Origin of the sequence: Grimontia celer (assembly GCF_900055185.1) — a bacterium.
Lineage (GTDB): Bacteria > Pseudomonadota > Gammaproteobacteria > Enterobacterales > Vibrionaceae > Enterovibrio > Enterovibrio celer.
Genome location: NZ_FIZX01000001.1, coordinates 2,018,499 through 2,076,169 on the forward strand (window position 1 = coordinate 2,018,499; position 57,671 = coordinate 2,076,169).

Annotated in this window: 52 protein-coding genes (2 of these 52 cut by a window edge); 35 read left to right on the top strand and 17 right to left on the bottom strand. The window is 44.9% G+C overall.

The genetic code is table 11. From position 1 onward, the window contains the following. Positions 1–547 carry the 3' portion of a DUF1853 family protein gene (locus GCE9029_RS08850; RefSeq protein WP_062662725.1) on the top strand. 218 nt of this gene lie to the left of the window's left edge, so only the last 547 of its 765 coding nucleotides appear in the window; the start codon falls outside the window, past its left edge; the stop codon is at positions 545–547. Positions 548–612: 65 nt separating this feature from the next. Here GCE9029_RS08850 and pgm read toward each other — a convergent pair whose 3' ends face one another. Continuing rightward, entirely contained in the window at positions 613–2,259 is a 1,647-nt protein-coding gene (gene pgm / locus GCE9029_RS08855) for a phosphoglucomutase (alpha-D-glucose-1,6-bisphosphate-dependent) (protein WP_062662727.1), read from the bottom strand. A 147-nt stretch (positions 2,260–2,406) separates the two neighbouring features. Further along, a complete protein-coding gene (gene seqA, locus GCE9029_RS08860) occupies positions 2,407–2,952 on the bottom strand; it encodes a replication initiation negative regulator SeqA (RefSeq protein WP_062662729.1) in 546 nt (181 codons plus the stop codon). Positions 2,953–3,134: 182 nt separating this feature from the next. Here seqA and GCE9029_RS08865 point away from each other — a divergent pair, with 182 nt between their 5' ends. The 3 genes from GCE9029_RS08865 to fldA all read left to right on the top strand — a co-directional run bounded on the left by GCE9029_RS08865 (position 3,135) and on the right by fldA (position 4,835). Further along, positions 3,135–3,908, top strand: a complete 774-nt coding sequence (locus tag GCE9029_RS08865; protein WP_062662731.1) for an alpha/beta fold hydrolase — start codon at positions 3,135–3,137, stop codon at positions 3,906–3,908. Between the two features lie 60 nt (positions 3,909–3,968). Continuing rightward, on the top strand, positions 3,969–4,187 hold the full coding sequence (locus GCE9029_RS08870) for a DUF2788 domain-containing protein (RefSeq protein WP_062662733.1): 219 nt from the start codon (positions 3,969–3,971) through the stop codon (positions 4,185–4,187). A 120-nt stretch (positions 4,188–4,307) separates the two neighbouring features. Then, positions 4,308–4,835 carry a flavodoxin FldA gene (gene fldA / locus GCE9029_RS08875; protein ID WP_062662735.1) on the top strand — a complete coding sequence of 176 codons (528 nt, stop codon included), beginning with the start codon at positions 4,308–4,310 and terminating at the stop codon, positions 4,833–4,835. A gap of 57 nt (positions 4,836–4,892) precedes the next feature. Here fldA and GCE9029_RS08880 read toward each other — a convergent pair whose 3' ends face one another. Beyond that, positions 4,893–5,372, bottom strand: coding sequence for a DUF4442 domain-containing protein (locus GCE9029_RS08880; RefSeq protein WP_062662737.1), 480 nt, complete (start codon positions 5,370–5,372; stop codon positions 4,893–4,895). Between the two features lie 191 nt (positions 5,373–5,563). Here GCE9029_RS08880 and fur point away from each other — a divergent pair, with 191 nt between their 5' ends. After that, positions 5,564–6,007 carry a ferric iron uptake transcriptional regulator gene (gene fur, locus GCE9029_RS08885; protein ID WP_062662739.1) on the top strand — a complete coding sequence of 148 codons (444 nt, stop codon included), beginning with the start codon at positions 5,564–5,566 and terminating at the stop codon, positions 6,005–6,007. Between the two features lie 64 nt (positions 6,008–6,071). On the opposite strand, the gene glnS is transcribed toward fur, so the two are convergent. The 3 genes from glnS to nagE form a co-directional block, all read right to left on the bottom strand. After that, positions 6,072–7,739 (bottom strand): glutamine--tRNA ligase, encoded by a 1,668-nt coding sequence (gene glnS, locus GCE9029_RS08890; protein ID WP_062662741.1) that lies wholly within the window; start codon positions 7,737–7,739, stop codon positions 6,072–6,074. A gap of 203 nt (positions 7,740–7,942) precedes the next feature. Continuing rightward, the gene (locus GCE9029_RS08895; RefSeq protein ID WP_062662743.1) at positions 7,943–10,621 is read right to left on the bottom strand and encodes a beta-N-acetylhexosaminidase; all 2,679 of its coding nucleotides are present in this window, start codon (positions 10,619–10,621) and stop codon (positions 7,943–7,945) included. A 95-nt stretch (positions 10,622–10,716) separates the two neighbouring features. Beyond that, a complete protein-coding gene (gene nagE, locus GCE9029_RS08900; protein WP_062662745.1) occupies positions 10,717–12,207 on the bottom strand; it encodes an N-acetylglucosamine-specific PTS transporter subunit IIBC in 1,491 nt (496 codons plus the stop codon). 265 nt (positions 12,208–12,472) lie between these two features. Here nagE and nagB point away from each other — a divergent pair, with 265 nt between their 5' ends. The 24 genes from nagB (at position 12,473) to GCE9029_RS09025 (ending at position 40,194) form a co-directional block, all read left to right on the top strand. Next, positions 12,473–13,273 carry a glucosamine-6-phosphate deaminase gene (nagB, locus tag GCE9029_RS08905; RefSeq protein WP_062662747.1) on the top strand — a complete coding sequence of 267 codons (801 nt, stop codon included), beginning with the start codon at positions 12,473–12,475 and terminating at the stop codon, positions 13,271–13,273. Positions 13,274–13,288: 15 nt separating this feature from the next. Beyond that, positions 13,289–14,425 carry an N-acetylglucosamine-6-phosphate deacetylase gene (gene nagA / locus GCE9029_RS08910; protein WP_062662749.1) on the top strand — a complete coding sequence of 379 codons (1,137 nt, stop codon included), beginning with the start codon at positions 13,289–13,291 and terminating at the stop codon, positions 14,423–14,425. Positions 14,426–14,432: 7 nt separating this feature from the next. Beyond that, a complete protein-coding gene (gene nagC, locus GCE9029_RS08915; protein WP_062662751.1) occupies positions 14,433–15,647 on the top strand; it encodes a DNA-binding transcriptional regulator NagC in 1,215 nt (404 codons plus the stop codon). 172 nt (positions 15,648–15,819) lie between these two features. Beyond that, positions 15,820–17,391, top strand: a complete 1,572-nt coding sequence (locus GCE9029_RS08920; RefSeq protein ID WP_062662753.1) for a cation:proton antiporter family protein — start codon at positions 15,820–15,822, stop codon at positions 17,389–17,391. Positions 17,392–17,638: 247 nt separating this feature from the next. After that, on the top strand, positions 17,639–19,312 hold the full coding sequence (gene asnB / locus GCE9029_RS08925; protein WP_062662755.1) for an asparagine synthase B: 1,674 nt from the start codon (positions 17,639–17,641) through the stop codon (positions 19,310–19,312). A 613-nt stretch (positions 19,313–19,925) separates the two neighbouring features. After that, a complete protein-coding gene (locus GCE9029_RS08930) occupies positions 19,926–21,329 on the top strand; it encodes an undecaprenyl-phosphate glucose phosphotransferase (RefSeq protein ID WP_062662757.1) in 1,404 nt (467 codons plus the stop codon). Between the two features lie 10 nt (positions 21,330–21,339). Continuing rightward, positions 21,340–22,572: an outer membrane beta-barrel protein gene (locus tag GCE9029_RS08935; protein WP_062662759.1), complete on the top strand. Its 1,233-nt coding sequence runs from the start codon at positions 21,340–21,342 to the stop codon at positions 22,570–22,572. Between the two features lie 22 nt (positions 22,573–22,594). Continuing rightward, positions 22,595–23,128: a polysaccharide biosynthesis/export family protein gene (locus GCE9029_RS08940; protein WP_062662761.1), complete on the top strand. Its 534-nt coding sequence runs from the start codon at positions 22,595–22,597 to the stop codon at positions 23,126–23,128. A 172-nt stretch (positions 23,129–23,300) separates the two neighbouring features. Next, on the top strand, positions 23,301–25,529 hold the full coding sequence (locus GCE9029_RS08945) for a GumC family protein (RefSeq protein ID WP_062662763.1): 2,229 nt from the start codon (positions 23,301–23,303) through the stop codon (positions 25,527–25,529). 9 nt (positions 25,530–25,538) lie between these two features. Continuing rightward, positions 25,539–26,675, top strand: coding sequence for a non-hydrolyzing UDP-N-acetylglucosamine 2-epimerase (gene wecB, locus GCE9029_RS08950; RefSeq protein WP_062662765.1), 1,137 nt, complete (start codon positions 25,539–25,541; stop codon positions 26,673–26,675). Between the two features lie 128 nt (positions 26,676–26,803). Next, positions 26,804–28,045 (top strand): UDP-N-acetyl-D-mannosamine dehydrogenase, encoded by a 1,242-nt coding sequence (gene wecC, locus GCE9029_RS08955; protein ID WP_062662767.1) that lies wholly within the window; start codon positions 26,804–26,806, stop codon positions 28,043–28,045. A gap of 107 nt (positions 28,046–28,152) precedes the next feature. After that, positions 28,153–28,506, top strand: a complete 354-nt coding sequence (locus tag GCE9029_RS08960) for an acyltransferase (RefSeq protein ID WP_231870060.1) — start codon at positions 28,153–28,155, stop codon at positions 28,504–28,506. Continuing rightward, positions 28,493–29,644 (top strand): glycosyltransferase family 4 protein, encoded by a 1,152-nt coding sequence (locus GCE9029_RS08965; RefSeq protein WP_062662771.1) that lies wholly within the window; start codon positions 28,493–28,495, stop codon positions 29,642–29,644. Before GCE9029_RS08960 ends, GCE9029_RS08965 begins: the two co-directional genes overlap by 14 nt. Next, a complete protein-coding gene (locus GCE9029_RS08970) occupies positions 29,631–30,143 on the top strand; it encodes an acyltransferase (RefSeq protein ID WP_062662773.1) in 513 nt (170 codons plus the stop codon). The genes GCE9029_RS08965 and GCE9029_RS08970 overlap by 14 nt, the downstream gene beginning before the upstream one ends. A gap of 2 nt (positions 30,144–30,145) precedes the next feature. Beyond that, positions 30,146–31,366 carry a lipopolysaccharide biosynthesis protein gene (locus GCE9029_RS08975; RefSeq protein WP_062662775.1) on the top strand — a complete coding sequence of 407 codons (1,221 nt, stop codon included), beginning with the start codon at positions 30,146–30,148 and terminating at the stop codon, positions 31,364–31,366. Beyond that, positions 31,356–32,234, top strand: a complete 879-nt coding sequence (locus GCE9029_RS08980) for a glycosyltransferase family 2 protein (RefSeq protein WP_062662777.1) — start codon at positions 31,356–31,358, stop codon at positions 32,232–32,234. Before GCE9029_RS08975 ends, GCE9029_RS08980 begins: the two co-directional genes overlap by 11 nt. Beyond that, a complete protein-coding gene (locus tag GCE9029_RS08985) occupies positions 32,210–33,448 on the top strand; it encodes an O-antigen ligase family protein (protein ID WP_062662779.1) in 1,239 nt (412 codons plus the stop codon). Before GCE9029_RS08980 ends, GCE9029_RS08985 begins: the two co-directional genes overlap by 25 nt. A 34-nt stretch (positions 33,449–33,482) precedes the next feature. Beyond that, positions 33,483–34,523, top strand: coding sequence for an acyltransferase family protein (locus tag GCE9029_RS08990; RefSeq protein WP_062662781.1), 1,041 nt, complete (start codon positions 33,483–33,485; stop codon positions 34,521–34,523). 79 nt (positions 34,524–34,602) lie between these two features. Next, positions 34,603–35,337, top strand: coding sequence for a WecB/TagA/CpsF family glycosyltransferase (locus GCE9029_RS08995; protein ID WP_062662783.1), 735 nt, complete (start codon positions 34,603–34,605; stop codon positions 35,335–35,337). Between the two features lie 102 nt (positions 35,338–35,439). Beyond that, positions 35,440–36,606, top strand: coding sequence for a nucleotide sugar dehydrogenase (locus tag GCE9029_RS09000; RefSeq protein ID WP_062662784.1), 1,167 nt, complete (start codon positions 35,440–35,442; stop codon positions 36,604–36,606). A gap of 806 nt (positions 36,607–37,412) precedes the next feature. Beyond that, on the top strand, positions 37,413–37,688 hold the full coding sequence (locus GCE9029_RS26995) for a VanZ family protein (RefSeq protein ID WP_368664806.1): 276 nt from the start codon (positions 37,413–37,415) through the stop codon (positions 37,686–37,688). Positions 37,689–37,785: 97 nt separating this feature from the next. Continuing rightward, entirely contained in the window at positions 37,786–38,247 is a 462-nt protein-coding gene (locus GCE9029_RS09015; RefSeq protein WP_062662790.1) for a hypothetical protein, read from the top strand. An 83-nt stretch (positions 38,248–38,330) separates the two neighbouring features. Continuing rightward, positions 38,331–39,758 (top strand): O-antigen ligase family protein, encoded by a 1,428-nt coding sequence (locus GCE9029_RS09020; RefSeq protein ID WP_062662792.1) that lies wholly within the window; start codon positions 38,331–38,333, stop codon positions 39,756–39,758. Next, complete coding sequence (locus tag GCE9029_RS09025; RefSeq protein ID WP_062662794.1) at positions 39,751–40,194, top strand: low molecular weight protein-tyrosine-phosphatase; 444 nt, start codon at positions 39,751–39,753, stop codon at positions 40,192–40,194. Before GCE9029_RS09020 ends, GCE9029_RS09025 begins: the two co-directional genes overlap by 8 nt. A gap of 210 nt (positions 40,195–40,404) precedes the next feature. Here GCE9029_RS09025 and GCE9029_RS09030 read toward each other — a convergent pair whose 3' ends face one another. The 4 genes from GCE9029_RS09030 to htpG form a co-directional block, all read right to left on the bottom strand. After that, on the bottom strand, positions 40,405–41,709 hold the full coding sequence (locus GCE9029_RS09030) for an inosine/guanosine kinase (RefSeq protein ID WP_062662796.1): 1,305 nt from the start codon (positions 41,707–41,709) through the stop codon (positions 40,405–40,407). Between the two features lie 129 nt (positions 41,710–41,838). Then, positions 41,839–42,810 (bottom strand): ferrochelatase, encoded by a 972-nt coding sequence (gene hemH / locus GCE9029_RS09035; RefSeq protein WP_062662798.1) that lies wholly within the window; start codon positions 42,808–42,810, stop codon positions 41,839–41,841. Between the two features lie 114 nt (positions 42,811–42,924). Beyond that, positions 42,925–43,569 (bottom strand): adenylate kinase, encoded by a 645-nt coding sequence (gene adk, locus GCE9029_RS09040; RefSeq protein WP_062662800.1) that lies wholly within the window; start codon positions 43,567–43,569, stop codon positions 42,925–42,927. A 258-nt stretch (positions 43,570–43,827) separates the two neighbouring features. Then, on the bottom strand, positions 43,828–45,735 hold the full coding sequence (htpG, locus tag GCE9029_RS09045; protein ID WP_062662802.1) for a molecular chaperone HtpG: 1,908 nt from the start codon (positions 45,733–45,735) through the stop codon (positions 43,828–43,830). 219 nt (positions 45,736–45,954) lie between these two features. On the opposite strand from htpG, the gene GCE9029_RS09050 reads away from it, so the two are divergent. Together GCE9029_RS09050 and GCE9029_RS09055 are read left to right on the top strand one after the other, a co-directional pair. Next, entirely contained in the window at positions 45,955–46,833 is an 879-nt protein-coding gene (locus tag GCE9029_RS09050) for a transcriptional regulator (RefSeq protein WP_062662804.1), read from the top strand. Further along, entirely contained in the window at positions 46,824–47,378 is a 555-nt protein-coding gene (locus GCE9029_RS09055) for a regulatory protein ToxS (RefSeq protein WP_062662806.1), read from the top strand. Before GCE9029_RS09050 ends, GCE9029_RS09055 begins: the two co-directional genes overlap by 10 nt. Before the next feature lie 47 nt (positions 47,379–47,425). Here GCE9029_RS09055 and recR read toward each other — a convergent pair whose 3' ends face one another. The 5 genes from recR to GCE9029_RS09080 form a co-directional block, all read right to left on the bottom strand. Continuing rightward, positions 47,426–48,028: a recombination mediator RecR gene (recR, locus tag GCE9029_RS09060; protein ID WP_062662807.1), complete on the bottom strand. Its 603-nt coding sequence runs from the start codon at positions 48,026–48,028 to the stop codon at positions 47,426–47,428. Between the two features lie 2 nt (positions 48,029–48,030). Next, positions 48,031–48,360, bottom strand: a complete 330-nt coding sequence (locus GCE9029_RS09065) for a YbaB/EbfC family nucleoid-associated protein (protein ID WP_002539630.1) — start codon at positions 48,358–48,360, stop codon at positions 48,031–48,033. A gap of 56 nt (positions 48,361–48,416) precedes the next feature. Next, the gene (dnaX, locus tag GCE9029_RS09070; RefSeq protein WP_062662809.1) at positions 48,417–50,663 is read right to left on the bottom strand and encodes a DNA polymerase III subunit gamma/tau; all 2,247 of its coding nucleotides are present in this window, start codon (positions 50,661–50,663) and stop codon (positions 48,417–48,419) included. A gap of 105 nt (positions 50,664–50,768) precedes the next feature. Then, entirely contained in the window at positions 50,769–51,314 is a 546-nt protein-coding gene (gene apt, locus GCE9029_RS09075) for an adenine phosphoribosyltransferase (protein WP_062662811.1), read from the bottom strand. A 102-nt stretch (positions 51,315–51,416) separates the two neighbouring features. Next, complete coding sequence (locus GCE9029_RS09080) at positions 51,417–51,815, bottom strand: YbaN family protein (RefSeq protein WP_062662813.1); 399 nt, start codon at positions 51,813–51,815, stop codon at positions 51,417–51,419. A 317-nt stretch (positions 51,816–52,132) separates the two neighbouring features. Between GCE9029_RS09080 and GCE9029_RS09085 the strand changes: the two genes are divergently transcribed. Then, the gene (locus GCE9029_RS09085; protein ID WP_062662815.1) at positions 52,133–52,480 is read left to right on the top strand and encodes a TraR/DksA family transcriptional regulator; all 348 of its coding nucleotides are present in this window, start codon (positions 52,133–52,135) and stop codon (positions 52,478–52,480) included. Positions 52,481–52,501: 21 nt separating this feature from the next. On the opposite strand, the gene GCE9029_RS09090 is transcribed toward GCE9029_RS09085, so the two are convergent. Both GCE9029_RS09090 and GCE9029_RS09095 read right to left on the bottom strand, forming a co-directional pair. After that, positions 52,502–53,137, bottom strand: a complete 636-nt coding sequence (locus GCE9029_RS09090) for a YccT family protein (protein ID WP_157487790.1) — start codon at positions 53,135–53,137, stop codon at positions 52,502–52,504. 69 nt (positions 53,138–53,206) lie between these two features. Continuing rightward, a complete protein-coding gene (locus tag GCE9029_RS09095) occupies positions 53,207–54,148 on the bottom strand; it encodes a porin (RefSeq protein ID WP_062662817.1) in 942 nt (313 codons plus the stop codon). A gap of 516 nt (positions 54,149–54,664) precedes the next feature. Here GCE9029_RS09095 and dinG point away from each other — a divergent pair. The 3 genes in view from dinG to priC are tightly spaced (at most 21 nt apart) and all read left to right on the top strand, a layout consistent with a single transcriptional unit that may run on beyond the window. Further along, positions 54,665–56,740 carry an ATP-dependent DNA helicase DinG gene (dinG, locus tag GCE9029_RS09100; protein WP_062662819.1) on the top strand — a complete coding sequence of 692 codons (2,076 nt, stop codon included), beginning with the start codon at positions 54,665–54,667 and terminating at the stop codon, positions 56,738–56,740. Between the two features lie 11 nt (positions 56,741–56,751). Beyond that, on the top strand, positions 56,752–57,525 hold the full coding sequence (locus GCE9029_RS09105; RefSeq protein WP_062662821.1) for a sulfite exporter TauE/SafE family protein: 774 nt from the start codon (positions 56,752–56,754) through the stop codon (positions 57,523–57,525). Between the two features lie 21 nt (positions 57,526–57,546). Next, positions 57,547–57,671, top strand: partial view of a primosomal replication protein PriC gene (gene priC / locus GCE9029_RS09110; RefSeq protein ID WP_062662823.1) — the start only. 424 nt of this gene lie beyond the right edge of the window; the window shows 125 of its 549 coding nt (coding positions 1–125); it begins with the start codon at positions 57,547–57,549; its stop codon lies off the right edge, out of view.

Below are 57,671 nucleotides of genomic sequence, written 5' to 3' on the forward strand. Positions count from 1 at the left end.
AGCGGAAGAGCTTCAGGTAGAACGAGATAAACGCACACTCGGTGCCGTCGATTTTGTCGTTGAAAATCCGGAAGGGAAATTGGAACACTGGGAAGTTGCCATCAAGTTTTATCTGGCTTTCGAAGGAGAATGGCGAGGACCCAATGCGAAAGATACACTGGCGAAGAAATACCAAAAGATGACTGACCATCAATTGATGCTGTCAGATACTGAGGAATATCAGAATCAGTATTCCCAATACCCTATCGAGAAACGCAGGCTACTGGTTCAAGGCCGACTTTATATCAACCCTTTTTTAACACCAGAAACGCTTCCTTCTCCGCCAACCGTTCAAATGGAAAGTGTGAGTGGTTTTTGGTGCTGGCCTTCTCAATTGCCAAAAGACGTGAAGTTTTTTGAGTTAACCCGAGCGCAGTGGATGGAAGCTCCCCCTTTGGATGAATTGCCAAGCTATCACTTGCCCACACCACTCACTCGAGCAGTGCACCTGATTGATGAAAGCCGCAATCGTTGGTTTGTCGTTCCAGAGAGTTGGCCCTCCCTTTGAGTTGCGCCCCTAATTCAGGCATAAAAAACCACCGCTATGCGGTGGTTTTTTTAAAAGAGGGGTCGTTACAACCCTGCAGCTTTGAACACATCACTCACGATGCTCTGAGCTTCTTTCTGGATGAGCTCCAGGTGTTCTTCACCTTTAAAGCTTTCACAGTAAATCTTGTAGATATCTTCTGTGCCGGATGGGCGCGCAGCAAACCAACCAAACTCGGTGGTCACTTTCAGACCACCAATTGCCTGACCATTGCCTGGCGCGTGAGTCAGTTTCGCTGTGATGGCATCACCAGCCATGGTTTCAGCGGTGACCATTTCCGCAGAAAGTTTACTCAACACCGCTTTCTGCTCGCCATTTGCCGGTGCTTGCAGGCGAGCATAGCTAGAGGCACCAAACTTCGCAGCAAGCTCATTGTAGTACTGCTGAGGGTTTTTACCTGTAACAGCGGTGATCTCCGCTGCCAGAAGACAAAGCAGAATACCGTCTTTATCTGTTGCCCAGGCTGTACCGTCCATGCGAAGGAAAGACGCCCCTGCACTTTCTTCGCCCCCAAAGCCAATTTCGCCCGTGTAAAGGCCATCAACAAACCATTTGAAGCCTACAGGTACTTCGCACAGTGTGCGGCCGAGATTAGCGACCACTTTGTCGATAATTGCGCTTGAAACCAGTGTCTTGCCAACACCCACATCCGACCCCCACTGAGGGCGATGTTGGTAAAGGTAATCGATACACACTGCAAGGTAGTGGTTCGGATTCATCAGACCTGCTGGTGTGACAATCCCATGACGATCAAAGTCTGGGTCGTTACCAAACGCCAGATCATATTGGTCTTTGTATGCCAGAAGACCCGCCATTGCTGACGGTGATGAACAGTCCATACGAATCACACCATCTTTGTCAAGTGACATGAAACGGAACGAAGGATCCACATCATCATTGACAAGCGTGATGTCCAAGTCGAAATACGTGGCAATCGCTTTCCAATAGTCAATACCTGAGCCACCCAGGGGATCAACACCGATATGAAGACCTGCTTTTTTGATGGCTTCCATATCGACGACAGAAGCCAAGTCCTGCACATAAGGCATGACCAAGTCTGCTTCAACAAACAAATCGCTGGCAACTGCTTCTGCGAAAGTCACGCGACGAACGCCTATCAAACCTTCCGCAATCAGCGCATTGGCGCGCTGCTCAATGGCTTTAGTAAGATCACCTTCAGCAGGACCGCCGTGTGTTGGGTTGTATTTGATACCGCCATCTTGAGGTGGATTGTGCGAAGGAGTGATCACAATACCGTCCGCTTTATCGGCATTTTGCTTATTGTGATTCAGGATCGCATGGGAGATGCCAGGCGTTGGGGTATAACCACCGTCTTTCTGAACAATCACGGACACGCCGTTCGCTACAAGCACTTCGACCACTGAACAAAACGCTGGCTCAGAAAGTGCGTGTGTGTCTTTACCCACAAATAAAGGACCAGTCACACCTTTCTCAGCACGCACCTCAGCCACTGCTTGAGCAATAGCCAGAATATGGTGTTGGTTAAAAGTCACTTTGTCCGCACAACCGCGGTGACCGGAAGTACCGAACTCTACCTTATGTGCCGGATTAGCTGGGTCTGGTGTCAATTGGAAGTAGTTCGACACCAACAGAGGGATATTATGAAGATCTTGTTGCTGGGCGCGTTGCCCAGCGCGCTCATGGCTAGCCATTCACTCGCATCCTTACAATTATTCTGACGTTACCCTGTTGAGAGGCAGTAGAACCTCTGCATTAAACGCTCAACAGGTCTAGATATAGTGAGAGGCCCGTCAATGACAAGGCCTCTTCATTCGTTTGTTTAACCAAATTCAGCGGAATTAGATCTCGCCGACCACTTTCTCAGTGATGTCATTGGTAAAGCTCATTTTGGTCATCAGCTGCTCTACCATCTGGCGCTTGCGGCCAGTGTTAGTATTAGTGATCACCCAAAACGGCGTATCTGGAATGTGTTTCGGTTTGGTCGTTTTACCACTTTCCAGCAGCGTCTGCTCATTATCAGCAAAGTAAACGCGTGTGCGGCCTTTCAATGCCGTTGCTTCTGAAAACGCTTGATTATCAATGCGGTAAAGCGTCGAAAGCACCAGCATGAAGCGGCCAATTGCTTTCTCTTGCGCCGCGAATTCATCTGAGATCAACAGGGAGCGCATTTCTTTTACACGATCAACGGTATCGCTTTTGCCCGCGTCTTTACTGACTACTATGCCCTTTTTCTCTGGGCTCGGCGTCAACGTCGCAACGGGTTGCTGCTCTACCTGTGGCGCCATCAGCAGTCTTCGCAGAATGTCCGATGCACTTTCACCAATGTGCTGGGTCTGGCTGGCAATGTATCGGTATAGCTCTTCATCAACCTCAATTGTCTTCATCGTTTGATCATCGTGTCCTGTTTACAATTCAACGTTGTGATTATACAGAGTTAGGGGTACCCGAGCCACATCAAGATGCTGGTTTCAGTGAGAATAACGCTCTTCGTGATCGAGGTAAGGTTTTGAGTCATCCACAGGATCGTTATACTACGTCCATAAAACAATTTATCGGGAAACACGCAGTGCAATTGAACTTCAAGATCCAAGGTGAAGGAAAGCCACTCCTGTTGATCCACGGCTTATTTGGCAGTCTGGACAACCTAGGCGGATTAGCAAAAGTATTGGCTGAACATTATCAGGTCTATCAAATTGATTTACCAAATCATGGCCAGTCTCCGCGCGCTGAAAGCGTTGACTATGTATCCCAAGCCACCGCGGTGAAGGAATTTCTTGATCAGCAGAATCTGAAGCAAGTCACTGTTGTCGGTCACTCTATGGGTGGGAAAGTCGCCATGATGCTGGCGCAGCTCCACCCTGCTTACCTCGAAGATCTGGTGGTTATGGACATTGCCCCTGTTAACTACCAAGTACGCCGACATGATGCGGTATTGGCAGGTTTGAATGCTTCAATGGCGCAGCCCATCTTGAGTAGAAAAGATGCAGAAGCAAAACTTGCAGAACACATTGTAGAACCGGGCGTACGCCAGTTTCTTTTGAAATCTTTAGCCAAACAAGAAGATGGCACCTTTGACTGGCGTTTCAATGTACCAACACTTGAAATGCACTATGAAGACATTACCGGCTGGCCTGAACAAGGAATATTCGAAGGAGAAACGCTGTTTCTAAAAGGTGCTAACTCAGATTACATTTCTGGTGAACACCGTGCCGATATTGAGCGTCAGTTCCCACACGCAAAAGCACATGTGATTGCGAACACGGGCCATTGGTTACACGCGGAAAAACCGGATACCGTGGCACGTGTGATCACTCGCTTTTTAACAAACTCAGAGCGTTAACAGAGCGCTCTCACTTATGCTATAGTGCGCGGCGAAAATGGGTTCCGAACGGAGGCAGGAATGCTATACGAGCACTTCGAATTGCTCGAGAAGATAGGTCTTGATCTGCTATTTGCAGCCATCTTCTTTTTTATTGGTATGGCGATCAAGGATGTGCTCAAAGAGGGAAAAGTCCCACCATTTGGCCGAAAAATTGTGTGGCTGGTGCTTTTCCTTGGGTGCGCAGGTTTTATTACCAAGGGCGTGATCCAGCTTTTCTGGGAAGGCGTAGGCATTTAAGCCAAAGGCCACGGCACCTTAAAAGATTCCAACGGTAAGAAGGTTTAGCCTTCTTCTACACTTTAGATTCTGGGCTGTGTATATTACGGCTCGATTAACAATAAATAGGTATTCTCTATTATGGCGAGCGTAGGTCTCTTCTTTGGTAGCGATACAGGTAACACTGAAGCTATCGCCAAGATGATTCAAAAACAACTGGGCAAGCACATGGTCCACGTTCAGGACATTGCAAAGAGCAGCAAAGAAGATATCAATAACTTCGATTTGCTTCTTCTTGGCATTCCAACCTGGTACTACGGCGAAGCACAATGCGACTGGGATGACTTTTTCCCGGAGCTTGAGCAAGTAGACTTCTCAACCAAGTTGGTTGCTATCTTCGGCTGCGGCGATCAGGAAGACTACGCTGAATACTTCTGTGACGCGATGGGTACTATCCGTGACATCGTAGAAACCAAAGGTGGCACCATTATCGGTCACTGGCCGACGGAAGGTTATGAGTTCGAAGCGTCAAAAGCGCTCGTTGATGACAACAACTTTGTCGGCCTGTGTGTTGATGAAGATCGACAGCCGGAACTGACTTCTGCCCGCGTAGAAAAATGGGTTAACCAAGTCTACGAGGAAATGTGCCTGGCTGAGCTGGAAGGCTAATCAAGCACCATAAAAAAACGCGCCATGAGCGCGTTTTTTTGTGTCTGTTGAAACCGTTTATGCTGGATTTTCCTTGCGATACTTCGGCTTTTTGCGCACGTATAGTACACGTCTAACCCGACTGACAACCTCCCCATTGGCATCCTGCACATTCACGATGAATTCCGGAAACACTTTATCTCCGTTCGCCGTCGCTTGCTGAATAGACGCAATGGTTTCCTCGGAAATAACAAACTCAGCGAACAGGTCGGTCGTGCCCGGTTTGATGAAGTTAATATCCGCTTCTTTGTCCCATACGAAATATTTTTCACCGAGAATGCCCATCAACATCAGGGCATAAGTGGGATCTGTCATGGAAAAAATACTGCCACCAAACTGGGTTCTGTTGGCGTTTTTGTTCCACCAGCGGAGCTTTAAACGAATCTTTACCTGACGGAAATCTTCGCTGATATTCAAGATCTTAATACCCGCCCCCCAGAACGGGGGCCAACAGTTCAAGGCAAATTTCACAATGCCGGGTTTGTAGTATTTGTACACAGGAATTCCTTTTCTGGTCATACCAGTAAATACTGCCAGTTTTACAATGCGACAACAAGCCGCAAAACCAACCAATTAGGTCAGATATTTGCCCCTTTATACTGGCGGCGTCTTATCACATTTGTTACGCTAACTATCAATTTTCCCGTTCTCTCACACAGGGAAAAAGCAATTACGTAGGAAAGAACCGGATGTCAGATAATAACAAGGCACTAAAAGACGCAGGACTGAAAGTAACGCTGCCTCGCTTAAAGATCTTAGAAGTTCTGCAAGAGCCGGACTGTCAGCACATCAGCGCTGAAGATCTCTACAAAAAGCTTATCGATATTGGCGAAGAAATCGGACTGGCGACTGTATATCGTGTACTTAACCAGTTTGACGATGCCGGTATTGTTACCCGTCACCACTTTGAAGGCGGTAAGTCTGTTTTCGAATTGGCGACACAACACCATCATGACCATTTGGTTTGTCTGGATTGTGGCCGTGTTATCGAGTTCACTGACGATGTGATCGAACAACGCCAGAAAGATATCGCAAACCAATTCAATATCAGACTAACGAACCATAGTCTGTATCTCTACGGCCACTGCACTAAAAGTGGCTGCAAAGACGACCCAAGTATTCACGACGCTTAACCCCGTCGTTCAAAGGGCACAAAAAAACCGGAGCTAAGCTCCGGTTTTTTGTATTCACGGCAATCTAATCGCCAATTTTCGCCCAGGTATCACGCAGGCCAACCGTACGGTTAAACACCAATGCACCTTCTTTACTGTCCTTGCGATCAGCACAGAAGTAACCCATACGCTCAAACTGATAGCCCTGCTCTGCTTCTGCTGCTTTCAGGCTTGGCTCAACGTAACCACGAACTACTTTCAGGGATTCTGGGTTAATGGTTGATGCAAAGTCATCAGCCGCACCTGGGTTTGGTAACGTGAACAGACGATCATACAAACGGAACTCTGCCTCAACACCAGCATCCGCAGATACCCAGTGAATAACACCCTTCACTTTGCGGCCATCTGCTGGGTCTTTACCCAAAGTTTCTGGGTCATAAGAACAGTAAACCGTCGTGATGTTGCCATCCGCATCTTTGTCACAACGCTCAGCCTTCACCACGTAGGCGTTACGCAGACGCACTTCCTTACCCAAAACTAGACGCTTGTACTTCTTGTTCGCTTCTTCGCGGAAGTCTTCAGCCTCAATCCAGATTTCTCGGCTAAACGCAATTTCACGTTCGCCCATTTCTGGCTTGTTCGGATGGTTAGGTGCCTTCAGCGTTTCGATGTCGCCTTCCGCATAGTTTTCGATAACCAGTTTGATTGGGTCGAGAACCGCCATTGCACGCGGCGCGTTTTCGTTAAGATCATCGCGCACACAAGATTCCAACGAGCCCATTTCGATGGTGTTGTCTTGCTTGGTTACACCTATGCGCTTACAGAACTCACGAATTGATGCTGGCGTATAACCACGACGACGCAGACCAGAAATGGTCGGCATACGCGGATCATCCCAACCGTTTACCAGGTTTTCGCTCACCAGTTGGCTTAGCTTACGCTTCGACATCACGGTGTATTCCAGGTTCAGACGGCTGAACTCATACTGGCGTGGCTGACATTCAATGGTGATGTTTTCCAGAACCCAGTCATACAAACGGCGGTTGTCCTGAAATTCCAGCGTACACAGTGAGTGTGTAATACCTTCAATCGCGTCCGAAATACAGTGTGTAAAATCGTACATTGGGTAAATGCACCACTTATCACCAGTTTGGTGATGATGAGCAAAACGCACGCGGTACAGAACAGGATCACGCATCACCATAAACGGCGAAGCCATGTCAATTTTCGCACGCAGACACGCTTTACCTTCAGCAAACTCGCCGTTTTTCATTTTGTCGAACAACGCCAAGTTTTCTTCTACAGTGCGATCGCGGTATGGGCTGTGTTTACCCGCTTCCTTCAGCGTGCCGCGATATTCACGGATCTCATCAGGGCTCAGTTCTTCAACATAAGCCAAACCTTTTTCGATCAGCTCTACCGCATATCCGTGAAGACGATCGAAGTAGTCAGACGAATAACAAACTTCACCGTCCCATTGGAAGCCCAGCCAGTTCACATCGTTTTTGATAGATTCAACAAATTCGATGTCTTCTTTCACTGGGTTGGTGTCGTCAAAACGCAGGTTGCACTGCCCCTGGTAATCTTGTGCGATACCAAAGTTCAGACAGATCGACTTCGCGTGACCGATATGCAGATAGCCATTCGGCTCTGGCGGGAAACGCGTGTGAACGGTGTTGTGTACACCACCTGCCAAATCTTTATCGATGATTTGACGGATAAAGTTAGTTGGACGAGCCTCAGACTCACTCATCAAAAATACCTCGTTGGAAGATCCAGATCTTATACCCAGGCGAACTTGAGATGCTGTCGTTCAGCGCCTTGGTTGGATAGATTTTAAATAACGCCCAATAATCCCCGATCGTGGCTATTTACTCAACCACTACTGAACGCTCTCAAGCCATTTGAACAAAAAAAAGCCCGCGATTTGCGGGCTTTGATGCTTCAAGGGGGAAATTACAGAGAAACCGCACGACCTTCGCGTTGTTTATCTGCACTCAATGCACGCACTTCTACGTTAGCATTGTTGTCAAGAGCTACCGGAGCGACGTAGTCCATCCAAGATTGACCACCATCTACAGAGTATTGCATTGGCAGACCCGGCATGCTGATGTTCATGTGCAGTTTGCCGTCTTGCATGATGGCGCCTGGAACAGGAATGCGGTAGTTGATACCTGATGCATCCAGTTTCGCCATTTCGCGCTGACCCATCACATTGGCAAAGCGCGTCCAGTCTTGCAGTTGCGCATCTTTATTAACGTGAGAAGTCTCTTGGTTGAATTGCTTACCTACTTGGTAATCCAATTCCCAGTCTGCTTTGTGCCATGCACGCTCCGCGGCGGCAATCACACGAGGGAATACCATGTATTCGTATTGCTCATCAGTACGAACGGTTTCACTCCAAAGTTGTGCTGACAGACCGTGGAAGCCTTCGTTGTGTTCAACGGTACCTTTACCATTGAATCCGTTACCATCGCGGTCCACTGACGTTTCTGCGTTCTGAGGCAGGTTCTCTGGCGCGAACCCAAACATCTTGCGAGTGTCAGTTGCACGGGTTGCCCAGTAATAGCCACGCTCTTTCGGGTCTACTTCGTATGGCATATCCATGTACACGTAGTCCGGGTTAGAGACGATCAGGTCGTAACCTTTCGCAGCCCAGTCGTATGCAGATGCATCACCGCCCCAGTACAGCACATCCCAGAAGTTCACGCGGGTGTTTTCGGTTTTGAACGCTGAAGCATCTTTTGAATACTTCAGGCCGTCTTGCCATGCCTGGAAGTTCTCAATGCCTTGCTCAGCAACTGCACCACTTACTTTCTCCGCAAAGAAGCTTGGTAGGTGACCAAAATCAGATACCACACCTTCTTCGATCAGCTTCTGACACATTGGAGACTTAGCGAATGGCTTGTCTTGCTGGCTCAGATCAATATTGCCTTTCCAAGCCACCTGGTCAGTTGCGTTGGTATCTTGGAAGCCTGCATTCAGTTTGATGTTCTTCGCTTCATCACCACCGAAATGCCAGGTGTTAAGCGGCATACCAGCAGCGTCGTGCATCGCTTTTACTTCAGTGATCACTTTGTTCACGAAGTTCATGGATGAGTCCATACAAGGGTTGATGAAGCTGCGCTTATCGTAGAACTGAACCGTGGTTACGTTAGACGTATCTTGCGGATCCATCAGGCGGAATTCTTCTGCTTTCGCCAGATCGCCCTGCTCTGCATATTTCTTATAGCGCGCTTCCATAGAAACTACCGCTGCACGAGAGTGCGCAGGCATGTCGATTTCTGGGATCACTTCAATACCGCGTGCTTTCGCATGACGCAGGATTTCCATGTAATCCGCTTTCGAGAAGTAGCCAGAACCGAAGTTATCAGTGCTTGGGCCTGAGCCCAGCTGAGGCAGAAGACATGAGGTTTCACTCAAGTCATGACAGCGGTTTGAACCCACATCAGTCAACTCAGGCAGGCCAGGAATTTCCAAACGCCAGCCTTCATCATCGGTCAGGTGAAGGTGAAGCTTGTTGAGCTTGTAAGCGGCCATTTGCTCGATGGTACGCAGCATCGCTTCCTTCGAGTGGAAGTTACGAGCAACATCTACCATCACACCGCGGTATTCAAAGCGAGGGGCGTCTTCAATCGCTACCCAAGGCAGCATCTCGTCGTCACCGTTGTCCATCAGTGCCAACATAGATTGCAGACCGTAGAATGCACCCACACTGTCGAAGCCTATTACTTCAACGCCACCAGCATTCACTGCCAGTTTGTAAGCGCCTGATACCGCCTCTTTGCCTTCGAACGCTTTCGCATCAACATTGATATTCAGCGCGATGTCGCCCTCAACATTCACACCCAGAAGCTCAGCGCGTTTTTCGAATGCTGCCAGTTGGTCAGCGTCCAAAGCGTTGTTGGTGACTTCGAAACCTGAAGCAATGTGCAGCGCGCCACGCATTTGCTTTGTCTTCAGCGGAGTTGGAATAATAGAGGCTTCAATTGCACCTTTTGCCAGTGCGGCGACATCGCTGTTTTTCGCATAACGGGAAGCAGCAGTCGCTAGAATGTTGTTATCTTCCGGCGTGCGCTTCCAGTTCTTACCTTCGATCTCTGTCACGTAAGCGTCTACGTTTTCTGTATTCAGCGAAGCAATCGCTTTAGGAATAGCATTACCTGCTGTCACATATGCACGAGGCATAAAATCAGTTTCAAACAGCGTCCAGTATTCCTGAATAAGTGGGATCTCAATCGTTTCGCCAGCAGCAAAACCATCGAAAGACGCTGTTGGAGTCATCACATAAAGGTCACCGGTGATGTGTTCAATCGCGAAGTCTTTGTTTTCAACATCCAGAATGACACGAATGCTGTGCAGATAAATTTTCCAGTCGTTACCGGAAACCGCTTCACCGTCATTAACTACAGTCATCAGGATCTTGTTACAAGACGCCCACTCAGCGCCCATATCCTGACACGTCATGCCTTCCTGTGCACCGTGGTTTGTCTCCACGTCGTAACTGATGTTCAGCTGAGAAGCCAGTGCATCAACCTTTCCTTGTTGCGCTGCGTCTGACTGCAGAGAACTGCAACCAGCCAGACCTGTAGCAATCGCAACAGACAAAAAACCCATCTTAAATGTTTTGTTCATTGTTCATTTTCCCTACGAATAGCCTCAAAAAAGGCCCAAAAAAAGCCGACCCCGTTAGAGGCCGGCTATATCGACTGATTAGTCAGTATTTTTTATTAAGGCAGTTTTACGTCAGACAGGTCTTCAGTAGTGCCGACTTTTTTCATTTCGCCAGCTACGATTTCTGCCAGTGGGCCCAGGATAACCTGAAGGTTGTTGGTGCCCAGTTTAACAACACCCATCGCACCCAGTGCTTTCAGTGTTTTCTCGTCGATTTGGCTGCCGTCTTTAACAGTCAGGCGCAGACGAGTGATACATGCATCGATGTTAGTCAGGTTGTCGTGACCACCCAGAGCTTTCAGGTACTGACGAGCCAGGATACCGGTCTCTTGAGAACCTTGAACGTCTGAAGAAGCTTCGTCATCTTCTTCACGACCTGGAGTTGCCAGGTTGAACTTCAGGATAGCTGCACGGAACACGGTGTAGTAGATAACCGAGAACACCAGACCTTGAGCAATCAGCATGTACCAGTTAACCGCCAGTGGGTTACGGGTAGACAGAACCATATCCACCAGACCAGCTGAGAAGCCGAAGCCTGCAATCCACTGCATAGATGCTGCGATGTATACAGAGATACCAGTCAGCAGTGCGTGCAGTACGTACAGACCAGGTGCCAGGAACATGAATGAGAATTCCAGAGGCTCAGTTACACCGGTGAAGAAAGATGCGAAAGCAGCAGCCAGCATGATAGACGCAACTTTCTCTTTGTTTTCTGGCTTAGCACAGTGGTAGATAGCCAGTGCTGCACCTGGCAGACCGAACATCATGATTGGGAAGAAGCCCGCCTGGTACATACCAGTCACACCTACAACGCCAGTACCTTCAGCGATAGATTTTGCGCCACCCAGGAAGTTAGGGATGTCGTTAATGCCCGCAACGTCGAACCAGAATACTGAGTTCAGAGCGTGGTGAAGACCAACAGGGATCAGAAGACGGTTGAAGAACGCGTATACACCCGCACCCAGCTCGCCCATACCTTGGATGCCTTCACCAAAGCTTACCAGACCACCGTACACGGTTGGCCATACGTACATCAGGATGAACGCAATGAAGATACCAGCAAAAGAGGTCAGGATAGGTACAAGACGCTTACCAGAGAAGAACGCCAGTGCTTTGTGCAGTTCAACGTGTGAGAAACGGTTGTACAGTTCAGCAGATACGATACCAACCAAGATACCTACGAACTGGTTGTTGATCTTACCGAATGCTGCAGGTACCGCGCTTGGGTCGATGCCCTGAATTTGCGCAACCGCACCTGGAGACAGCAGCGTGGTAACAACTAGGAAACCAACGAAGCCTGACAGTGCAGCTGCACCATCTTTATCTTTAGACATACCGTACGCAACACCAACCGCGAACAGTACAGACATGTTATCGATGATTGCGGCACCAGCTTTGATCAAGAATGCTGCCAGTGCGCTGTTCGCACCCCAGCCATTCGGGTCAATCCAGTAACCAACACCCATCAGAATTGCTGCAGCAGGAAGCGTGGCGACTGGCACCATCAGCGCTTTACCTACTTTTTGGAAATAACCGAGAATATTCACCTTTGTTCCCCCTATAGTGGTTCTTTCTCAGATGTGTAATGACAACATGGGACTTTTTTTACTATCCAATGTGAGTCAGGAGGAGTTTATTCCATTAATTTCGCCCCGCAAATTAAAACGGATGCAATTGTGATTATGGTCACTCAAAACACTACGAGATCGGGTTTTTTGCTAGCACGCTCATAAAACTTATTTTATGATGAAAACTAAGATACAAATCCACTATCATGTATAGTCAGAATTTGAATTAACTGAGAGGTGTCCCGTGAGACTTATCCCGCTACAAACAGCACATGAAGTAGGCCTTTGGTCAGCACGTCATATCGTTGATACGATTAACAAATTTGCCCCAACCGAAGATCGTCCGTTTGTTCTTGGTCTGCCAACTGGTGGCACCCCTCTGAACACTTACAAGCAACTGATTAATCTTCATAAGCAGGGCGAAGTAAGCTTCAAACACGTTGTGACTTTCAACATGGACGAGTACTGTGGCATCCCAGCTGACCACCCAGAGTCATACCGTTCGTTCATGTACAACAACTTCTTTAATCATATTGATATTCAAGAAGAAAACATCAATCTTCTGAACGGTAACGCCGAAGATCATTTCGCTGAATGTCAGCGTTACGAAGACAAGATCAAATCTTACGGCAAAATTAACCTGTTCATGGGTGGCGTAGGTAACGACGGTCATATCGCATTTAATGAACCAGCGTCTTCTTTGTCTTCACGTACTCGTATCAAGACGCTGACTGAAGACACGCGCATTGCAAACTCACGCTTCTTCGATAACGATATCAACCAGGTGCCTAAGCACGCGTTGACTATCGGTGTTGGTACTCTGCTGGACGCTGAAGAAGTAATGATCCTGATCACCGGTCACAATAAGGCACTGGCGCTGCAAGCAGCTGTTGAAGGTTCAGTTAACCACCTATGGACTGTGTCTGCACTGCAACTGCACCCTAAAGCTCTGATGGTGTGTGATGATCCATCAACTGCTGAGCTAAAAGTGAAGACGGTTAAGTACTTCCAAGAGCTGGAAGCAGAAAACATCAAGAACCTGTAAGGGAAGGAAGTATTCATGTACGCACTGACAAACTGCCGAATTTTCACCGGTAGCGAAGTGCTGGATAATCATGCCGTTGTCGTTGATGGCGGCCTGATCCAGAACATCTGCCCAGAAAACGAATTGCCAGAGGGCATTGAAACCCGTTCTTTGGACGGCGCATTCCTGACTCCTGGCTTCATCGACCTACAACTGAACGGTTGTGGCGGTGTAATGTTCAACGACGAAGTGACGGCGGACACTATCCACACGATGCATTTGGCAAACCTCAAGTCTGGCTGTACCAGCTTCCTGCCAACTCTGATTACATCTTCAGACGAAGATATGAAGGCATCTGTCAGTGCGATCCGTGACTACCAAGAGCAATACGCCAACCAAGCACTTGGCCTGCATCTTGAAGGTCCTTACCTTAACGTGGCCAAAAAAGGCATTCACAGTGTCGATTACATCCGTCGCTCTGATGATGCAATGATCGATTTCATCGCTGCTAACGCAGATGTGGTGACAAAGGTTACTTTGGCACCTGAGCTGACTCCTTCTGAACACATTGAGAAGTTGGCAAAAGCGGGAATCGTTGTGTCAGCTGGTCACACCAACGCAAGTTATGTTGAAGCACGCACAGGTTTCAAAGCAGGTATTACTTTCGCGACTCACCTGTTCAACGCAATGACCCCAATTGCTGGTCGTGAGCCGGGAATGGTTGGTGCAATCTACGATACACCTGAGGTTTACACGGGTGTTATCGCTGATGGTTTCCACGTCGACTATGCAAACATCCGCATTGCACACAAACTCAAGGGTGAAAAGCTTGTTCTCGTTACCGATGCAGCAGCGCCTGCAGGAGCGGACATGGATCACTTTATTTTTGTTGGCAAGAAAGTATATTACCGAGATGGTAAGTGTGTAGATGAAAATGGCACACTTGGCGGTTCGGCATTGACCATGATTGAAGCAGTACAAAACTCTGTCGAACATGTAGGCATCGCTTTGGATGAAGCGGTACGCATGGCAACCTTGTATCCTGCACGTGCAATCGGTATGGATGACAAGCTTGGCGCTATCAAACAAGGATATGTGGCCAACCTGACCGTGTTCGACCGTGAATTCAATGTCAAAGCGACTGTGGTTAACGGCGAATACACATTGAATTAGGAAACTTATGACAGGCGGACAAATTGGTAACGTAGATCTGGTTAAACAGCTAAACGGTGCCGCCGTTTATCGACTCATCGACCAACAAGGGCCGATTTCTCGAATCCAAATCGCTGATGTAAGTAGCCTTGCACCAGCCAGTGTTACCAAAATTACCCGCCAGTTACTGGAGCGCGGCTTAATCAAAGAAGTCGCGCAACAGGCATCTACCGGTGGCCGGCGAGCCATATCGCTGACCACCGAATGTGCACCTTTTCACTCTCTGGCAGTTCGGCTAGGGCGAGACCGTATCGAACTCACCCTGTTTGACCTTGCTGGCAATCCGCTAGCAGAGCATGATGAGCCATTCCACTACCCAAATCAGGACACCCTGATTGAAGGGCTGATCTACAAACTGCACACCTTCCTTGCTTCAAACCAAGATGTATTGAAAGAGCTGATTGCGGTTGCTATCTCTCTTCCTGGTCTTGTTGATGCCGAAGCCGGTATTGTTGAGTACATGCCGCATATTACGATCGACAAATTACCGCTAAGTGACTTAATTCGTGATGAATTTGGCGTGCAGTGTTTCATTGGGAATGACACCCGAGGTCAGGCATTGGCAGAACATTATTTCGGGGTGAGTAAAAATTACTATGACACCTTGCTGGTCAGTGTTCACAACGGTGCAGGCGCAGGTATCATCGTAAACGGGCAAGTCTTTTTAGGTTATAACCGCAACGTGGGTGAGATTGGCCATATCCAAATTGACCCGCTGGGTAAGAAATGTCAGTGCGGTAATTTCGGTTGTCTTGAAACCGTCGCTTCGAACCCTGCCATCATTGAACATGCCCAACAACTGCTTGCGCAAGGTCACGAGAGTATGCTGCAGGGTAAAAAAGATTTGAACGTGTCAGATATCTGTCGTGCCGCAGTGGCAGGCGACGAGCTGGCACGTCAGGTACTGGTGAAAGTAGGTAACCACTTAGGTAAAGCTATCGCCATGACCATCAATTTGTTCAACCCTCAGCAGGTGGTGATTTCCGGTGAAATTACGGAAGCGAAAAGCGTCGTCTTCCCTGCGATTCAGCGCTGTGTAGAAAATCAATCTCTACGCACCTTCCATCAGAACCTGCCTATTGTCGCTGCGGGCCTTTCTGCAACGCCTACACTGGGTGCCTTTGCTTTGGTTAAGCGCGCAATGCTAAATGGTGCGCTATTGCAGCGACTGCTGGAAGACTAAAAACTCATACTGACGCTGAATTAAGCGCATAGTTTGCAAAATGTTACAAAGGCAATGCTGGTGACCCGCATTGCCTTTGTTTTATTATTGCCACTAACTTTTCAGAGTTGATACACCACCTTTTCGTTGTTGGTGGCACAGCTCTCCCCATTTTTAGGACAGTTACTGCTTTATGGATTTAGTGATTATTGCCGTGGCCTTCATTAGCGGCTTTCTTATGTTGCGCTGTCATATGCCTCCTCTGGTGGGCTTTCTCATCGCTGGTTTTGCGCTTCATGCTGCAGGTTATACAAGCACGCCTCTAATCCAGACACTGGCAGATCTTGGCGTCACGCTACTGCTTTTCACTATCGGCCTGAAGCTAGATGTAAAATCCCTTCTCAATAAAGAAATTTGGCTTGGCGCGACACTTCACAACATCGCGACCACTGCCCTGTTTACTCTTTGTTTGGTTGGCCTAAAAGCGATCGGCATATCGACATTTGCCAGCCTGAATCTCAATGATCTGGCTCTCATTGCCTTTGCCCTTTCCTTCTCAAGTACTGTTTTCGCCATCAAAGCGTTGCAGGAAAAGGGCGAAATGAATGCTACCTACGGCACACTCGCTATTGGTATCCTGATTATGCAGGATATCTTTGCGGTGATTTTCCTAACCATCGCTTCAGGAAAAGTGCCTGGTGTTGAAGCACTATTACTTTTCGCATTACCATTGGCTCGCCCTATCCTTTTCAGGCTGCTAGATCGCGCCGGACACGGCGAAGTCTTGGTGCTATATGCTGTATTTCTCGCGCTAGTTGCCGGAGCCGGTTTGTTCGATGCGGTTGGTATGAAGCCGGATCTGGGCGCACTCATCCTAGGCATGCTGATGGCAGGCCACACCCGTGCATCTGAAATGGCAAAGTCCCTTTTCAATCTCAAAGAGCTATTTCTGGTCTGCTTTTTCCTCAATATCGGACTTTCAGAGCAGCCAACCGTTCAGGGCTTATTCATTGCGGTAATTCTTCTTCTCCTACTCCCTTTGAAAGGCGTGCTGTACTACTTCATTTTCAGTGCGTTCAAATTCCGAGTTCGTACATCACTGTTCGCTACACTGACCTTATTCAACTACAGTGAGTTTGGCCTCATCGTCGGCGGTATCGCTTACCAAATGGGGATCATGCCGGGCAGCGTGTTAGTTGCAATCGCCATTGCTGTTTCCCTGTCTTTCGTTTTGGCGGCTCCTCTTAACACCTTCAGCCATAAAATTTACGCCTATGCTTCTGGAAAGCTCCACGATCCAAACCCAAACAAGCTTCACCACAATGATCAGCTAATCAGTCTTGGTAACGCACGTGTAGTGATTCTCGGAATGGGACGCATCGGCACCGGAGCATACGACGAATTGTCAGAAGATTACCCAGAGGCGGTGCTAGGCATTGAGGCTCGAGAGGACTCTGTCGAACGTCATGGTAACGAAGGGCGTAAGGTCATTCTGGGGGATGCAACCGACCCTGACTTTTGGTCACGCGTGACTTCTTCTAAACAGCTGGAGCTGATCTTACTAGCCATGCCAAACAGTCAGGCGAATACCATCGCTATGGAGCAAATTAACCAGCTCAATTTTAAAGGTAGAGTGGCTGCAATTGCCCGTTATGCCGATGAACTAGAACAGCTTAAATCTCTCGGTGTTGATGAAGCCTACAATATCTATCGCGAAGCAGGTTCAGGATTCGCTCGTCACGTTAAAGAACATTTGCATCGATGAACAGCTAACCCATCCCACAGAGCATAGAAAGCGCCATATCAACCTCGATATTGGCGCTTTTTTAATCATAGATTAGCTTTCATTCACCAAAATGCTGCCTAAACCAAATATTTTCCAGCCACACCCTAAGTTTGATATTTTTTTTCTCGCTGTCGCTTGCTTTTTTTATTCAAGTTGGCAAATTGAACACAACACAAATTGAAACACGCCATACAAAGGCGGCAGCAGGAAGTTTAGAGAGGGATTTATGTGTTCTGTATTTGGCATTCTGGATATTAAGTCAGATGCATCAGCACTTCGCGAAAGTGCTCTGGAAATGTCGAAAAAACTACGCCACCGTGGCCCAGACTGGTCTGGAATTTACTCATCAGAGCGCGCTATTCTTGCGCACGAGCGTCTTGCTATCGTAGGCCTGAACTCCGGTGCTCAACCTCTCTATAGCCCAGATGGCAAAGTGGTATTGGCCGTTAACGGCGAAATTTACAACCACAAAGAAATTCGTGCACGTTACGAAGGCAAGTACGATTTTCAAACTGATTCAGACTGCGAAGTGATTCTGGCTCTTTATCAGGACAAAGGTGCTGACCTTCTCGAAGAGCTGAACGGTATTTTTGCTTTCGCACTTTACGACGAAGAGAAAGACGAATACCTGATTGGCCGTGACCACATCGGTATTATTCCTCTCTATCAGGGCTATGATGAGCACGGCAACTACTATGTTGCGTCAGAAATGAAAGCGCTGGTTCCAGTCTGTAAAACCATCAGTGAGTTCCCTCCTGGTAGCTACTATGGCTCAAAAGATGCTGAGCCTGTCCGTTACTATGTACGTGATTGGAATGAGTTCGCAGCCGTTGAAAACAACAGCTCAAGCAAAGAAGAGCTGACTGCAGCCTTGGAAGCTGCTGTTAAGCGTCAGCTGATGACTGATGTTCCATATGGTGTCCTACTTTCCGGAGGTTTGGACTCTTCTATTACTTCAGCTGTAGCCAAACGTTTCGCCGCAATGCGTGTTGAGGATGACGACAAAAGTGCTGCATGGTGGCCACAGCTTCACTCCTTTGCGATTGGCCTGGAAGGCGCGCCGGATCTGAAAGCTGCTCGTGAAGTGGCGGAAAAAATTGGCACTGTTCACCATGAAATGACCTACACCATTCAGGAAGGCTTGGATGCTATTCGTGATGTTATCTATCACATTGAAACTTACGACGTAACAACTATCCGTGCATCTACGCCGATGTACCTGATGGGCCGTAAAATCAAAGCTATGGGCATCAAAATGGTACTGTCCGGTGAAGGTGCAGATGAAATCTTTGGTGGTTACCTCTACTTCCACAAAGCACCAAACGCTCAAGAATTCCATGAAGAGACCGTGCGCAAGCTTTTGGCTCTGAACATGTTTGACTGCGCCCGTGCGAACAAATCACTGGCGGCATGGGGTGTGGAAGGTCGTGTTCCTTTCCTCGATAAAGAGTTTATCGATGTTGCGATGCGCCTGAACCCGAAAGACAAAATGTGTGGCAACGGCAAGATGGAAAAACACATCCTGCGTGAGTGTTTTGAGCACTACCTGCCAGATTCAATAGCATGGCGCCAAAAAGAGCAGTTCTCAGATGGTGTTGGCTACGGCTGGATTGATACCCTACGTGCCGTTGCAGAAGAGAAAGTCACTGACCAGCAAATGGAATCAGCCAGCTTCCGCTTCCCATACAATACACCACAAACTAAAGAAGCTTACGTTTATCGTGAGATCTTTGAAGAGCTGTTCCCACTGCCATCAGCAGCAGAATGTGTTCCAGGCGGCCCATCAATCGCCTGTTCAAGCGCCAAGGCGATTGAGTGGGACGAGAGCTTCAAAAACAGTGCAGACCCTTCAGGTCGAGCTGTGGCTGCGGTTCACAACGAGGCTTATGGAAAAGCTTAAGCAACAAAATCTTCCAAGTATATAACAAAAAAGGCTTTCCCAAGGGAAAGCCTTTTTTGTTATGTCATCAATATGATCATGAATCATCACCGCACAAGAAGCGACCAAGAAGCGACCAAGAAGCGAACAATTCAACAATCTAGTGTTTAGCGCGCAATGCGCATGGGACAACTTCTCACTCTGCATTAATACTAAAGACCTTCCCTCTGAAAGCCTTAACCCAAAAAGTGGCATTTAACCTTAATTGACATATTGTTATTAAGGTTAAATATTGAGCACCCTCTATTATTGCTTTTATCATTTATATTAGTGTTTTTGATATTTACGTCGCAATCTATTTGTCTTTAGATTAATTGATTACATTCAATTGCGTGGCATCACGTAGGAATTATTTATTGTTGGTTCTGACACTTAATAACTATGTAAATACCCAAATTCCTAATGTTAATATCCTCCCATCTTTCATTGCGTCATAACTTTGACGCAAAAACTCCTTACTAAAAAATAATAATCTCTTTTGATTTCGTATTTTGGGAACGACACTCAAGGGCGGTAGCGTCAAAGATCACAAGCCAACGATGGGTCATCGATTAGTTATCTAAGGTCAGAGAAAATGGACTCCACTCTTAAATTGCATAGTAACTACGGCGCACTACATGTTCTATATAGAACAATTGACTGTTTTATTATCTTATTGACACTTTACGTAATATCAGTTTCCTATACCAACCAGTTCATCCAAAAAGACTTACTATTGGGTAGCTACGCCATTTTGGTCTACATGCTTGTAGCAGAGAAAAATGAGCTCTATCGCTCTTGGCGAGTTCATCTCTTTAGGGAAGAGGCACTAAGTATCAGCAAGGCATGGTTTATCACCTTCATTGCGTTAGTTTTTCTTGCCTTCTTTACTAAGACAAGCACAGATTATTCACGTGTCGTCACTGGCGTTTGGTTAATAGCTACTCCAGTAATACTTATTACTTGGCGATATGTTGCCAAACAGGCATTAAAGAAACTGCGCGATTACGGCTACAACAAGAAAGAAGCCATTATCATAGGGGTAACAGAAAATGGTATTCGACTCGCTCACCAATTGAAAAAGCACCCTGAGCTTGGTATCAAAGTGAGTGGTTTTTACGACGACAGAGAAGCCAGCCGTTTAGATATCGAAAATCTTCCAGCTCCATTCAGAGGCAATGTTCCGTCAGCTTTAGATCTTGTTAAAAGTGGTGATGCCCAACATGTCTATATTTCGATGCCACTGAAAGCAAATGAACGTATCACTGCATATTTAAAAGACTTTTCAGATACCACAGCAAATACCTATTTGATACCGGATTTCTTTGTCTACAACCTTATCCAGTCTCGATTAAGCGCAATTGGAAATATGCCAACCATTAGTATTCACGATACCCCTTTCTACGGCACCAATGGCTGGTTTAAACGAGCTCAGGACATCGTGCTTGCTTCGTTGATCATTCTGCTTATCAGCCCAATTCTTATTGGTGTTGCCATCGGCGTCAAATTTTCATCACCTGGTCCAGTCATTTTCAAACAGTACCGCTACGGGCTGGATGGGCGCCGAATCAAAGTTTGGAAATTCCGTTCAATGAGCACAATGGACAACGGTTCAGTCGTCAAACAAGCCACAAAAAACGACCCAAGGATTACACCCTTTGGGGCGTTTATTCGAAGAACCTCGCTGGATGAACTGCCGCAATTCTTCAATGTGTTACAGGGCCGTATGTCTATCGTAGGCCCTAGACCACATGCCGTTGCACACAACGAAGAATATCGAACCATTGTCGACCGCTACATGTTGAGACACAAGGTGAAACCTGGGATCACAGGCTTAGCACAGGTTAATGGGTACCGCGGCGAAACAGATACTTTAGAGAAAATGCAGAAGCGTGTTGAATTCGATATCAAATACATTCAGTCATGGTCTACTTGGCTTGATTTGAAAATCATTTTTAAAACTGTATTCAAAGGCTTTACCGGAAAGACTGCCTACTAAAGGAATGAAAATGAACATCCCTAAGAAAACACTCATTGCTTTAGCTTTATTAGGTACAAATAGTTGGGTGCTCGCTGGAGAAAATAACGGCTTTACCACAGAATCTGGTATCAAAATCACCCCTCTTCTCGACGCCTATTATGAATATAACGATAACGTAGGTCGTTACTCTACCTCTGAGAGCCCGGATTCCTCCAGCGCTTTGATAGCAAAGCCAGGAGTGATGTTCGAATCTGACCGCAATGGAAATAAGTACCAAGTTGCCTATCAATTGTCCTCTGGTTACTACTTTGACAGTGACGTCGATGACTTTCTCGACCACACATTCACGACAAATAGCTTTGTTCAAATCAATCAAAGAAGTGGGATAGGATTCAACTACACCTATTTGAAATCTCACGAAGCACGTGGCACTGGAATTTTGGCAGGCGACCAATTAGCAACCATCGCGACTGAACCTGCCAAGTTCTCATTGCACAACGCAAACTTCACTCATGTTTACGGCACTGACGATGCGACAGGGCGCCTAGAGTCCAATCTAAGGTACGAAAATAAGAAATATAATAACTACCGGGATCTTACCGGCGCTGGGCTTGCCACACTGAGCACCAAGTTTAAAGACTATGATCAGGTCGCTGGTGCTCTCGCTTTTTACTATAAAGTCTTTCCTGCCACTGAATTGCTGCTAGAAGTTGATGTCACAGATCGCCATTACAAACTAGGCGACCCTATCAGTGGTAATACGCAAGATAACCTCGATGCTTATTTCCTGATTGGTACTAAGTGGGATATCACGGGTAAGACTACCGGTAAACTGAGAATAGGTTTGCAAGATAAGAACTACGATGATGAAGCAAGAGAAGATTTCAATGGCTTCAGCTGGGACTTAGATCTTGTATGGGAACCATTAACCTATTCAACGATTGCAGTGTCAGCGGCTCAGATCGCGATCGATCCGGATCAAGGCAATAACTTTATAAATCAAACCAGTTTTGCCGCCAACTGGAAGCACTTCTGGCTCTCACGTGTCTACAGTGACATCGCCATTGGTTTACTTCACGATGACTACTCGCAAAGCACGCGGAAAGACGACTTAATGAGTTCATCTTTCTACCTTGGGTACGCATTTAGAGAAGATACTGAAATTAAAGCTGGCTGGAGATTCGAGGACAACGACTCCTCAATAGATACAAATAGCTACCGACAAAATGTTTGGTATCTCGGAACAAATCTGGTCTTTTGATTCTTAGGGGAATACTAGTCACATGACACGTATCTATTATTTAGCTATTTCATTCCTACTCATTTTTGTTTTTCCATTTAATGTAGTTGCAAGCGGCAACGATTACACCATTGGCGCGGGCGATAAAATTCAAATTATCGTATATGGCGAGGAAGAGCTAACCATCGAAGAATTGTATATCGATAGTAGTGGCGAATTTGATTACCCCTACCTTGGTCAATTAATAGCACTGGGAAAAACGACCGAACAACTTAAGGCTGAGATCATCAAAGGCTTAAAGGGAGACTACTTGGTTTCTCCTAAGGTTCGTGTCGGTATCGTTGGGTTTAGAAGTATCTTTGTGAACGGTGAAATTAAAAAGCCTGGCGGTTATGAATACCAACCAGGCCTAACCGTCGATAAAGCGATTGCACTCGCTGGCGGTTTCACCGAGCGTGCCGCGAGAAAAAGTATCTACATTACTCGCGAAGATAAAAATGAACCTAAAAATCGGGTAAGCCTCTCTCACATGGTCTCACCAGGAGACATCATTGTTATTGAGCAAAGTTTTTTCTAATTATAAAAACCTCATGCATAGATAACGTTTACTTCGGTAAATATTCACGCTTCGACTCATTTCTTTTAATAAGTAAACACACTATTTTCGCTTCCCTTCTTTGTCGGATCTTAGTCGACATTTAAAGTCTCACTATCACGAGATGAAAACTGCATTTAAGATGGATAGAATAATGTCAGCCTACTCTAATGAAAATTCAATACAACAAGATCAACTGATTGATATTGGATACTATATCCATCTTATCAAAAAGCGCTGGCTTTCTATCACGTTTTTTACGTTTCTTTGTACTTCAATTGCAGTTCTAATTGCACTATCAATTACTCCTACTTACCGAGCAACGGCGACCTTACTTATTGAGTCGCAACAAGCTAAAGCAATATCAATTGAAGAAGTTGTTGGAATAGATAGTCGCGCCAATGAATATTATCTTACGCAATTTGAAATACTGAAATCCAATCAGGTTGCGCAGCGCGTCATCGAAAAATTGCAACTCAATATGCTTGAAGAGTTCAACCCTGCTATCGCTGTGAACGACAGGCCGGCCTTTAAAGAGCAGCTTAAAGGCTGGTTACGTTCACATCCTGTTATCGATTCCTTCTTCTCATCAAAAACAGATATCGCACATGACCCTGAAGCAGAGAAAGAGGCAACGACTCTAAGGGTATTAAAAGCGTTCAAGTCAAGACTAACAATATCTCCTATTCGAAAAACTCAGCTAGTTAGGATTTCATTTGATTCACAGGATCCAAAGCTCGCTGCGAAAATAGCAAATGCTGTCGGTTATGCCTTTATTGAAAACAATTTAGAGTCGAAGCTTCTTGCAACCGATAGAGCAAATGGATGGCTCAATGAGCGACTTACAGAGCTCAAACTAAACCTGAACTCATCGGAGCAAGCTCTAGTTCAATTTCTTCAACGTCAAGAACTTATAGACGATAGCGGCATTGCCGCTTTGACCAGCAACGAGCTTCAAAACCTAACCGATAGAATCGCAGAGGCGACAGACCGGCGAACAAAAACCCAAGCACTATATAACGCGCTCAAAAGTAATCCCAACGCAGATATTGCAACACTGAGCGCTAACACCCTGATTTCGAATCACCCGCAAGTGCGTGACATTCGCCTGGCAGAGTCAGAAGCAGAAAAGGACGTTAGCCAACTATCGAAGCGCTATGGTCCGAAACACGACAAAATGATTCAGGCAAATGCAAGGCTGAAATCGGTTCAACAACGAGCGGAAAACCTAATCTATAAGCTGATTAACGGCGTCGAAAAAGAGCTTTCCAGTGCTCGAGAACAAGAAACACTTCTTAAACAAGAACTTTTAAGCAAGAAAGAAGAATTTCAGTCATTAAGTGTTGTAAAAAGTGAATATGATGCACTCAAAAGAGAGGTCGAAAGCAACGCTAAGTTGTACGACTTGTTTTTAACTCGTCAAAAAGAAACCTCTGCAACCAGCGATTTTAGTGCGGCAAATGCTCGTTTCAGCGATCAAGCACTCGTCCCACAACAACCTTTTAAACCGAATCGAAAGCTCATTGTATTCATCGCCTTAATCGTCAGCATGGGCTTTGCATGTGTGCTGGTCATTTGTTTGGATGCATTCAACAACACAATCTCTTCGGCAAGAGACTTCGAGAGTAAACTTGGATTGCTGCCAACTGGCACACTCCCCTTGGTTAAAGCAAAAGAGTTTAAACGCAACCATATCGATGCCTCTGTTTTCAACAATAGCAAGTTTGCGACTTTTCAAGAGTCCATTGACTCTATCCGAACGTCGCTATACCTGAGTATGCCAAAGACTGAAAGGAAATTTCTGGCACTGTCTTCATCTGTCCCCGGCGAAGGTAAAACGACTACTGCTATCAATCTCGCCCAGTCTTTCTCAAGTATCGAAAAGGTTTTGTTGATTGATTGTGATTTAAGAAAACCTTCAGTGGGGATGCGTTTTGGAATCCCAAATAGCCACCCTGGGCTGACCAACATTTTGGTCATGAATACATCACCCGACGATTGCATTACGACCATTGAAGGAACCAATCTGGACCTTCTTCCAGCAGGGTTAATCGTTGCTAATCCGCAAGAGCTTCTTAGCAGCACCTCTTTCCTTAAGCTCATTGAAGAACTGGCAGAAAAGTATGACCGAATCATTTTTGATACGCCGCCGATTTTGCCAGTGAAAGATGCATTTATCGTTGGGAAGTTTACCAAGGGGATTGTGCTAGTTCTGAAAGCCAATAGCACGAGCAAGTCAGTTTATAAGCACACCATGACCTTATTTACAAAGCATCAAATATCTATCGACGGCGTAGTAATAAACCAGGTTTCTCAGCCAAAAAAAGGCACACATACCTACTCTGAATATTCTCGCTATGCGTACGGAAACATCGAAAGCTAAGGAAAGTATATGACAGCTGCAATTAAGGTACTTACTGTCTTCGGCACACGTCCAGAGGCAATCAAAATGGCGCCACTGGTTCATAAGCTAAGTAAAGCCGAAGGCATTGAGGCTAAGGTCTGTGTCACGGCGCAACATCGCGAAATGCTTGATCAAGTGCTTGATTTGTTCGAAATCACTCCGGATTTTGACTTAAATGTGATGAAGCCTGGACAGTCCCTGTACGAAGTGACAAGCAATATTCTTACTCGCCTAAAGCCCGTACTGGAATCCTTCGAACCAGACATTGTTCTCGTGCATGGCGACACAGCGACAACACTAGCTGCAAGCTTGGCAGCCTACTTCCAGCAAATTGCGGTAGGACATGTCGAAGCAGGACTTCGTACAGGTAATATATATTCTCCTTGGCCAGAGGAAGGGAACCGGAAACTAACTGGAGCAATATCAAAACTTCACTTTGCCCCCACAAAAACGTCAGAACATAACTTACTCGCCGAGGGTGTCGACGCCAAGAGCATTTCCATCACAGGTAATACCGTTATTGACGCATTACTTCTTGTAAAAGAAAAGCTTGAAAACGATCAGGACCTCATCGATACCTTAGCTACTGTTTTTCCACAAATAGATAACAACAAAAAGCTTATTCTGGTTACAGGACATCGCCGTGAGAGCTTTGGCGGTGGTTTTGAACGAATTTGTGAAGCCCTCGCAGAGATCGCCGTTCGCCACCCAGATAGCCAAATTATCTATCCAGTTCATCTAAACCCGAATGTGAGAGAGCCAGTCAATCGTATACTAAAGGGGATTAATAACGTTCAATTGATTGAACCTCAAGAATATCTACCGTTTGTGTATCTGATGAACAAAGCCCACATCATTCTCACCGATTCGGGGGGTATTCAAGAAGAAGCCCCTTCATTGGGTAAACCTGTTTTGGTTATGAGAGATACAACAGAACGACCTGAGGCCGTAGAGGCAGGCACGGTTAAACTCGTGGGTACAGACAAAGACAGGATCATTACAGAAGTTGAAAACCTACTTAATAACGAAGACGACTATGAAAGAATGAGCCGAGCACATAACCCTTATGGTGATGGGAAATCTTGTCAAAGAATTATTGAAGAAATAATTAAAACCTTCTCCTAAAGTCATCATCTTTTGGTTCTTTTTTACAACTTCTATTCATCTCAACGAATACATAAATCCAACTTCATTTAATTTATTCTCTAATTTTGAAGCGCATATCTATTAAAGGTATGCCTTGAGGAGCAGTTATGTCCTTTAAAAAGGTTTCCGTCATTGGTTTAGGTTATATAGGTTTACCAACTGCCGCTGTAGTAGCATCTCGCGGTATTGAGGTTGTTGGCGTCGACGTAAATCCTATGGCCGTCGATACCATCAACCAGGGTAATATTCACATTGTTGAGCCTGATCTGGATATTGTCGTCCGCGGTGTGGTTAGCACAGGAAACCTTCGCGCTACTACTCAGCCCGAACCGGCTGAGGCTTTCATGATTGCTGTACCTACTCCCTTTAAAGAGAGTAACTCACCAGACCTTTCTTACATAGAAGCTGCCGCAAACGCTATTGCTCCCGTTTTAGATAAGGGAAACTTGGTTATCCTCGAATCCACTTCACCAGTGGGAGCAACAGAAAAGCTGGCTGCATGGTTGAAAGCCGCAAGGCCGGATCTAACCTTCCCTCAAGACTTAGGTGACGCAGCAGATGTCAAAATTGCGCACTGCCCGGAACGCGTATTACCGGGTTACGTCCTTCAAGAGCTCGTAGCTAACGATAGAGTGATAGGTGGCTTATCCAAAGCGTGTAGCGAAAAAGCAGTCGAGCTATACAAAACTTTCGTACGCGGCGAATGTATCATCACTAACGCGCGCACTGCAGAAATGGCAAAGCTAACCGAAAACTCGTTCCGCGATGTGAACATTGCATTTGCCAACGAGTTATCGATGATCAGCGACAAACTAAAAATTAACGTCTGGGAGTTGATTAGACTCGCGAACAGACACCCTCGCGTAAACATCTTGAACCCAGGCCCAGGTGTCGGTGGTCACTGCATTGCAGTTGATCCTTGGTTTATTGTCGACAGTTGTCCTGACGAAGCGAAAATTATCCGCCAAGCGCGTTTAACCAACGATTCAAAACCTCACTATGTTATCGATCAGGTCGTCAAAGCTGCTGATGAGTTTAAGCGTCCAGTTATTGCATGTTTAGGCCTAGCATTCAAAGCGGATATCGATGATCTAAGGGAAAGTCCTGCTCTACAAATTGTTCAAGAGTTAGCGAGTAAAAATGTTGGCCAAATTTTTGCCGTTGAGCCAAATGTTGAATCCATCCCAGAGCAACTTGTGTATGCCGGGGTCGAACAAATGACGCTGGAAGGAGCACTAGAGCGTGCAAACATAATCGTAGTTCTAGTTGACCATAAGCAATTCAAGGAGGCGGATAAAACTCAGCTAGCTACCAAGGTTGTTATCGATACTCGCGGCATTATTAACTAGTCAACAATTTTAATCGCGGAGCGTCTTCAATTATGCGCCAAATAAAAAGAAATTTAAGACTTCTATTGTTAGCCATTCGGACTGGCTACTTAAAACGGCGATATGGCATGAATATCGCTCAGGGTGCTTTGCTATCTAGTAAATGTCATCTGGATAAAACCAATCCTAAAGGTATATATATCGGCGAAGAATCTTACATTTCTTTTGGCGCTACGATACTCACACACGACTTCGTTCGTGGGTTACATGCGGACACCTTCATCGGAAAACGGTGTTTTATTGGTGCAAACGCTACCATTCTTCCTGGCATAACGATCGGTAGTAATTCAATCGTCGCCGCAGGTAGCTTGGTAACCAAAGATGTGCCATGCAATAGCATTGTTGCCGGCAATCCTGCTAAACCTATTAGGCACAACATCAAAACTAAGAAGTATGGGAAACTGTGCAATGAAGAAGGTTAAGCTATTTCATATAGCATCAGACTTTCCTGATCACACTGGAATGAACTCAACAAAAGCGGTAGCTAACTTACTTTCAGCAACAGAGCGAGATATCGATCACCAAACTATTGCTTATCGCCGTATTCGAACATCACGCTTTGGATATGAAAAACGTGATCAGTATGGCTACCTTCAAGCACCATCGCTGCCACTCGGCCTGCTCCATACGTTTATTACACTGCTTTCGGCGCTGATTCTTCTTAGGAAACGAGGTCATGATGTAAAAAGCGTTGACTATATTCATGCCCATAAATTAACTATCGATGGCCTATTGGCTTACTTTTTGAGCAAGTTCACCGGGGTAAAATATGCCATTAGTGTTAGAGCGGATACCGACATTAAGTTCATAAAAAATAAACCTTTTAGTAGATGGATATTTAAGAAAGTTTATTTCAATGCTTCGAAGGTTTTTTATGTAAGCGCTTGGGGGAAACATGACATTGAAAAGAAGCTAAAAGTAACGAAAAAAGACTTTAAACTTCTTCCAAACATCGTGGAAACCCCAAAGCTTATCGAAAGAAAAGAAAACGCAATCAAAAATACAAATTCCAATCGTTTTATTTTTATTGGGCGAATGGAGTCGGCAAGAAAGAAAGGTCTCTATGATACGCTAGAGGCATTAAGTACTAACAAAAATTTTAAGCTTGATATATATGGTACTGCCGATGAAGAAAGCCTTTCAAATCTAGATAGTATGACTAACCTGTACGGAGTTTCAGACCAGGTCAACTATTGCGGTAAGATTTCCAAAGATGAACTTTTGGAAAAGTTATCCGAGTACTGTGCTCTGGTAATGCCAAGTGTAAATGAAACCTTTGGCATGGTCTATGTAGAAGCACTCTATTGTAACCTTCCGATTATTCATTGTAAGGGTTCCGGGATAGATGGATACGTAACCGGTGTCGAATATATTCAAAGTGTAGAGTCAGGCAATAAAGACCAGATTTCCAAATCAATGAACTATTTGTATAGAAACCAAGAAAAAATCAAAAATAAGTTGGAATATGACACCAAATCCGGTTTTCTTGATGTCTTTTCCACTAATGAAATTTCTAAGTCTTACTTAGATTCTTTTGGACCGACCTATGAAGCTAATTAAGTTAATAAGTTACTTCATCTATTTAGCTCTATCTATTCATTTACCGGCAAACTATAGACCATTAGGCCATATATTTAGAAGTATACGAAATGCAAATGCCAAACTATTCTTGAACATGCATGGTGGTAAGTTAAATATAGAGAAAGGGGCCAAGATATCACCTGATATCAAAGTAGGGAAAAACTCAATGCTTGGTGAGAATTCACGTATCTATGGCGGAGTATCCCTAGGTGAAAATGTTTTGATGGGTCCAGACGTTAAAATATATACAAGAAATCATGTCATCGCAGACAGAGCAATACCAATTTTAGAACAAGGTGACAATTTCAAACCTGTAACAATCGGGGATGACGTCTGGATAGGCGCAAATGTCATCATACTACCTGGTGTGTCTATTGGTTCTGGTAGCGTAATAGGAGCCGGCTCGGTCGTCACTAAATCTGTACCAGAGTACAAAGTTGTATGTGGTAACCCTGCAATAATTAAGAGCTCCAGATAAAAATGTTAAAGAAAATACTTGCCTCCATGGCTAATCAGGGGGCAATCAGTGTATTTAATCTTATTGTATCAATCTATATTCTAAAACTATATTCCGTTTCAGACTTTGGAGTGTATAGCATAGTTTTTGCTCTAGGACTTGGAGCTATTTCATTTCAGAATGCACTCATTTCCACACCGATGTCTGTTAGAATAAAGAAAAGAGTTCTCAACGGAAAATCAAAATATCTTAACTTTTACAATTCAATAAACTTATTATATTTATTTTCCATACTAACAATCTCTATTGTTGCCGGGCTATTGATAGAATTTCCCGGGTGGTTACTTGGACTATACTTAGTATCGTTTTCAATTAGAGACTATTATAAAAACCTCCTAATGCTAGACTATGATGTACATACAGTCACAAAAATGGAAGTTTTATTCATCTTTTTAGCACTACTAAGTCTTTTAATTTACTACTTTCTAGAAATCTATAGTATTCAATTAATTGTGATCACACTAGCGATATGCTCGCTAATCAGTACAGCCGTCGCAAAGTGCAAAATCAATATTCACACAAATCTAAACATACTGATCGTTTATAGATTTTACAAAATAAAGATTTGGCCTATTTCTAAATGGGCCACCCTAGGTGTGTTTGTAACTGAAATATATAGTAGGTCATACATTTTTATCTTAACGACGTTCTACTCCACAGAGATACTAGGTCTGGTTCAAGCCGGTAGAGTACTTTTCGGGCCAATGAACCTCATTTTGAATGGTTGGATTAAGATAGCAAGGAATCACCTAGCATCACTTCTCGGCTCAAATAGTCGCGACAAATTTGGGGCCTTCATCCGTCTTAGTGTTTTTGGAGTGATAGCTTTGAATATTCTCGCTATATCGGCGGTCATGTTATTTTGGAAGCATCTAGAAGAACTACTATTCATCCAAATCGAAGAGAATATATTACTCACTACAGTCTTGTGGGGTATAGCTGTTGCAATGATTCAACTCAGGACTGTTATATCAACCTCACTACAAGCATATGGCGTATTCAAAATACAAACATACTTTAATATCATGTCAAGTATAACGACCCTTCTTTCTATCATATTGATATATAAATTCCTTTCTTGGCAATATATGCCACTGGCAATAGCAATTGGCGAAGGAACATTGTTAGCATTGTCCTTCATTTATTATATAAAAGTAAGAAAGGAAGAATATTATGCATCATGATATCACTATAGGTATATGTACTTTCAAACGTCCTTTTCTAGAGAAAACGTTAGAAAGCGTAAAGAAAGCGATTGAATATGCGAACGCAAAAGTTAATGTACTAATTGTTGACAATGACCCAAACCAGAGTGCAAGACAATTAGTTTGCTCTATGACTCACAAACAAACGCGATTCACTTATGTAAGTGAGCCAAGAAGCGGAATTGCTTTTGCCCGAAACCGTGTACTGTCAGAAACAAACACTAAATGGTTACTATTTATCGATGATGACGAAACAGTCGATAAAGAATGGTTATTGAATTATATAAATATAATTAATGGATCAGATTTCACTGCAGCTATTGGTCCTGTTGTAACTCAGTACCCAAACTACGTTGATGATGTAATTGTTAAGTCAAGAGTACTAGACCGAAGGACTTTCCCTCATTTGAATGAAATAAATCATGGTGCAACCAATAATTGTCTAATTGATTTAGAATTTGCAAATAAAAACAATATTAAATTCGATACTGACTTTAATTTCTATGGAGAAGACTCGGATTTTTTTGAACGTATTAGCAAGACAGGTAAAATAATTTGGAATCAACATTCTATTGTATATGAACCAGTTACAAAAGACCGTGCAAGAAAGGAGTGGATAGTAAGTCGCTTATATAAAAATGGTTATAATTATGCCAGAAGGAAAGTTATAAGATGTGGACCAAAAACACGTTTTACTCTTTTAATAAAATCCATAATTAGGGTATTTATTGATGTTGTAAAATACATTATTAACTTTCATTCAAAGCCCTTACGCTTCAAATACCTCTGCGAGCTGTACCGTGATTTTGGAAGAATTAAGTCATGTATAATGACCACAGCAAAATAGCGAGCCTTATTCAGCGACATTCATTTTTTGTCGTCATGCTTTTTATTGTGGGTGTATTGACCCCAGAGTTAACACCGAAAATACAGCTGATGGACAACGATTTAGGGGGAATGCTAGATATTCGTTCTGGTAGTGATCGAACTAAGCAAGTATTCTGGATTGGCATGTCGTTAATAATGTTTGCCCTGTTCTTCCAGTACCGAAATAATACTCGATGTCTTGCTATTCACTCTAGTTTAATCACTCCTATACTTTTTCTTACATTCATATTCACACTTGCTCTATTTAGTATTTTATGGTCAGACTTCAAGTCTTTGACCTTTAAACGATCATTTTTTCAACTTATTCTCTATTGGGTTATATATCAGAGTTTATTACTTTCTATTTTAAGTGGTAGCCTTTTCAATTCATTTAGAAAGGTTAACTACTCAATAATATTAATGATCGTACTATCTATTATTATTGGTGCAGGCATTAATCCTTATGGTGAATTAGCTGGATATTCTAATACAAAGAATGTCATGGGAGCAATTCTATGCGTTTCCATCATATGTAGCCATATCGTTTACTCTCATTATGGAATGGATAGAAGGAGTGTTATTTTACTTTCGTTAATGACATTTCTTCTTGTCCTAACGGCAAGTAAAACATCAATTTTTCTGGTATTTGTTTATCTAATCTTGTCAAAAATTGATTTAAGAATTGCAAAAGCCATTGTTTTTATAACTACACTTTTATTGCTTATTGGTTTCAACGTTATTCCTACCATTTCGTATCAAGTTGATAACTATGTAAACATTGCGGACTATGTATCGGGTGATTTCATAACTGGCCGAGGATATATATGGGATGCTATTTATTTGGAACTATATTATTTTGATAGAATTTGGTTAGGCTTTGGATATGGATCTTTCTTTGGCACGCCTGTTACACCATATTTTTTCGATGATGAATTTAGTTTTCTTAGATTCATAAGCTCTTCTCACAATGGTTATATTGAACTACTCACACAATTTGGGTTTATAAGTATATTCATTTTCACCTACTATCTTCTTTTTCTAAGAAGTAGAAATATAAATATTATATCTGCACTTTTTGTTGTCACTCTTTACAACATTACAGAGCCGGCATTTATGAGAGATCAGCATGTCGTTTGGTTTATGTGCATTTTCATTCTCTTGTTTTCTTATTCCCAGAAATATATTTCTCGTTAAAAATAATTGTTACTGATAGCTAAAAGGCCACACAGTGTTTATTAATTCCTTCAATCACTTTAGAGCAGTCGCTATTATATTTATAGTTATGGGTCACTGTTATTCCATTACAGGTATGACATTCAACACATTCCCATCTGCTTTTATTCAAAACTTTATTTCTGGTGGTACAACGCTTTTTGTTTTTATTTCTGGATTTCTTTTCTATCATATATTTTATAAAAATTTCAATTTAAAAACATTTCTGATTAAAAAAATTAAAACCGTGTTACTACCATATGTAATAATCGGTTCTTTACCGGTTATTTATCTAACCCTAAAGCAAGCTAGTGTATATGGGGACTGGTTTCTTCCTTCTGGCGATAGTTTACTTGATAACTACTTAATCCCAACTTTAAAGTACTATTCATCAGGAAGATTTCTAACAGGATATTGGTATATACCTTTTATATTTATAATTTTTTTAATGTCACCTTTTTTTATTCAATTTATCGAATTAAGGAAAAGATATCAAATTATCATTATAGCTTTGATGTCCGTTATAGCCATGTATGCACATCGACCCATTCTAAATATAAATCCACTTCATAGTGCTATCTATTATATACCTGTATATTTATTAGGAATATTCGCTGCTATTAATAGATTGAAAATATATACCTGGCTTATGGGAAAAGAGTTAATTCTCATGGTAGTAATAGTTTCATTGATCACTTATCAAACTATGAATGGTCATAATGGTAGCTATCACAAATATTTATTCTCATATAGCGGAATAGATCTGGTTTTTATTCATAAAATATTGTTGTGCTTTCTTCTAATGATAATCCTCCACAGATTTGAAAACTTTAAACACCCATTAATCAATCATCTCGCTGCTACAAGTTTCACAGTATTCTTCCTTCATCCACTAGCTATTTTTTTAATGAACAAGTTTTTAAAAGATGCTCTTCACTTTGACTCATGGGTTTTTCTCTCTATATTTACAACATTAATAATTACAATATGTAGCTTAATCGCAGTTCAATTTAAAAAGTTAGCACCAATTAACAGTCGTTATATCATTGGATATTGACATATAAAAACCTCAAGAAAAATATTTATATAATATCACCCACTTTCCTTTGTTTTTAAATACTTCAATAGAGGTAAAAATGAACCGCATAGAAATGTTCGGTTGTCCTATGGATGTTGCCAGTATGGACGATACAGTTACCCATATAAATAAGAGAATATCCAAAGGCGAATTTACGCAACATGTTGTTGTTAATGTCGCTAAAGTAGTGAATATGCAAACAGACCAGGTTCTCGCAAAATCTGTAGAATCTTGCGATATTATTAATATTGATGGTATGGGAGTAGTTTGGGGCGCTCGTATGCTAGGCCATTCAGTACCAGAGAGAGTAGCAGGCGTTGACCTTTTCCATCAATTACTCAATATGAGTGCTAAAGAAAAATACCCTGTATTCTTGCTCGGAGCTACCTCAGAAGTGGTAAGAAAGACGAAAGAGCAAGTAGAAAGTCTTTATCCAAACCTTGTTGTATGTGGCTATAACGATGGTTATTTCTGGGATAGTGAAGAAGAAGTAGTAGAAAAAATTTCCCGATCTGGTGCCAAACTTTTGTTTGTAGCAATCACCTCCCCAAAAAAAGAAAACTTTATAAACAAATGGCAGGACAAGCTTGGAGTTGACTTCGTTATGGGTGTTGGCGGCACATTTGACGTCGTTGCTGGAAAGGTTCAACGGGCACCTATATGGATGCAAAATTATGGATTAGAATGGCTATATAGAGTTATTCAGGAGCCACGAAGAATGTGGAGAAGATATCTAGTTACCAACACCAAATTTGCTTTAATGCTAACAAAAGAAAAAATGTCTACTAGATAAATCATTTAAAAACATCACTTGATTTTTCAATAATTCCCATCAAAAAAACTCAATGTATATACATTGAGTCAAGTCCTATATTTTATTATATCAAGGAAGAAAATGAAGATTGCCATTGCTGGTACGGGCTATGTTGGTCTATCCAACGCGATGCTACTTTCGCAAAATCACGAAGTAGTAGCAGTAGATATTATCGAAAGTAAAGTTAATCTTTTAAACGACCGTATATCTCCAATTGCAGATAATGAGATAGAACTTTTTCTCAATGAACGCAGCCTTAATTTTAGAGCCACGACAGATATACGAGAAGCCTATTTAGACTCTGAATTTGTTATTATTGCCACTCCCACAGATTACGATACAAAATCTAACAATTTCAACACGTCGACTGTTGAAAAAGTTATACGAGACGTAAATTCTATAAATCCAGATGCTGTAATAGTCATCAAATCTACAGTCCCAGTTGGTTTTACCAAATACATTCGAGAGAAGCTCCTATGTGATAACGTAATTTTCTCACCTGAATTTTTACGTGAGGGTAAAGCTCTTTATGATAATCTTTATCCTTCGCGGATTATTGTTGGTGAGCGGAGTAAACGTGCTGAAACCTTCGCTAATCTTTTGGTTGAAGGCGCAGAGAAGAAGGACATAAGTGTTCTGTTTACTGATTCGACAGAAGCTGAAGCCGTTAAATTGTTCTCAAACACCTATTTAGCAATGCGTGTAGCCTATTTCAATGAGCTGGACACCTATTCAGAGACACATTGCTTAGATGCGCGACAAATCATTGAGGGCGTAGGGCTAGACCCACGCATAGGAAACCACTATAACAACCCCTCTTTTGGTTATGGTGGCTACTGCCTACCAAAAGATACGAAACAACTTTTGGCTAATTACCAAGATGTGCCGAACAACATGATTAGGGCAATTGTTGATGCAAACACCACCCGTAAAGATTTTATTGCCGAATCAATTCTTTCAAAAAATCCAAAGGTAGTAGGTATCTATCGGCTAATCATGAAGTCTGGATCCGACAACTTCAGAGCCTCATCAATACAGGGTATTATGAAACGCATCAAAGCTAAAGGCGTCGAAGTAATCGTGTATGAGCCAGTTTTGACAGAGAAAGAGTTCTTCCATTCAGAAGTGCTAACCGATTTTAACGCGTTCAAATCAAAGGCAGACGTTATAGTTTCTAACCGTATGACAGAAGAGTTAGCCGATGTCGTAGAGAAAGTGTACACACGTGATTTGTTTGGCAGTGATTAGGTAAGCCACCTTTAAAAGTCTCTTTTCAGACAAACCAATTTTAGAAACCCAAATGAATAGAAAATTACCACTTGTCTTTCATTGTTTCATTATCTGTAGCGTTTTATCCTTTGCCTCACTACAGTTCTATAAATCAATGTATCGAAACGCTGGAATAGAAGCACTTTCAAATCTTCAGGACTACACAACACCGAACTACAACACTATCTCGATATCTCTGTTAGCCCATACCCTAGCTTCAGTATCTCCAGCTTCAGCATACGATTACTCGCTAAGTGCAAAATTGTACCAATGGAGTGCATATCTAAGTGGCAGCAAAGATACCGACCAGCTGACTACGCTCCTGCAAAAGAGTCTTAGGTTAAGGCCTACTTGGTCTCCTAGCTACGTCGAGCTTTCATCAATTTACAAGGAAAGGGGGGAGCTTAAGCTTCAGTCCCAAATGCTGAGTTTTGCTCGTCATTTTGGACCTCTTAACCACTCAACAATTCTTGCAGATATCGATTATTCTTATTCGAATTGGGACCTGATCGATGAGAGCGCTAAACTGCATGCGATACATAACCTTCTGGAGATAGGGAAAGTTTGGCGACATCGGCCTGCACTGAACACCACAGTTACCTATTCAAGCGGTAAACAACGAATTTGTAATCTTTTAGCATTTAACAAAGTTAGGATTCAAGCTTGTGGCTAACGTGTCTAAATACCCTTTGTTAATGCTTGTTGTTTTTGTAATTCTATTTGGTAGCGCTTCCGTTCTAAAGTCATTCGGTATTTTCGCAAATCAAGTTCGGGCAACGGAAGTTATGATCGGCGGCGATATATACCTCCATTTTATTGCCTCTTTTTTCCTAGGCCAGCTTTGTTGGCTGACAACCCAAAGGACCTCCCACTTTAGGTTGTCAATCCCGACCCTAACTGTCTTAGTCTTGGTAGTGCTAGATGAATCGCTACAGTATTTAATTCCATCAAGACAGTTTTCCTGGCTGGATATGACCGTCAATGTTTTTGGCGTACTGCTTGGTACATCTTTTTGCAGTGCAATTGCGACACTTCGTTCAAAAACAAAAGCCATTCACTGATCGAGCTTTTCTAATTGCTCTGAAGTTATCTTTCATCATCTTAACTTTGATATAGTCTTTTTAATCAGACTCTTGAAAATGCTTTCAAGGAAAAAACATGAAGATTACCGCCACCATTTTTGGTGTAACTAGCTTGGCTTTGTCATCAATGGCCTTTGCTTTCGAAAGTGACGAACAACGTCAATCCATCATTTCACAACTCGGTGATGTTCCAAGCGAAGAAACATACCAGAACGTTTTGTTGGAAAACGCCGAGTTCGCAGTTGAAATCCTCGCTTTATTGTTGGAGTTGGAAGGCGTCGACCCTCAGTTCGCGATTCAGGCAGCAATGACCGCAGCGCCAGACGAAGCGATTGAAATTGCGCAATTTGCCCGAGATGCAGGTATTGCCAACGAAAACATTACGACTGCGGCACTGTTGGCTGGACTTGACCCAACAGAAATCGCAGAAGCGACTGCGGCTGGTATACAGACTGCTGCAGCTGGCCCTGCTCCACCATCAGCACCGGCAGTAGGCGGCCAAGGTGGCGGTGGTGAAAACGTCATCTCCCCAAACTAATCATTTATAGGAAAGATTCACCCCACCAAAGCCCAGCGTTCTTCGTTGGGCTTTTTGTTGTACTCGAATATTGAGTGATTCTCATGGCGTCTATTGAAAGGTTCTCGTTTTATTCCCTACTCGCGCTTATTCTTTGGTTACCAATCCCCCTCGGGAGCAACCGTGATTGGGCATGGTCAATTGCCGAGTTCTGGATAGCATTTCAATCAATACTGCTGATCATCGCCTATCGGGGGAATTTACCTTTCGAACCGTTGAAACAGTACATATGGCTGCTTTCCGGGTTGGCACTGTTCCAGCTATGGGTATTGTTTCAATCTCTTCCTCTTCCTTGGGAAGTACTGGCCTTCTTTTCTGGAAAAAGTGCCGAGATTTACCAACTCGTCGGAGCACCCGAAGGTTTTATTTCCCTTGATTCTCGAATGACATTGGCATCTCTTTTCAAAGGGATTGCCTATACCATGCTGGTTTTCAACGCCATATATCTCGTGAACTCCAGTAAGCGACTTAAGCAAGTCGTATTGGTGATTGTGATTAGCGGTACGTTACAGGCGTTCTATGCAGCAATGGTCGTTTTGCTTGATATCAAAGAAAGTTTGGTATTTGGTTATAGTGAAATAGGGATTGCTACAGGCTCTTTTGTCTACAAAAACCACTTAGCGAACTATTTGATGATGACGCTTTGTATGGGTATTGGCCTTATCGTCTCTCAGCTTCATACCTCTCCTTCCGAATCGCGCCATATGTTCGTCAAAAGACTGATGGAAGGTATTCTCAGCCGTAAAATGTATATACGACTCTGCCTTGTGATCATGGTGATTGCTTTGGTTATGACACGTTCGAGAATGGGAAATACCGCTTTTTTCGCGGCGACAGCTATTGGTGGTTTACTTGCATTGGTGTTTTATAAAAATAAGCCACGAGCGTTAACCATCTTGGTAGGTAGTGTTATTGCTGTCGACACTATCGTGGTGGGTGCCTTGTTTGGGCTTGAAAAGGTCAAACAGCGTTTGGTTGAAACATCACTTGGTGCGGAGTCCCGCGATCAGGTGGTGGTTTGGTCACTGGATATTATCAGGGACTTCCCTTTCACCGGGACTGGCATGGCGAGCTTTTACACGATCTTCCCTATGTACTCCAAAGCCGATATTGGGTTCTATGACCACGCCCATAACGACTATATCCAATTTATGGTCGAAGCCGGAATCCCTGCGACATTGCTTTTAGGCCTCGTAATACTTTTGGCCTTTGCTCGTGCCTTCCATACGATTCGGAAAAGGCATAGCCGAACAATGAAAGGAATAGCGCTGGGTTGTATCATGTCCATCATTGGTATGCTCATTCATATCAGTGTGGATTTTAACCTTCAGCCAATGGCTAACGCGCTGACGTTTATCCTGATACTCTTCATTGCCAATGCATGCTCGGCTTTACCTGCTTTGGGGCAGTTAGTCTCTATACCCCCGAAATCAAATCAGGCAGATGGCTTAAAGGAGCCCGAACATGTTTAAGCGCATTCTCGTGGTGTGTACCGGGAATATCTGCCGATCACCGATTGCGGAGGCTTTGCTAAAGAAGCTTTTGCCGGAATTAGTCATTGAATCAGCTGGCACTGCAGTTACCAAGAGCAACCTCACCGATGCGCCTGCTCACCCGTATAGCGAACAAATTTGTACTGAAAACCACCTTGATATTTCAGACCACAATGCGCGTCAGCTTTCGCCAGAGCTTTGCGATGGCTTTGATTTAATTTTGGTGATGTCGCATGAGCATATCGAGGAAGTCGCGCTGCTCTCTCCAGGTTCGAGAGGTAAAACCATGCTCATTGGCCAATGGATAGGCCTTGGCGATATTGAGGATCCCATCCTTAAACCAAAAACGTCTTTTGATACTCTTTATCAGACACTATTCCGCGCAACAAACACATGGGCTAAGAAGCTGTCTTAAACCCAACGACTCCAGTTCATTCGACTCGCTTTCCCGACCAAATAAAAAATCCGCCCATGTGGCGGATTTTTCTTTATGAAATAGGCAATCACAACTTAGTTGGTACTTAGACAAGGCGATAAAATGATTTCTGCTCGGGAGCTTAGTCCGCTAAGTGACCGAGAGAAATCATGAAATCAACGCCGCATAAGTGCCAAATAAGGCAGTGATTTAGCGTTCCCAGTAGGCCTCTTCGAGCGAATCCTCTTTCTCTGGCAGACCACGAGACAAACGTGGCGAATGCTGCGCCAGTACTTCATAGCTTACGCGGTTGGCGTATTTACATACCTGAGAAAACGAGCTGTAGGTCAGGAATGAATGGGCGTGCTTGCTGGAGTTTGGCACATTATCACGGTGATAGCGATTTGCAGACATATCATGTAGTACCGCTGACAATGCACCATCACCCGCACCGTTGGTGTTCTTTATACGCTCTGGGCCACCCATGTAAGGCGCAATGTGTGAGTAAACCTTGAATGGGTTTTCACAGTCTGATTTTTTCATTGGGCGGCTGAATTCGTAGCGATTGAATTCGGCAATTGAACCAGGCAATAACGGCAAACTGGTTTCACGCTTGGCTTCTTCTTCCGTGTAACCAGCCATGTAAAGTCCCACCGGGCCCGCTGTACACAGCACCATGTCTACCCACTCAAGGGTTTTGTCTGCCGCCAACAAAGGATCAGACTCACCAGTCAGTGCTTCCGCTTCCTCTTCGTTCATTGCAACAACAGAAATATGTTCTGACAAGAAGTCACGCCACCATTGCGGATTGTTCTGAATCACGTACTTGGTGCCCATGGTCATCACCACTGGCACATCGTGTTTCTTCGCATATTCTATCGCTTTCATTGTCGCTTCCGGCATCGGGTCGCCCTCTTTACAGCGAACCAGATAAGCGGTCAGTACCAATGCAGATGCATTTTTGAAGATATGCTCTGGAATAGAATCAGCGTGAAGTTGATTCATCAAGCCTTCACTGATCGCAAAGGTACGTTCACCTTCTTCACTGATCAGCGTGTAACAACGACCAATTGGTCCTTGAACTGCCTGTAAATAATTAAGGTCCATTCGACTTGAGGTGTTACAGAGGTAGCGATATGCGTAGCTGCCGATGGTGATGTCTTGGCTCATGACACCAAGCAGAATAGATTTGTCGTCGGCAAGCGTTGAGTAGTTGTGCAACGTATTACCAATAGTTCCGCCTGCAAACTCGTGACTAACCATGTTGTTATCTTTGAGTTCTTGATACAGCGCTTCTGCGCGTTTGTCATCAATCACCAAAGAATGCCCTTTACTCAACTCGTATTTCGCAACGAAATCGTCGGCTACTTTCGCTTCAATATCCACCAGCGTCTGGTCGATACCGATAACATGTGGACGTTTCAGCTTGCGCTGCTCGCTCGCTTGCACCAAAAGTGGATCGCGTGCATGGACAGGAAAGTAATGCTTAGACTTGCGTTGGCCCGGGAATTTCATGATTCAATGCGTCGTTGTTGTGGCGAAAGTGCGAATTCTATCACACAAATTTCAACGGGGAATCTTTCGGACAAAAATATGCCCGGGTGAAAAATCAGCCCAGGCATAAATGAAAATGAAAAGAAGGCGTTACCAACCCTTGGTATTTCTCTCCACCAACAGCTTCATCATGTCGATATGTGCAGGAGAATCATTGAGGCAAGGGATGTATCTGAACGTCTCGCCACCCGCTTCTATAAAACTCTCATGACATTGCTCAGAAATCTCTTCCAAAGTCTCCAAGCAATCCGCAGAGAATGCTGGCGTAATCACATCCAGACGTTTTACTCCCTCACCAGGCAACGTCTCAAGGGTCTTGTCTGTGTATGGCTGTAGCCACTCTTCACGACCAAAACGCGACTGGAATGTCGTTTTGAGCGGTACATCGCTGGACAATCTTGCCACCAGTTTTTCTGTTGTCCCTAAACAGTGACTTTGGTACGGGTCACCGTTATCTGCGTAGCGTTTAGGAATACCGTGATAAGAGCAAAGCAGCATGTCAGGTTTACCGTGCTCTGCCCAATGCGCTTCGACTGATTGCGCCAGCGCTTCGATATAGCTGTCTTCACTGTAGTAATGGTTCACAAAACGGAACTCCGGCAATTCGGGCATTTGCTTCAGTGATTTCGCAATTTTGTCGAAAACAGCCGCTGTCGTGGTGCGCGAGTACTGCGGATAAAGCGGCAGCACGAGAATTTTGTTACAGCCTTTGGCTTTTAACGCTTCAACACCCGTCAGAATGCTTGGGTTGCCATACGTCATACCCAGTTCCACAGGCAGTCCAGATTCACGCTCCAGCGCGGCTTTTTGACGCTTGGAGTAGACCATCAGTGGTGAACCTTCTTCCATCCAGACGGTTTGATAGAGCTTTGCTACCTTGGGAGAACGCACAGGCAAGATAATCCCGTGCAATAGCGGACACCACAGCCAACGTGTCATATCGACGACACGCTGGTCATGAAGGAATTCGCTGAGAAAGGCTTTTACTGCTTGTGCGGTCGGTGCTTCCGGTGTGCCGAGGTTAGCCAGCAACACTCCTACTTTGTTGTTTTTGTTTTCCATTTCGTCCTGCAACACAGATTGTTTTACCCCGAGGATACCACTACTTTTCTTTAGGAGAAAAAGATCAAAAAAGGGCAATCGTATTGATTGCCCTTTTTTTAAACACTGGGGTTATTAATCCAGCTGTTTAGCGATTTCTTCGCTGACTTCAGCAACTTGCTGAGTACCATCAAATTTCAGGTACTTGGTGTTGCCGGCTTCTGCTTCTTTCGAGTAGTAAGCGATCAGTGGCGCTGTTTGGTCGTGGTATACGCCCAGACGAGCACGTACGGTTTCTTCTTTGTCGTCGTCACGAACAACCAGATCTTCGCCAGTCACGTCGTCTTTACCTTCCACTTTAGGCGGGTTGTAAACAACGTGGTAAGTACGGCCAGAAGCCAGGTGCGCGCGGCGACCACTCATACGCTCAACGATAACACTGTCTGGCACGTCGAATTCCAGTACGTAGTCAACCACTACGCCGATGTCTTTCAGGCCATCTGCCTGTGGAATAGTGCGTGGGAAGCCATCCAGAAGGAAGCCTTTCGCACAGTCTTCTTGTGCAATGCGCTCTTTAACCAGACCAAGGATAATATCGTCAGATACTAGTTGGCCCGCGTCGATAACTGCTTTCGCCTGTTTGCCCAGCTCGGTGCCGGCTTTGATTGCTGCGCGCAGCATGTCACCAGTGGAAATTTGTGGAATACCATATTTTTCCATGATGAACTGCGCTTGAGTCCCTTTACCTGCACCTGGTGCGCCCAGAAGAATGATGCGCATAGTTATCCCCTTTATTTACTTTGGAGTTTCGCAAAAACACGAAACATACACGTATATTGATACCTAAACAACCTCGTGCCCGACGTTTTCAACACAATTGGCGCTGATATCGGCTTAGGTCTCTTGGTTACTTCATTTAACACTCAGTAAGCAAAGAAAGCGTGAAGCCGCACAAAATCGTTTAGGTATTGAAGTTAACGAGCCCAGCATTCCCGCTGGGCTCGGTCATATTAATAACGAAATTGAATCGTTATGCAATTAGCCTTTAGTCAGAAGTTGGTTCACCGCACTCAGGAACTGAGATGGATCATCCATCGAGCCGCGTTCTGCAAGCATCGCCTGACCCAGCAGCATCTCGACCCAGCGACCGAACACTTCTTCGTCCGCCTCGTCAGCCATTTGCTTCACCAGAGTGTGTTCTGGATTCATTTCGAAGATGTATTTCACTTCTGGCGCTTCTTGCCCAGCTGCAGCCAGAAGCTTCGCCATTTGTGTACCCATTTCAAACTGATCGGTGACCACCACAGCTGGTGTGCCGGACAGTTTGAAGGTAGGACGAACATCTTTCACACGGTCACCGAGATATGCTTTGGTTCTATCAACCACAGAAGCAAACTCTTTTTCGGTTTCTTCACGTTTTTCTTTCTCAGCGTCATCTTCAAACTTGCTGAGATCCAGATCCGCTTTAGTGATCGCTTGGAATTGCTTGCTGTCAAACTCTGGAAGGTAGCTCATCAACCATTCGTCGATGCGATCGTACATCAGGATCACTTCAATGCCTTTGGCTTTGAATTGCTCTAAGTGAGGACTGTTTTTCGCGGCCTGATAAGAATCTGCAGTCAGATAGTAAATCTTGTCCTGTTCTTCCTTCATGCGAGATACATAGTCAGCAAGAGAAACCGTTTGTTCACCGCTGTTAGTTTCAGTCGAGGCAAAGCGCAGTAGACCCGCGACTTTCTCACGATTTGAGAAATCTTCCGCTGGACCTTCTTTCAGTACCAAGCCAAATTCTTTCCAGAAGCTTTGGTATTTATCCGCGTCATTATTTGCCAAACGCTCAAGCATGGTGAGAACACGCTTGGTGCAGGCGTTACGCAAAGACTGAGTTACCTTATTGTCTTGCAGAATTTCACGGGAAACGTTCAATGGCAGATCGTTTGAGTCAATCAAACCACGGACAAAGCGCAAGTAGTTCGGCATGAACTGCGATGCATCATCCATGATGAACACGCGTTGCACGTAAAGCTTCAGACCGTGTTTATGATCGCGGTTGAACATATCCCATGGTGCTTTAGAAGGGATATAAAGCAGGCTAGTGTAGTCATTTTTCCCTTCTACACGGTTGTGGCTCCACTGCAGTGGGTCAGCAAAATCGTGGGAGAGGTGCTTATAGAACTCATTGTACTCTTCATCAGAAATATCTGATTTTGAACGGGTCCAAAGCGCCTGGGCTTTATTGACCTTTTCCCATTTACCTTCGCCAGTTTCTTTACCTTCTTCGTCGCGCTCCTGCACCCACATTTCAACGGGAATGCCTATGTGATCAGAGTATTTGCCAATCACATCACGCAGACGCCACTCGTCCAGAAACTCTTTATCCTCTTCACGCAGATGAAGAGTGATGGTGGTACCACGAGATGCTTTTTCAATGCCTTCGATGGTGTATTCACCTTCACCAGCAGATTCCCACTGAACACCTTCTGAGGCATCAACACCTGCTGCGCGAGTCGTGACGGTGACTTTGTCTGCAACAATAAATGCAGAGTAGAAGCCCACACCAAACTGACCAATCAGTTGGCTGTCTTTCGATTGATCTTCTGAAAGTTGTTTAAAGAAATCTGCCGTGCCGGATTTTGCAATCGTACCGAGGTTTTCAATCACCTCATCTCGGCTCATGCCAATACCGTTATCTTCAACAGTCAAAGTGCCCGCTTCTTTGTTAACGCTCAGACGGACACGAAGATCACCATCATTCTCATACAGTGCAGAATCAGACAGTGCCTTGAAACGCAGCTTGTCAGAAGCATCTGATGCATTAGAGATCAGCTCACGCAGGAAGATCTCTTTGTTGGAATAGAGTGAGTGGATCATCAAGTGCAGCAGTTGCTTCACTTCAGATTGGAAACCACGTGTTTCCTTACTTTGTAGAGTCGCTTGATCGCTCATTTTAACCCCAAACTAAATGTATTTTGATTGAATCACCTCCTGTAAATATGGCCGCGATTTTCCAATTCAAGGGCGGGCAAGGAATTTTTGATTTCTTGAGCTATTTTTCGCATTTCAGGTATAATCGTCTTTATTTTTAGCCAATTTAGGCGCTATTCACCTCCAAGTTCGAGGTTAACCCGCCAAACTTTTCAAGATTCGCGCAGGTAAGTAAATCGAATGTTAAATAAATCGAACCGTTACCTTCTGGGAGAGCGTTTTGTTTTTTCTCCCAGCGACAGTTCTTTGATCGATCTTTATGAAAATGATGAGTTGATCCGACTGGGCAGTAACGAGTGCCGAGTATTGATGGTTCTGATAGAAGAGCCCCACGCTATTGTCACCCGAAACCGAATTCATGACTTTGTCTGGCGTAAGCAAGGTTTTGAGGTCGATGACTCCAGCCTGACACAATCTATTTCCACTTTGAGAAAAGGCCTGAAAGACTCCACAAAAAGCCCAATGTTTGTAAAAACGGTGCCTAAACGTGGATATCAAGTCGTCTGCTCTGTAGAGGTCTACAACGATCAGGAAGTTGAGGTGCCAAAACCTCAAGCATCCTTGAGCGAAGAAGATTCTCCAGAATCAGAAATCCGCGCTGAAGAGCCAGAAATCGAGGGATCGGAAGTCGAAGCAGAAGCGCAAGTAGCTGCTCCTCAGCCGGAGCCCGTAGTCATTAGCCCAACGCCTGTAACCACCAAAACACCGCTAGGTTCCTGGGTCGCCTTTGTTTTGGCTATGTTGGTGCCGCTAGCATTCTATGCTGCATCTACACCAAAGTCAGAAGCATTCCGCGAGATTCTCACGGTAGAAAACGTACCTGTTTATATTCCAGTGACCAATGCGCGTATAACGCAATGGCAGCCAATGGTTCAGCGCTGTGTGGAGAAATACATCGGCTTTTACCGCGAAGAGCGCGAACTGGAAGAGGTGATTGTGACGGGTGGGCAGGATAACCAAATTTCTTTGAACTATATCCACACCGCAAAAGATGCAGACGACAATATCACCTATGTTCTACTGACCAGCCAGCAAGGGAGTGACGCTCTATGTCGATAAGTCATGAAATGCCAAGACGTCGCGATCAACTCAAGCGATTTGGTCCATTCGCTTTACTTCTAGCTTCTGTTATTGCGAGTGCCTGGTTATTTCTGGGTGAAGACATGCGAACGTCTAATCTGTTGCTGTCGAAAGAATGGAAATCGCGGACGATTAACCATATCGAAGAGTCCCAGTACCGAGAAGTTGCTGGTCTCACTGAGACTGAGCAGCAGAGCAATATGGTGTTTTTACCCGACAATACCTATTCTCGCGACACACAAATTGTGTTGAAAAATGAAGAGCAGAACACTCAGGTTGTGATGTCAGTTTCCGAGTCTGGAGAGTGGGAAATCAGCGGCGGTTATCTGAAGCTCAAGCTGGGTAGCATCAAAGATGTCACGACCGGTGATACGGCTGAGTTTTCTGAAGAAGACCTGACCTTGGTACGCACCTTTTATCGTTTAGGTGCAGAAAAAGTTCGTCGCATTGACGTATTGAATGATGGTTCCCTACTGCTCACCAGTTTAAATCATGGCTCTCTGGTGCTTTACAGCAAATCGTAATATCAATGACACCCATCCAACTAAAAAGGCCGCTCAAGCGGCCTTTTTTATCCTAAACGGTGTCTTCCAATAATCGAGTGAGAGAGAGTCGTGCCGTCCACCAGCTCTAATTCTCCCCCCATCGGCACACCATGCGCAATCCGGCTTGCAATCACGCCATGCTCGAGACAAAGCTCACTGATGTAATGCGCTGTCGCTTCACCTTCTACTGTTGGGTTAGTAGCCAAAATCAGCTCAGATATGGACTCACTGGACAATCTTTTTTCAAGCAAGTCTAAGCCAATATCAGAAGGACCAATTCCATCAAGTGGCGATAAATGCCCCATAAGAACAAAATAACGACCAGAATACTGGCCTGTCGCCTCGATGGCGGCTATATCTGCTGGGCTCTCTACCACACAGATTTGACCGTTCTCCTGACGACGAGGATTAGCGCAAATCGCACACTCCTCCTCTTCCGTGAAGGTTCGGCATTTTTCGCAATGACCGATATCTGTCATTGCTGCAAGCAAAGCTTCGGAGAGCTTTACGCCACCTTGACGATTTCGTTGCAGAAGATGAAAAGCCATACGCTGTGCAGACTTGGGGCCGACCCCAGGTAAACAACGCAAGGCTTCCATTAACTGCTCAAGCAGTTGGCTTGTACGCATATTTAGAATGGCATTTTGAAGCCTGGTGGCATCTGCATACCGCCAGTGACTGAAGCCATCTTCTCTTTCTGCGCTTCTTCAATACGACGCGCTGCATCATTGAAAGCCGCAGCAATCAGATCTTCCAGCATGTCTTTGTCGTCTTCCATCAAGCTGTCATCAAGCTCTACACGACGAACGCTATGGCTACCAGTGATGGTCACTTTTACCAAGCCTGCACCAGCTTCGCCAGTGACTTCCATATTCGCAATTTCTTCCTGCATCTTTTGCATGCGCTCTTGCATCTGCTGCGCTTGCTTCATCAGGTTGCCCATTCCGCCTTTACCAAACATATTCATCTCTCTATGTAGCTTTGGACTGACATTCAGTGAATCACAGCCCATTAGGTTTATATAGGTCTAACGCTCTCTTCATCTACTTGCGCAGAAAAGCGCTGAATAATGAAGCGAACATTGGGATCATCACTCAGACTTTGGGAAGCCTGAGTCAATTTTTCTGTATAAAGTCTGTCGCGCCATTCGAGTGGTGTAATACCAGCATCTCCAAGCGTGACCGATAAGGTTATTGATGCGCCTAATTGGACGCTTAGCGCTTCTAACAAAGCCGCTTGCGCTTTTTCTGTATTCAAATGAGCCTGCTCAGAACGGAGACAAAGATTAATCTGGTCACCATCTCGTTCCATGGATGCATTAAGCGCCATTTGCTTCACTAATCGTGGTGCATCCAATGCGCAAGCAATACAGCTCCACTCATCAAGTTCAACCGACTCTTTTTCGAGCTTGTCACGCATCTCTGGCGTGCGCTCATGTTGAAGCGCCTTTTTAATTTTGTCTGGCGTAACAGAAACAACTTTCTCTTCTGTCGATTCTATCTTGGTCGGTTTCCAACGATAAGCTTCATCTTGGGTCGCGGCATTTTCATTCGGCATCGACGCTTGCTGAAAAACAGCGGGATCAGCAGGCTTATGTTTTGCTGCGATCCGGTCGATAACCGACAGTGCATCACCGCCGGCTGTTGCCGCACTACCCTTTTTTGGCGATTGGCCCTCTTGTTGGCGAACGCGACTTCTCAACATGTTGCGTGCGGCCACTAAACTACCAGCAGAAGAAGGCGCTGTTTGCTGGGGCTGCTGAGGTGAAGAGCCCGCCGATGACTGGGAAGGTACATCGTATTCAGCATGAGACTCGGTTTCCCTTTGCGCTTCCATCTCCATCGCGGCCATGTGCGCAGACATTTGGGGATCATCCTGCACCATGTTTGGTTGGGAATCCGGCAGTTGCTGCGGCTGTGCTGGCATCGTTTCTGGCTGCACGGCTGCAGGAGCAGGAGCAGGAGCAGGAGCAGGAGCAGGAGCAGGAGCAGGAGCAGGAGCAGGAGCAGGAGCAGGAGCAGGAGCAGGAGCAGGAGCAGCTTTGCTCACTGTTCGACTGGCTTCAACCTGTGCTTTTAAGGTTTCAAGGCGAGTATTTGCCTGAGGCGCGGGTGCTGCAGAATGTTTGCCTGGCTCACTTGAAGAAACACTTACTGCAGAAGGCTGATACTGCTGAGACGTGACTGGCCTAAATGCCAACATACGCAGCAAGACCATTTCAAGACCAGCACGGCCATCCGGCGCGTAAGGCAAATCCTGACGTCCTTGCAGTGCTATCTGATAGAAAAGTTGTGCATCTTGCGGTGAGATAGATTGGCTGAGCATTAAAATACGTTCTGCATCCGGTGAAGCTTTATCAACAGCTTCTGGCAAAGCTTGCGCCATGGCCACGCGATGCAACTGCCCCGCAATTTCCTTTAGTAGTCCATCCCACTCTACACCGACTTCGGACAAGTGTGTCAGGCACTGCATAACATGATTTGCATGACCTTCAGCCAACGCTTCAAGCAACAAAATCGCCTGATCGGTACTCAAGGTACCCAGCATCTCTGTCACCTGCCCTTCCTGCACACTACCATTGCCCAATGCAATTGCCTGATCAGTTAGAGAAAGCGCATCACGCATACTGCCTTCTGCTGCACGTGCGATAAGGGACAAGGCGCGAGGTTCAGCCGCAACTGCTTCTTGCTCTAGGACATGCGTCAGTTGATCTTTAATCTGCGTGGCATCTAAATGCTTCAAATGAAATTGCAGACAGCGCGACAGAATCGTCACAGGCAGCTTTTGCGGATCTGTGGTCGCCAACAGGAACTTTACGTACTCCGGCGGCTCTTCCAGTGTTTTCAGCAGCGCATTAAAGCTGTGACGCGAGAGCATGTGCACTTCGTCTATCAGATAGACTTTGTAGCGACCACGAGCGGGTTTGTATTGAACGTTGTCTAGAAGGTCACGAGTGTCTTCTACTTTGGTGCGTGAAGCAGCATCAATCTCCAACAGGTCAACAAATCTACCCTGATCGATTTCCTGACAGGTCGAGCACACGCCACAAGGCGTTGAGGTTACACCTTGTTCGCAGTTCAAGCCTTTCGCAAAGATGCGGGCTATAGTGGTCTTACCCACACCGCGCGTGCCGCTGAACAGATAAGCGTGATGCAAACGATTATGATCGAGCGCATTCGCTAAAGCGGTCAATACATGGGATTGGCCAACCACATCTTGGAACTGGTGTGGTCGCCATTTTCTGGCTAGTACCTGATAACTCATGCGTTATAAATTCTTTCTATAGTCTCTCGCCATGCTAGCACAGACACAAAAAGAGCGCGATCTTGACGATCACGCTCCTCTCTCTTCAAGTGCTTAAACGCTCGATTAATGACCGTCAAACTGGCAGATGCTGTATACGTCAATGCCATTCTCTTGAAGACGCTTCTCACCACCGATTTCAGGCAGATTGATGATGAACGCAGCATGGGCCACATCACCACCCAAACGGCGAATCAGCTTAGTGGTTGCCTCAATCGTACCACCAGTTGCTAACAAGTCATCAACCATGAGTACTTTGTCACCTTCAACGATAGCATCAGTGTGGATTTCCAGTTTGTCTGTACCATATTCCAATTCATAGCTTTCGCTGATGACTTCACGTGGTAGTTTTCCTGGCTTACGCACTGGAACAAAACCCACACCCAACTCTAGTGCCAATGGAGCACCAAATAGGAAACCACGGGATTCAGTCCCTACGATTTTGGTGAAACCTTGATCTTTATATTTTTCGACAAGCAGTCCAATAGTGGCTTTATAGGCTTCTGCGTTTTCCATCAAGCTGGTGATATCGCGAAACATGATACCTGGCTTTGGATAATCTGGGATGGTTTTAATGCTGTCTTTGATAAATGCGATTTTGTCTTGGCTCATAATGACTCACCACGGTATGTGGCTTCCGATAATGCTGGAAGTAAATGACCCCACTTACGCCTGCTATCACAAGCCAGCTGATGGGGAGACGAAGGAGTCATGTTATGTATTTTCTGTGGCGCGGGCAACAGGTTCGATTTCACGCAAACGGTTAAACCAAAATAAAAGTGCGGCGCACATCGAAGCCAACATGATCTTGTGCCAAAGTTCGGGGACGATGGCAATTGAGAGAGAAAAACTAAGCACAATAAACACTGTCGCTCTACGCTTTATTTTCTTGTCGATCGCCCGGTGTTCGTTCCAGTTATTGATGACAGGGCCAAAAGTAGGATGGTTGTGAAGCCAACTCGCTATGCGAGGAGAGCCACGCATGAAGCATGCGCTAGCGAGAAGCAGGAAAGGCGTTGTAGGTAACAATGGGAGGAATATGCCAATGACACCTAAAAACACACAGAGCCATCCAATACTCAGCAAAAATACTCGTTTTATTGATTCTTGCACTCTTCCTCCCCAAAAAGGCTTTTTATCTGCTTAGCATGCCAATCCACGTCAGGGTTGCAGGCAGCGTTGGGATCAGCAGTACCGCGATCATTCCCAAGAAATAAGCAAAATTAAACGGGTCTTTGAAGTTAGCGTCCATCTTTTTACATCCTTTTAGTTCTGACTTTTATTGAGCTGGCTGCAAATATACTCGTTTAGCGTTCGGCTAAATACCGACAAACCGCAGGGTTTATCTCTTTTTGTCTTGATATATATCAGAACAAAGACAGTCGATTTCACTACACTGTTTCGGTTACAAAGTGCACCGAGACATCACAATGATTGATACAGAAACTGTAGCACAGCTACAACAAAAGCTCGCGAATGAGAAGGAAGCGGTACGTAGCAGATTGGAAGATGCACTGATTAGCTTGACTGGATTGGACGTTTCTAACGTCCCGACTGCACACCTTATTAAACTGTGTAGAAAGGAAAGAAGTGCCACTTTGCATGAAGAGGGTTTACGGCTTGAAAAGATAGATGCCGCGCTTTGTGCCATTCATACAGGTTTGTATGGTCTTTGTGCAGACTGCGAGGAAGAGATAGAAGAAAAGGACATTCTGTCTGACCCTGCCGAGTCTCGCTGCCGTGCGTGCAGGACTCACAGTCGATATCATCACGCATAAAAAAACGCCTTTCGGCGTTTTTTACTCTTGGTCAATCACCCATTTACGGAATGCTTTGCGTTCTTCTTTTGATGCTTTGGTGTACCAGAGTTTGAGCTGTGCAAGAGCGTCGCCGGTCAATTCCACTTCACCAGTTTCGGAGACGGCTACGATGACTTCTTCATTAAGAACTTTGATTTCTTGACCTTCAAAGTAAATGCCATTTTTCTTGTTGTAAGTCGCAACAGCTTTTGGGAGATCGGCGTAAGGCAAGAAGCCAGGGTTTCCTGGGAGCTCATCAAAACGAAATGGAACAGAGCCACCAGAACGTTTTTCAACAAACCACTTAACGTTATTATTGCCAAATGCTTTTTCCGCTTGTTTATACTTGCGGAAGCGCTCCACTGAAATAGTTAGGTCTTCACCCAAGTCGGTAAACTGGAAAACATAAGGCTTGGATTCAAAAAACTTGGTCTTTGAGCCATTATCTAAAATAGATTTGTAACGAACTACGATTTGGTTATCACCCGCCGCTAACTTGAGCAAATCACCACTATCAGCATCGACTTCTTTGCCATTTAAAACTAGTACTCTCAAATCCGAGCCCACTTCCAAGCTTGCAGAAGAGCTATAAAAACTTACAAAAGCCAAAGTAATCAACAAAAGATTTTTCATCATTTCTCACCCCTAAATAAACAAAGAGCCGCCAAAGTGGCGGCTCCTAATAACAAATAAGTTTGAGTTAAATTAGAATTTAACTTCCATACCTACTAGGAAACCAGTGGAGTCGTCTTTAACGCCTGCAGCTGATTCAGTTTCAACCCAACCCAACTCAACATAAGTTTTCACGTTGCTGTGCATTTTGTAGGTTGCGTTAGCGTAGATGTTATCGCCTTTGGAGTTATCGTCGTTTTCACCAAAGTTGTAACCGAGGTAGTATTGCCAATCGCCAACACCGTAACCAGCAAGCAATTCTACGATGTCGCCTGAGTTGGCTTTATCAACTGAGCCAGAAGACTTTTCCTCAACATCGGTGTAAGAAAGACCGAGTGTGAATGCATCGATGTTGTACACAACACTGCCTTGGTAAGCGGTTGCTTCACTGGTTGCACTAAGGTTAGCGTCACTTACGTAAAGAGCCAGATCAAAACCAGCAACCGATGTACCGATAGCACCGTCAGTGTGGTCAACATCGTCGCCTGTATCTAGGTCGTGTGCAATACCAAACCAGAAAGCGTCGCCATCATAACGGTACTTAAGTACATCTTCGCCGTCGGCTGGCTCGTTACTTTCGAAGCCTTCAAGACCAAGCTCGATGTCTTCGTTGATGAACGCATCATCCCAAAAAGTGTACTGGCGACCAACGGTAAACTTACCCCAGTTGCCTTTGAAACCAGCCCAAAGCTCGTCATTCTCTACGGTGCTGCCTTCGTTTTCGAAGTCAAAATAACCAAGAGCAGTCAGATTGTCAGAAACCTGAACGTCAACTGCAAAGTTCAACTCGCCGTCGTCCAAACGAACGTCAAGCTTCTTATCTTCGCCAGTAAACTCGTAGTCTTGGATGATTTGCACTTCTGCAGCACCACCGATGGTGACAGTTACGCCGTCTTGGTCGTATACAGTTGCTGCATTCACTGCACCAGCAGCCAGCAGAGCTGGTACTGCCATCGCTAGGATAGTCTTTTTCATGTTAATCCACTGCCTTTTCTTTATTAGATTGGAATTCCTGTTCCAGGATCCCTTTTATTTTGTACGTGTCACAACGTCACTAAAACGTCACAACAAGTACGCTTAAACTTCGAAACTTAGAGTGCAGAGAAATCTAAAATCTGTCAAATCAACCAAAATCGTTCTCAAAAAACAAAAATAACCTTTAAAACCAGCCATTTAAAACCAGCACGTCGAGTGTGGTCACGAAAATGAAACCTCATTGTCAATTTTCTGCAAAGTTGATCGCAAGGATTAATCAGAGCAAAAATCCAATTTAAGCCATCAATAAACATAAATTTAGAATATTATTCCACTATCGGGCAATCTATGCAGTGAATGGCATTCCCTTTGGATTTCATAGTGATAGCTAATATTAGTTCAATTGATATTCGTGATCCAAATCGCATATTTCAGAATGAATGATCGAATACTTGAACTCTTTCACATTCTCCACGCGTGATATACTGCGGTTCTAGAACCCAAACTGTGACAATCATGCTTAGCCCATCAACCAAAAAAGACATCCGCTCCAGCTACGAGAATTTGAAGGCGCAATTACAGAATTTTATTCCAAGAAAAGCGCAAAATTACCTCGTTGCAGAAATCGCTAAGACACTTGCGGGGGAATACAATCCCAAAAGACGCATTTTAGTTGCCGAGGCGGGGACAGGCATTGGTAAGTCAATGGCTTACTTGATGGGTTCCATTTCATACGCACTGAATAACAATAAAAAGGTCGTAGTTTCGACGGCCACTGTCGCATTACAAGAGCAGTTAATAGAGAAAGATCTGCCTCTCTTTCGCCGCGTCGTTCCACGAGAATTCAGTTTTGTTTTGGCCAAAGGTCGTCAGCGTTATTGCTGTGGCGAAAAGTTAGCCGCAGCAGCCAGTGCGGAAGGCCATGGACAACAAGCGCTGTTTACTGAGAAACCTAAAAAAACAGATATTGATATGGTTAACACCATGTATGAAGCCTATTCGCGCGGTAAGTGGAACGGCGACAGGGATGCTTGGCCTAAGAGTATTCCTGACCACCTCTGGCAAACCATCGTTTCAGATAAACACACATGCCATTCAGGATTAGCTGCTCACCGCAACTGCCCGTTCGCAAAGGCCCGCGAACATCTGGACAAAGCCGATGTCGTTGTTGCTAACCACAGTTTACTGATGGCGGACTTAGAACTGGGGGGTGGTGTTATCCTGCCTGACCCAGAGCATGCCCTCTATATGATTGACGAAGCACACCATTTGCCGACCGTAGCCCGTGACTTCTCCGCTGCATCAGCAAGTTTAGTAGGCGCAGCTTCCTGGCTGGAAAAACTCAACCAAAGTGCTTCCAAAATTGCCAACGGAGGCGACATCAAACGCAGTGGCCGTTTCTTAGATGCGTTGCAGTCAGGAATCCAAGTGCTTATTCCCGGGCTTCGAGGCATCCGCGACATGTTGATTGGATACCCACTGAATAATGATGGTATTTATCGCTTTGCAGACGGCGAATTGCCGGAAGCCTTGCATCTCGAATCTAAAGAAATGCAAAAAGCGGCAAAAAAAGCTAATCAGTCTCTCGCCAAGCTCAATGATCTCATCTCAGAACGTGTAAAAGATGGAGAGCTCGCGTCCAGACTTGCCGAACCGCTTCTTGCCGAGTCCGCCTTCTTTTTACAGCGTTTGGAAAACCTTGAAAAAGTGTGGACACTGATGGCACAACCCAATTCAGATAAAGGTGCGCCACTGGCGAGGTGGATCCAAAAATGTCCCGAACGCGAATCTGATCTTATAGTTCATGTATCACCGTTGGAGATCGGTTGGCGACTAGACCAACTGCTTTGGTCACGAGCAGCTGGAGTCTGTCTGTTGTCCGCCACGTTACGTGCTTTGAACTCATTTACGTATTTTTGTCGTCAGGTAGGGCTGGACGAAAATGATGGCACCAAGTTTCTTGCACTACCCTCCCCGTTCAATTACCAGGAAAACGCACGTCTGGTGGTTCCAGCCATGCCTTGTGAACCGCAAGACGAGAAGTTCACCAGTCACCTTCCCGATATATTGATGGAGTACATAGAAGGAGAAACGGCAACTCTGGTGCTGTTTTCCTCTTATTGGCAGATGAATCAAGTCGCGGAAAAGATGCGTGCCGATATCAAAAAACTTGGCTGGCACCTTCATGTGCAGGGAGAAGCATCACGCACCTCTATACTAGAAGCGCACCGCACGTGTTGTGAGAAAGGCCAGATCAGCATCCTTTTCGGAACAGGCAGCTTTTCTGAAGGCCTCGATTTGCCCGGAGAACAGCTGACCAACCTCATCATCACCAAAATTCCGTTTGCAGTGCCTACCTCTCCCGTGGAAGAAGCCCATGCCGAATATCTTGAACGGAAAGGCGGCAATGCATTCATTCAAATTTCTGTACCGGAAGCCAGTAAAAAGCTCGTTCAATCAGCCGGTAGACTGCTGCGCAAAGAACAGGACTCTGGTAGAGTCGTTTTGCTAGACAGACGAGTTGTTACAAGGCGTTATGGAAAAGCCTTGTTGGATTCATTCCCTCCCTTTAAGCGTGTTATCGAACACTAAGAAAAATAAGAATGCTCGAACTTCTTGATCCAAATACCCTTGTTATTTTGGGAATGGTCGCCTTTGCTGCGGGTTTTATTGATGCAGTTGCCGGTGGCGGTGGCATGTTAATGGTTCCTGCCTTGCTTTCCATTGGTTTACCCCCGCATATCGCATTAGGTACCAATAAGCTGTCAGCGACTTTTGCCTCTTCGACGGCTGCGTTTACCTATTACCGGAAAAAGCTATTTTCGCCCTCATTTTGGATTCATGCCTTTATCGCCACTTTCATTGGCGCAATTTTGGGTACTTTGGTCGTGGACTATATTTCCACCGAGTGGCTCGAAAAAGCCCTGCCGCTTGTAGTACTGGCAACTGCTGCCTACACCATCTGGCATCGCCAACCAAAAACGGAAAACCATAATCTGCCGAAGGATGAACTCCACCTAAAAGAAAAACAGTGGGGCCAAGGGCTCACGTTGGGGTTCTATGATGGGGTTGCAGGGCCAGGAACCGGCGCATTCTGGACCGTGTCTTCGATGTCGATGTATAAAATGAATATTCTACTTTCGTCAGGTTTGGCCAAAGCGATGAATTTTGTCAGCAACATCACATCACTCGTTACCTTTATCATTTTGGGTCATGTGAACTGGGCGCTTGGGCTGACTATGGGTGTCTGCCTGATGGTAGGTGCTTACATCGGCGCACATTCTGCTATTAAGTTTGGCGCTAAGTTTATTCGCCCTGTGTTTGTTACTGTGGTCGTGGTTCTATCCGTTAAGCTGGCCATCGACGCTTGGCTTTAAGCCCAATAGGTATTAAGAGCTATGGATTTATCATCCCTCAGAGCCGAGCTTCAAACGCTGGCAAACCGCGCAGCGGAGATCGACCGTAAGCGCGGCGAAAGTGCAAAGCCGTTGTTCGATGAACGCCTGTTCTCTTGCCTGGCAAG

Bases quoted from the DNA above. Each gene is read 5' to 3' on its own strand.
- GCE9029_RS09095 (WP_062662817.1), bottom strand. From the start codon at position 54,148: ATGAAAAAGACTATCCTAGCGATGGCAGTACCAGCTCTGCTGGCTGCT.
- GCE9029_RS09020 (WP_062662792.1), top strand. From the start codon at position 38,331: ATGGCGTCTATTGAAAGGTTCTCGTTTTATTCCCTACTCGCGCTTATT.
- GCE9029_RS08960 (WP_231870060.1), top strand. From the start codon at position 28,153: ATGAATATCGCTCAGGGTGCTTTGCTATCTAGTAAATGTCATCTGGAT.
- wecC (WP_062662767.1), top strand. From the start codon at position 26,804: ATGTCCTTTAAAAAGGTTTCCGTCATTGGTTTAGGTTATATAGGTTTA.
- seqA (WP_062662729.1), bottom strand. From the start codon at position 2,952: ATGAAGACAATTGAGGTTGATGAAGAGCTATACCGATACATTGCCAGC.
- nagC (WP_062662751.1), top strand. From the start codon at position 14,433: ATGACAGGCGGACAAATTGGTAACGTAGATCTGGTTAAACAGCTAAAC.
- GCE9029_RS09055 (WP_062662806.1), top strand. From the start codon at position 46,824: ATGTCGATAAGTCATGAAATGCCAAGACGTCGCGATCAACTCAAGCGA.
- nagA (WP_062662749.1), top strand. From the start codon at position 13,289: ATGTACGCACTGACAAACTGCCGAATTTTCACCGGTAGCGAAGTGCTG.
- GCE9029_RS26995 (WP_368664806.1), top strand. From the start codon at position 37,413: ATGATCGGCGGCGATATATACCTCCATTTTATTGCCTCTTTTTTCCTA.
- fur (WP_062662739.1), top strand. From the start codon at position 5,564: ATGTCAGATAATAACAAGGCACTAAAAGACGCAGGACTGAAAGTAACG.
- GCE9029_RS08920 (WP_062662753.1), top strand. From the start codon at position 15,820: ATGGATTTAGTGATTATTGCCGTGGCCTTCATTAGCGGCTTTCTTATG.
- apt (WP_062662811.1), bottom strand. From the start codon at position 51,314: ATGAGCCAAGACAAAATCGCATTTATCAAAGACAGCATTAAAACCATC.
- dnaX (WP_062662809.1), bottom strand. From the start codon at position 50,663: ATGAGTTATCAGGTACTAGCCAGAAAATGGCGACCACACCAGTTCCAA.
- GCE9029_RS08940 (WP_062662761.1), top strand. From the start codon at position 22,595: ATGACACGTATCTATTATTTAGCTATTTCATTCCTACTCATTTTTGTT.
- GCE9029_RS09000 (WP_062662784.1), top strand. From the start codon at position 35,440: ATGAAGATTGCCATTGCTGGTACGGGCTATGTTGGTCTATCCAACGCG.
- GCE9029_RS09090 (WP_157487790.1), bottom strand. From the start codon at position 53,137: ATGATGAAAAATCTTTTGTTGATTACTTTGGCTTTTGTAAGTTTTTAT.
- GCE9029_RS08970 (WP_062662773.1), top strand. From the start codon at position 29,631: ATGAAGCTAATTAAGTTAATAAGTTACTTCATCTATTTAGCTCTATCT.
- fldA (WP_062662735.1), top strand. From the start codon at position 4,308: ATGGCGAGCGTAGGTCTCTTCTTTGGTAGCGATACAGGTAACACTGAA.
- recR (WP_062662807.1), bottom strand. From the start codon at position 48,028: ATGCGTACAAGCCAACTGCTTGAGCAGTTAATGGAAGCCTTGCGTTGT.
- htpG (WP_062662802.1), bottom strand. From the start codon at position 45,735: ATGAGCGATCAAGCGACTCTACAAAGTAAGGAAACACGTGGTTTCCAA.
- dinG (WP_062662819.1), top strand. From the start codon at position 54,665: ATGCTTAGCCCATCAACCAAAAAAGACATCCGCTCCAGCTACGAGAAT.
- GCE9029_RS08975 (WP_062662775.1), top strand. From the start codon at position 30,146: ATGTTAAAGAAAATACTTGCCTCCATGGCTAATCAGGGGGCAATCAGT.
- GCE9029_RS09025 (WP_062662794.1), top strand. From the start codon at position 39,751: ATGTTTAAGCGCATTCTCGTGGTGTGTACCGGGAATATCTGCCGATCA.
- GCE9029_RS09030 (WP_062662796.1), bottom strand. From the start codon at position 41,709: ATGAAATTCCCGGGCCAACGCAAGTCTAAGCATTACTTTCCTGTCCAT.
- GCE9029_RS08965 (WP_062662771.1), top strand. From the start codon at position 28,493: ATGAAGAAGGTTAAGCTATTTCATATAGCATCAGACTTTCCTGATCAC.
- GCE9029_RS08945 (WP_062662763.1), top strand. From the start codon at position 23,301: ATGTCAGCCTACTCTAATGAAAATTCAATACAACAAGATCAACTGATT.
- GCE9029_RS08995 (WP_062662783.1), top strand. From the start codon at position 34,603: ATGAACCGCATAGAAATGTTCGGTTGTCCTATGGATGTTGCCAGTATG.
- pgm (WP_062662727.1), bottom strand. From the start codon at position 2,259: ATGGCTAGCCATGAGCGCGCTGGGCAACGCGCCCAGCAACAAGATCTT.
- glnS (WP_062662741.1), bottom strand. From the start codon at position 7,739: ATGAGTGAGTCTGAGGCTCGTCCAACTAACTTTATCCGTCAAATCATC.
- GCE9029_RS08985 (WP_062662779.1), top strand. From the start codon at position 32,210: ATGTATAATGACCACAGCAAAATAGCGAGCCTTATTCAGCGACATTCA.
- wecB (WP_062662765.1), top strand. From the start codon at position 25,539: ATGACAGCTGCAATTAAGGTACTTACTGTCTTCGGCACACGTCCAGAG.
- GCE9029_RS09050 (WP_062662804.1), top strand. From the start codon at position 45,955: ATGTTAAATAAATCGAACCGTTACCTTCTGGGAGAGCGTTTTGTTTTT.
- asnB (WP_062662755.1), top strand. From the start codon at position 17,639: ATGTGTTCTGTATTTGGCATTCTGGATATTAAGTCAGATGCATCAGCA.
- GCE9029_RS08935 (WP_062662759.1), top strand. From the start codon at position 21,340: ATGAACATCCCTAAGAAAACACTCATTGCTTTAGCTTTATTAGGTACA.
- GCE9029_RS08980 (WP_062662777.1), top strand. From the start codon at position 31,356: ATGCATCATGATATCACTATAGGTATATGTACTTTCAAACGTCCTTTT.
- GCE9029_RS09015 (WP_062662790.1), top strand. From the start codon at position 37,786: ATGAAGATTACCGCCACCATTTTTGGTGTAACTAGCTTGGCTTTGTCA.
- GCE9029_RS09085 (WP_062662815.1), top strand. From the start codon at position 52,133: ATGATTGATACAGAAACTGTAGCACAGCTACAACAAAAGCTCGCGAAT.
- GCE9029_RS09105 (WP_062662821.1), top strand. From the start codon at position 56,752: ATGCTCGAACTTCTTGATCCAAATACCCTTGTTATTTTGGGAATGGTC.
- GCE9029_RS09065 (WP_002539630.1), bottom strand. From the start codon at position 48,360: ATGTTTGGTAAAGGCGGAATGGGCAACCTGATGAAGCAAGCGCAGCAG.
- adk (WP_062662800.1), bottom strand. From the start codon at position 43,569: ATGCGCATCATTCTTCTGGGCGCACCAGGTGCAGGTAAAGGGACTCAA.
- GCE9029_RS08870 (WP_062662733.1), top strand. From the start codon at position 3,969: ATGCTATACGAGCACTTCGAATTGCTCGAGAAGATAGGTCTTGATCTG.
- GCE9029_RS08930 (WP_062662757.1), top strand. From the start codon at position 19,926: ATGGACTCCACTCTTAAATTGCATAGTAACTACGGCGCACTACATGTT.
- GCE9029_RS08895 (WP_062662743.1), bottom strand. From the start codon at position 10,621: ATGAACAAAACATTTAAGATGGGTTTTTTGTCTGTTGCGATTGCTACA.
- hemH (WP_062662798.1), bottom strand. From the start codon at position 42,810: ATGGAAAACAAAAACAACAAAGTAGGAGTGTTGCTGGCTAACCTCGGC.